Consider the following 55,240-nt stretch of genomic DNA (forward strand, 5'->3'; position numbering starts at 1 on the left):
CCCTGTGCTGGAAATCCGACGGCACGATGTGGGTGCGCGGCCCCGACGGCCGCCAATGCATGCAGGCCGAGGCGGGTTAGCGCCTCAGCTGCTTCTTCTTGGCAAAAATACTCAAATCCGCCCGCTCGGGTGGCGCTATACCCTCAAAGGCTCGCCTCGGCCCGGAATCCCTCCGGTATCCGGTCGATCCCTTCAAGCAGCAGATCGGCCATCACCTGCCCCACTTTCGGCGCCATGCCGAACCCGATCTTGAAGCCGCCATTGGCGATATACTGGCCCCGCTTGGTGGGATGCGCGCCCAGAACCGGAGCGCGGCTGCGCGTGCGCGGGCGGACACCGGCCCAGCGTTCCACCACCTCCGCCCCGGCCAGCGCCGGAACCGCAGCGAAGGCGCGCTCCAGCACTTCGTCGAGCTGGCCGTCCACCGATTTGGGATCGTCGTAATCGCGTTCGCTGGTCGATCCGATGGCGACGGTGCCGTCGGCATGGGGCACCACGTGCACCGCGTCGGCGAAAAGCTGCGGGCAATCGCGCGGATCGAACCCGATCCGCAGCGACGCGCCCTGCCCCTTCACCCCGTTGCCGAAGGTCCGGGTTGTCTCAAGGTTGATCTCCTCCAGCCCGGCGACACCGGTGGCCCAGAGCACACGGCCCTGCGCCGGGCCTTCCGCCACGATCTCGCCGCCCTTGGCCTCGATCGCCGCCACCAGGGCGATGCAGGCCATGCGCGGATGCATCCGGGCGCTCAATGTGTCGCGGATCAGCCAGCCGGTCGGACTCAGCGGCGCCCAGTCGCCCGCCTTTGCCGCCTCGATCACTTCCCAGATCGCCTTGCCCTGCCACAGCTCCGAAGCACCCGCGCGGCGCGACCGCGCCAGCTCCAGCGCCTTGTCGTCGGCTACCGGCTGCAACCGGCCCGAACGGGCATAGCCTGCGCGCTTGCCGCCCGCCGCCTCGACCCCGCGCCAGAATCCTTCGGCCATAATCAGGCTTTCGAACTGGAACTGCTTCTTGTCGTTCCAGTTTTCCGGCACATGCGGCGCTAAGGCCCCCACGATCCCGCCGCTGGCCCCGGCGCCCGGGCCATAAGGGTCGATCACCCGAACCGAGGCCCCGCGCGACAGGCAGGACCAGGCAACGGAGAGGCCGAAAATCCCGGCCCCGTAAACGGTCACGTCAGCCATTGCCATTCCCCGCATTCCCTTTCATTGTCCCGCCATTCTCAACCGCAACCCTTAAGGGATCAGACGATGCAAGACCAGCGTGCCGAACTGGAATGGCGCGATGAAACGGTGCCGGTATCGACACGTTTCGACGATCCCTATTTTTCGCTCGACAACGGGCTGGCGGAAACCTCTTACGTGTTCCTGGGCGGCAACGACCTGCCCGAACGGTTCCGCCCCGGGTTCCATATCGCCGAGCTCGGTTTCGGCACCGGGCTGAACCTGCTGGCGGCGCTGAAGCTGTGGCGCGAAACCGGTCAGGAGGGCGTTCTGCACTTCACCACGTTCGAGGCGTTCCCGATGTCCCCGGATGAAATGATCCGCGCGCAACGGGCCTTCCCGGACATCGCCGAAGTCGCCGCCGATCTGGCACCGCACTGGTCCGACGGGTTGCACCGGATCGACCTGCCCGACCTGCGCTTCGAGATGATCCGCGGCGATGCGCGCGAGACCCTCCCGCATTGGGAGGGACGAGCGGACGCCTGGTTCCTCGACGGGTTTTCCCCCGCCAAGAACCCCGAGCTCTGGGGGCCGGATCTGATGGCCGAGGTCTGCTGCCACACCGCGCCCGGCGGCACCGCGGCGACCTATACGGCGGCGGGCTTCGTCCGGCGCGGGCTGCAAGACGCCGGGTTCGAGGTGGATCGCCGCCCCGGCTTCGGCCGCAAACGCCATATGACCGTCGCGCGAAAGGCCCCGGCATGAGTTCGACCAACACCCGGCTCGGCATCCTGCTGATGGTGGCCACCACCTTCGTCTTCGCCGTGCAGGACGGCATTTCCCGCCACTTGGCAGGGGAATACAACGTCTTCATGGTGACGATGATCCGCTACTGGTTCTTCGCCGCTTTCGTGATTGCCATCGCCAGCCGCAAGGCTGGCGGCGTGCGCGCCGCCGCGCGCACCACCCAGCCGCTGCTGCAAAGCTTCCGCGCGCTGCTGCTGATCACCGAAATCTGCGTCCTGGTCTTTGCCTTCACCCGGCTGGGGCTGGTGGAAAGCCACGCGATCTTTGCCGGATACCCGCTGCTGATCGCCGCCCTGTCCGGCCCGGTGCTGGGCGAAACCGTCGGCTGGAAACGCTGGAGCGCGATCGCGGTCGGCTTCGTCGGCATACTGATCATCCTGCAACCGGGCGTCGGCGTGTTCAAACCGCTGGCGGTCCTGCCGGTGCTGTCGGCGCTGATGTTCGCGCTGTACGGATTGCTGACCCGCTATGTCGCCCGCAAAGACAGCGCCGCGACCTCGTTCTTCTGGACCGGTACAGTGGGATCGGTGGCGATGACCCTGATCGGCATGTGGTTCTGGGAACCGATGTCGGCGGGCGACTGGATCTGGATGGCAACGCTTTGCGTCACCGGCGCCTTGGGGCATTTCCTGCTGATCAAATGCTACGAGGTGGCCGAGGCCAGCGCAGTGCAGCCCTTCGCCTATCTGCAGCTGGTCTTCGCCTCGGCGATCGGTATCATGGCCTTCGGCGAAACCGTCCGGCTGAACGTCGCCATTGGCGCCGGGATCATCGTGTCGGCGGGGCTGTTCACCCTATGGCGAGAGCGGCAGAACGCTTGATCCCACAAGTTCCTTGCTGAACGGCTGCGGCAGCGGATCGCGGCCCAGTTTGGCGCGGTAGACCGGCAGGGATTCCGCCACCCGCATCACGTAGTTGCGGGTTTCGCGGAACGGGATGAATTCGACCCAGTCGATCACATCCACCGCCCCGCTGCGCGGATCGCCGTACAGGTCCATCCAGCGTTCCGGCCGCCGCGGCCCGGCGTTGTAGCCCGCTGCAACCATCAGGATATTGCCGTTGAACCGCTGCCCCAGCGACGCCAGGTAGGCGCTGCCCAGCGTGGCGTTATAGCTCCAGTCGCTCAGCACCCTGGCCGGGTCGTGATCGATCCCCAGGTCGCGCGCCACCAGCTTGGCGGTGGCCGGCATCAGCTGCATCAGACCCTGCGCCCCGGCGCCGCTGACCACCCGGTAATTGAATTCGCTTTCGCGCCGCGCGATGGCCAGCGACAGTTCCATCGGCACCGGCAGGGTCATGTCGCGCATCGGATGCAGCGCGTAATAGGGCCCGGCCACGACCAATCCGCGCCGCGCCGCCTCTTTGCCGACCATCACAGCCAGATGCGGTTCCTGCATCTCGTCCAGCAGATCGCCCAGTTGTCCCAGTTCGGTCGGCGTCAGGGTTTCGGCCATATGCCGCAGGAACTGCACCGACAGGTTCACTTCACCCGCGCGCAGCAACAGCATGGCGGCCTCGAAGACCGAGGAGTTGGCAAATTCCGCCTGCCGCCAATCGGGAAAGGCATCGCCCCCGGCCAGCGTCGCGTCGAACGCGATCCCGGCCTTTTCCGCCGCCAGCAGCCCGTAGAAGCTGGTCTGGTACTGCGCCCCTTCGGCATAGGCCAGTTTCGCCGCCTCGGCGTCGCCCGCCGCTTCCTGCGCGCGGCCCAGCCAGTACCCGGCCCGGCCCAGAGAAATCGGCGTGTCCACCGCCATGCGGAACCGCTGGAAATGATCGCGCGCCAGTTCCGGATCGTTGAGGAAGCGCAGCGCGATGAAGCCAGACAGCCATTCCAGGTCGGCGTAATCCGACCCTTCGGTCAACCCGTGGGACGAGGCGATGGCATAGGCGGTCTGCATCTTGGCCGCCCGCATCTGTTCGCGCGCCATGCTGCGCCGCCAGCCGGACCATTGCCCCGGTTCGCCCAGGCCTGCCGCCGATGCGCTGCGCTCCAGCAGCAATGCGATGGCGTCGTCGCTGCGCCCTTTCTGCATCCGCCAGCGGAACCGCTCATAGGCCAGCCCCGGATCATCGGCCAATTCCTTGGGCACCGCTTTGATCAGCGCGTCGACATCCTTGCGCTGCGCCCGAAGCCCCAGCCGCGCCGTCGCCAGCTTGCGCCAGCCCTCGGGCACCAGCGGCAGCATGTCGGTCACGTTGCTGGACCAGTCGCGCCACAGCACCATGTCGAGCCGCGCTTCATGATGCGGCGCCAGCAGTTTCGGATAGGCCGCCAGCAGCGCGGCATGTTCTTCCTTGTCCAGCGACAGGGTGCGCCAGCCCAGCACCAGCCCGGCTTCGGCTTCGCCCTGCCGCCCGGCTGCGCTCAGCGCCTTGGCATAGGCCAGCAGACCGGTGCCGGTCTGTGGCGGTTCGGGTTCGAAAAACGCGATCACCTGATCGGGCGCGGCCTCGGCCATCGCCGCCTCGCTGCGTTTGCGCAACAGCTTCAGACCCGGCCAATCGGCGCGCCGGGACAGGAAGGCGGTCACCTCTTCGGGTGTGCCCTTGCCCGCCCGCAGGCGAATCCATTCGACGATATCGGCGGACACCTGCCCACCCGCGCGTTCGGCCAGTTGCGCGGCGCGGTCCCAATCGCGGTCCTGGGCCGCATCGATGGCGCTGGCAAGCGGCCGGGGACCGGGATTTTGCTGCGCTTGGGCGGGAAGAATCGTCGCAGAAATGGCAAGGAACAGGGGAATAAGACGCAACATGGCTTGCTTTTACAAAGGAACAAGGGATAGACAGCGCAAGCTTAATTCCGCGCGGCTTCCGGTGCAAATCACGAAGGCGAAATCATGCCCGCCCCGGCGCGCGCAGCGGATCGAACTCACCGGGCCGAAACCGGCCATACGACAGAAGGAGCGTGTCATGTTCAGAGGATCTTTTCCTGCTTTGGTCACGCCGTTCAAGAACGGCGAGCTGGATCTGGAGACGCTCAAGAAACTGATCGAATGGCATATCGGCGAAGGCACCAACGGTTTCGTCCCCGTCGGCACCACCGGCGAAAGCCCGACACTGACCCACCGCGAACATGAAACCGTGGTCGAGGAAGTGGTCAAGGCCGTCGCGGGCCGGGTGCCGGTGATCGCCGGTGCCGGGTCGAACAACACGCTGGAAGGCATCCGCCTGATCCAGCACGCCGAAAAGGTCGGCGCCGACGCCGCGCTGGTGGTGACGCCCTATTACAACAAGCCGACCCAACGCGGGCTGATCGCGCATTTCACCGCTATGCACGATTGTTGCGAGCTGCCGATCATCATCTACAATATCCCGGGCCGCTCGGTCGTCGACATGACGCCGGAAACCATGGGTGAACTGGCCAAGCTGCCCCGCATCGTCGGCGTCAAGGACGCCACCGGCGATCTGGCCCGCGTCAGCCAGCAGCGCGCCGCCTGCGGCGCCGATTTCTGCCAGCTGTCGGGCGAAGACGCCACCGCGCTTGGCTTCAACGCCCATGGCGGCACCGGCTGCATTTCGGTCACCGCCAACGTGGCGCCGAAACTCTGCGCCGAATTCCAGGCCGCGACCCTGGCGGGCGATTACGCCAAGGCGCTGGAATACCAGGACCGCCTGATGCCGCTGCACGAAGCGATCTTCGTCGAACCCGGTCTGGTCGGCGCGAAATACGCAATGGCCAAGCTGGGCCTGTGCAGCGAAGAGGTCCGCCTGCCGCTGACCGGTCTGCTGGACAGCACCAAGGCCAAGATCGACGCCGCGATGGCCCATGCCGGTCTGATCTGACCTACCTGAACACCGCAAATAAAAACGCCCGGTCCAGGACCGGGCGTTTTTCGTTTCGCGAGTGGTATCTTGTTTATTCGGCCGCGTTCTTGTCTTCGTGCGCGATGTCGCCCGCCAGATCGGGGCGGGTCAGCGCCACCAGCGCGTCATATTGCGACAGGAACACCTCGCCGGTCATTTCTTCGAGGAAATGGCTGCGCTTCAGGCGGTCCATCACCGGGCCCTTGACCTCGGACATGTGCAGCTTGATGCCGGCGTCATGCAGGCGATGGTTGATCGCCTCCAGGCTTTCCAGCGCCGACATGTCGATCTCGTTGACCGCCGAACATTGCAGCACGACGTGCTTGATCGGCTCGTCGCAGGCGACCCGGTCATAGACGTAATCCTCAAGGAAGCGCGCATTGGCGAAATAGAGGCTTTCGTCGATCCGCAGCGTCACCACGTTGGGATTGGTCTGCACGTCGTGGCGCAGGATGTTGCGGAAATGCTGGGTGCCGGGGACCAGCCCCACCTCGGCCACATGCGGGCGCGAGGTCTTGTAGAGGAACAGCAGCACCGACAGCGCCACGCCGGTCGACACGCCGATTTCCACGCCGAAACCCAGGGTCAGGAAGATGGTCGCGGCCACGGCGGCGAAATCGACCTTGGAATATTTCCAGGTGCGGCTGAGGATCGAGAAATCGACCAGGCTCAGCACCGCCACGATGATGGTCGCGGCCAGCGTCGCCTTGGGCAGGAAGAACAGCAAGGGCGTCAGCAGCAGCGCGGCGAACAGGATGCCCACGGCGGTAAAGGCGCCCGCGGCGGGGGTTTCCGCCCCGGCGTCGAAGTTCACCACCGAGCGGGCGAAACCGCCAGTCACCGGGTAACCGCCCGACACCGCCGCGGCGATGTTCGACGCGCCCAGGCCCACCAATTCCTGGTCGGGAGTGATGCGCTGGCGTTTCTTGGCGGCCAGGGTCTGCGCGACCGACACCGATTCAACGAAGCCGATGATCGAAATCAGCAGCGCCGACACGAAGAGCGACGACCAGATTTCCCCATCGAAGGACGGCAGCGTCAGCGGCGGCAGGCCCATCGGCACCTCGCCCACGATTTTCACGCCATGGCCGGCCAGACCGAAAATCCAGGTCACCAGCGTGGTCACCACCACCGCCGCGACCGGACCGGCCTTGGCCAGGATGTCGGCCAGGCGCGGTTTCAGCCCGAAGCCCAGCAGCAGCGGCTTCAGCCCCTTGCGCACCCAGAACAGGAATGCGGTCGTGGTCAGGCCGATGAACAGGGTGATCGGATTGGTCAGGTGCTGGTTCTCGAACAACGACGTCACGATTTCGACCAGGTTGTGACCATGCGCATCGATGCCGAAGATATGCTTCAGCTGCGAGGTGGCGATCAACACACCCGACGCGGTGATGAAGCCCGCGATCACCGGGTGCGACAGGAAGTTGGCCAGGAAGCCCAGCCGGAAAATCCCCAGCACCAGCAGGATCACACCGGAAATGAAGGCCAGGGTGATCGCCGCGGCGGCATATTCCGCCGTGCCCTGCAGCGCCAGGTTTCCGACCGCCGCTGCCGTCATCAGCGACACCACCGCCACCGGGCCGACGGCCAGCGCGCGGGAAGTGCCGAAGATCGCATAGGCGACCAGCGGCAGGATCGAGGCGTAAAGCCCCATTTCCGCCGGCAGCCCCGCCAGCAGCGCATAGGCCAGCGATTGCGGGATCAGCATGATCGTCACGATCACCGCCGCAACCACGTCGCTGGTCAGCGTGTCTTTGTCATAAGTCTTCGACCATTCCAGGATCGGCAGGTGCCGTTCCAGCGAAGCGCGAGTGAGAGAGGGCAATCGCATGAGTGTGTCCTTGGGCAAAAGAGGAGAGGGCGGGAAGTTCCCGCCCTTTTTAATACGTCGTCAGTCCGGTCAGCTGGCCGAAACCTTTTCCGGCTTGATCATCCATTCCTTGCCGCGCAGCATGGCCTTCCAATAGACCGGCGGCAGGATCTGCTCCTTCAGGATCCAGGCCGCGCGGGTCGGCTTGGTTCCGTCCAGGATGAATTTCGGGAAGGACGGCAGCAGCGCGCCGCCATAGCCGAATTCGGCCAGGACGATCTTGCCCTTTTCCACCGTCAGCGGGCAGGACCCGTAACCGTTATAGATCGCGGCGGGCGATTTGCCGTTGATGTCGTCGACCAGGTTTTCGGCCACCACCGGCGCCTGCATCCGCGCCGCGGCGGCTGTTTTGGCGTTGGGGGCGTTCATCACGTCGCCCAGCGACCAGATGTTGTCGAATTCCTTGTGGCGCAGCGTCGACTGATCCACGTCGACCCAACCGGCCGCATCGGCCAGCGGCGACACGCGGATGAAATCGGGCGCGGTCTGCGGCGGGCAGACATGCATCATGTCGAACTCGACCTCGACGCGCTCGACCTCGGTGTCGGGCTTGGCGACGTCGAACCAGGCTTTCTTGGCCACGCCGTCGACCGCCACCAGGTTGTGGAAGAAGTTCAGGTTGGCGTTGTAGCGCTCGATGTATTTTTCCAGCGCCGGAACGTATTCCTTCACCCCGAACAGCACGCCGCCGGCATTCATGAAGTTCACCTCGATGTCCTTCAGGACGCCGCTGCGCAGCCAGTGGTCGCTGGACAGGTACATCGCCTTTTGCGGCGCGCCAGCGCATTTGATCGGCATCGGCGGCTGGGTGAACAGGGCGCGGCCTTCTTTCATCCCCTTGACCAGTTCCCAGGTATAGGGCGCCAGGTCGTAGCGGTAGTTCGAGGTCACGCCGTTCTTGCCCAGCGTTTCGACCAGGCCTTCGACCTTGTTCCAGTCCAGCTTCAGCCCCGGGCAGACCACCAGGCGGTCATATTTCACCACCCGGCAGCCGTCGAGGATGACGGCGTTGTCCTTGGGTTCGAAGGCGGCGACGGCGGATTTGATCCAGTGCACGCCTTTCGGGATCAGGCTGCCCATGGTCTTGGCCGTGGTTTCCGGGTCGAAGATACCCGCGCCGACCATGGTCCAGCCGGGTTGGTAATAATGGATGTCGGCCGGATCGAGGATGGCGATTTCCAGGTCGGACTTGCGGGCATGAATGCTCGCCGCTACCGCGATCCCGGCGGCACCGCCACCAACGATCACCACGTCGTATTTCGCGTCACCGGTATCGGTCGGGGTCTTGCCGCCGTTGACGATGCGGCGCACGACGCCCGCCATGTCATAACCCGCCGCCTTGGCCGCGGCGAGGATATCGGCGACCGGCTTGTCCTTGGCCACCGACAGCGACCACAGCGTGGTCGAGCGGGTGCCGGTGCGGCAATAGGCCAGGGTCGGCCCCGGAAGTTCGATCAGCGCCTTGCCGAAATCGTCGGCGTCTTCGTCGCGCACCTTGCCTGCTACGATCGGCAGATACCGGACCTGCAACCCTGCCGCCTTCGCTGCGGCTTCGATTTCCTCGAAGGTCGGCTGGTCAGCCGCTTCGCCGTCGGGCCGGTTGCAGATGATCGAGCGAAAACCCAGCTCGACGAGCTTGGCCACTTCATCCGGCATGATCTGGGGGGCGACGGACAGTTCGTCAGAAATCTTCTTGGGGTCCATGATCTGGAATCCTTTCACGAAGTCATACGCGGCAGGTGTTGATACCGAGCAGACGATAGAGTGGGCAGAATCTCAACGCAGAGCTGAATGCCAGCAGAGCGCCTACCACCATAACCGCAATTCGGGCCGCGCCTATATCCCAGATCGAAAAATGGGTCAGGTAGGGCGACAGGAACAATCCGACGCCCAGAACCAGGCGGATCAGACGGTCCAGGTTTCCGACATTGCAGGTCATGCTGTCTCCTTCAATGGGCAACATATAAAGTATTATGAATGTATTTTTCAACCCGATTTCCGCGGGGCGCCTGAAATCGGAAAATCCAAAAGTAATTCATAGTGTTAACTAGATTCAGTCGTATTTCGAACCGGCATCCGCCAATCCCTGCAAAGCCCGCAAAACAAACGTTCAGAGCCGATTTCTTCCCCCCGGGCGTCGATTCCGGCCTTCCTGCACCAAGGACGATCACCGGCTTTTCGCGCCGATCCGCCGAATTGCGGCGGAAACGAAAAAGCCCCCGCCGATCCTCCGGCGGGGGCTTTCCATGCGCTTGCGGATGCGATCAGTCCAGGTCTTTGGGCAGGGCCAGGTTCAGGATGATCGACAGGCCCGCCGCCGGCAGCAGACCGCTGGTCAGCAGGATCTGCATCGTCTTGGGCAGGTGCTGCAACGCGCCGGGTTCCAGCTGCAGGCCCAGGCCGACCGACAGCGACACGGCGAAGATCACCATGTTCCGGCGGCTCCAGTTGACGTCGGACAGCATGTTCACGCCCGATGCGGCCACCATGCCGAACATGACGATCACGCCGCCGCCCAGCACGTTGATCGGAACCGTGCGGATCACCGCACCGACCACCGGCACCAGGCCGCAGATGATCAGGAAGATCGCGCCGATGGTGACGACGTGGCGGCTCATCACCCCGGTCATCGAAATCAGGCCCACGTTTTGGCTGAACGAGGTGTTGGGCAGGCCGCCGAAGATGCCCGCCACGGCGGTGCCCAGCCCGTCGGCGAAGGTCGCGCCGGCGATTTCCTTGTCGGTCGCTTCGCGCCCGGCGCCGCCCTTGCAGATGCCCGAGGTGTCGCCGACGGTTTCGATCGCCGACACGATGGCCATGAAGCACATGCCGATGACGATGGCGCTGTTGAATTCAAAGCCCCATTTGAACGGCAGCGGCAAAGCGAAGGCCGCCGCCTTGCCGACATTGGCAAAGCTGACCTGACCCATGGCGAAAGCCACCGCGTAGCCCACCAGGATGCCGACCAGGACCGCGGCCACGGCCAGGAAGCCGCGGGTGAAGAACTTCAGCGCCAGCGTCACCACGATCACCACCAGCGCGGGCAGCCACATGGCGAAGGAACCGTATTCCGGCTTGCCGATCAGCGGCACGCCGCCCGCCGCGTACTGGATGCCGACGCGGATCAACGCCAGCCCGATCATCAGCACGATCAGCCCGGTCACCAGCGGCGGCAGGGCGAAGCGGATCTTGCCGATCACCGTGCCCAGCATGAAGTGGAAGATGCCGCCGATCATCACGCCGGTCATCAGCCCCGCCATCCCGGCGGTACCCTGGCCCGCGACGGCGGGGATCATCACCGGGATGAAGGCGAAAGAGGTGCCCTGCACGATCGGCAGCCGCGCCCCCACCGGGCCCATGCCGATGGTCTGGAACAGCGTCGCGATGCCGGCGAACAGCATCGACATCTGGATCATGTAGGTCATGTCCGGGAAACCAAGCGCGCCCTGGTCCGACCCGAAGCCGAAACCGGCCGCGCCGGCGATGATGATGGCCGGGGTCACGTTGGCGACGAACATCGCCAGCACGTGCTGGATGCCCAGCGGGATCGCCTTGGCAAGGGGTGGGGTGTAATTCGGGTCCTGCAACTGGGCAGGCGTGCCGATTGCAATTGTAGTGTCTGTCATCCCTCGTTCTCCTATTGGATGTCGCCCCTCTTGCCGGGGGCTCAGCGTTGTATCTGATACGGTGTCTGGAACTGGTACTCCTGCAGGTTCGCGGTGTCGCCGATACGGTCGACCACCGCGAACAGCCCGGGCGCATGCAGAGGGGTCAGCACCCCGTGCCAAGTGCCGCGGTGAAAATTGATCGCCTGCCCCGGGGCGGCGATGAAGGCGCGGATGCGCCCGGGGGCGTCGTTGTCATCCTCGGCCACGACGACCAGCCATTCATGCTGCGACATCGGGATGAAGGCCTGGCTGCCCTCGGGGTGACGCTCGACCAGGTCGAGCGTGTAGGGCAGCGCGCGCGGTTCGGCCTTGAAGATCGAAATCCCGGCCCGCCCGCCCGGGCCGAAATCCAGCTGCGCCCGGTCGTGGAAGCGGCCGCAGAAACCCTGGTTGATGATCTTGTCCGGCGCGCCCTCGGCCTCAAGCACATCGCCGAACGGGGCGAAGGCGGCGCTAGTGAGCGGTTCGGTTTTGATCACGTTGGTCATCTGTGGTTCCTGTCGGACCGGCGGGGGCTGCCTGCCCCCGCACCCCCGGGGATATTTGTGAACAGAAGAAGCTCAGAGCGCGAGCTTCGGATGCCGGTTGACGTCCTTGTAGAGCAGGTAGCGGAAGGGCTCATTACCGGTGGCGATGCAGGCCTGGGGGCAGAAGGCGCGCAGCCACATGAAATCGCCCGGCCCGACCTCGACCCAATCCTTGTTCAGCAGGTAGCGCGCGGTGCCCTGCAGCACGTAAAGCCCGTGTTCCATCACATGGGTTTCGGCGAAGGGGATGCGGCCGCCCGGCTGGAAGGTGACGATATTGACATGCATGTCGTGGCGCAGGTCATCCGGATCGGCAAAGCGGGTGGTGGCCCATTTGTCGGTGTTGGGCATGACGCTGGGCGCGACGGCCTGATCCGAGGTCAGGATCGGATCAGGGCGATTGAGTCCCGGCACGTCCTCGTAGCGTTTGCGGATCCAGTGGAATTGCGCGACATCCTCGCCCGCGTTCCACAGCGTCCATTTGGCGCCGGCGGGGATATAGGCATAGCTGCCCGCGCTCAGATCGTGATCGGCGCCGTCCAGCGTCAGGCGCAGGCGGCCGGTTGCGACGAACAGACCGGCCTCGGCCAGCGGATCGGGATCGGGCGTATCGCTGCCGCCGCCCGGCGCCAGTTCGACCGCGTATTGCGCGAAGGTTTCGGCAAAACCGGAAAGCGGCCGGGCGATGATCCAGGCGCGGGTGTTTTCCCAGCCGGGCAGCAGGCTGGTCACGATATCGCGCATGGTGATCGCGGGGATGAAGGCATAGGCGTCGGTGAAGATCGCCCGGCCCTCGGGGTTCACGGATTGATCCGGCAGCCCGCCGGGGGGAAAGGCGTAAGTCACAGCATGTCCTCCAGCCGCAGACGCGCGATGCGTTCGACCTGCTTGCAGGCCTCGTTGAATTCGACCTCGGTCGGGTTGTCCAAGCGGCGTTCGAAGGCCGCCAGGATGCCCGGCTTGTCATGATCGCGTACCGCGATGATGAAGGGGAAACCGTGCTTGGCGACATAGGCGGTGTTCAACTCGGTGAAGCGCGCGCGTTCGGCATCGGTCAGCGCGTCGAGCCCGGCGCTGGCCTGTTCCGAGGTGCTTTCGGCGGTGAGCCGTTTCGCGGCCGCCAGCTTGCCCGCCAGATCGGGGTGCGCCGTCAGCACGCCGAACCGTTCGTCGTGAGAGGCCGAACGGAACATCCGGCAGAGCGCGTTATGCAGCCCGGCGGCGCTGTCATGGGCCGGGCCCAGTTCCAGGTCAAAGGCGCGCTCGGCGATCCACGGCGAATGTTCGAACACGCCGCCATAGAGGGTAACGAACCGGTCCTTGGACATCTGGCTGGGCCGCTCGAAGCGTTGATGCGGATGGGTCGCTGCCCAGTGTTCGGCGATGTCGATCCGGCGCGGGGTCCAGACGCCCTCGACCCCCTGGATATAGTCGATGAAGCGCTTCAGCCCGGCCATCTTGCCCGGACGCCCGATCAGGCGGCAATGCAGACCGATGCTCATCATCGCCGGTTTGCCTGCTTCGCCTTCGGCATAAAGCGTGTCGAAACTGTCCTTCAGATAGGTGAAGAACTGTTCGCCGGTGATATAGCCGGGCGCGGTGGCGAACCGCATGTCGTTGGCTTCGAGCGTGTAGGGGATGATCAGCTGATCACGGTCGCCGAATTCCATCCAGTGCGGCAGGTCGTCGTCATAGGTGTCGCTGACGTAATCGAAACCGCCTTCCTCGGCGGTCAGGCGCACGGTGTTGACCGAACAGCGCCCGGTATACCAGCCGCGTGGGCGTTCCCCCACCACCTCGGTATGCAGGCGCACCGCCTCGGCGATGGCGGCGCGTTCTTCCTCCTCGGGCATGTCCTTGTGTTCGACCCATTTCAGCCCGTGCGACGCGATTTCCCAATCGGCCGCCTTCATCGCCTCGACCTGTTCGGGGTTGCGCGCCAGCGCCGTCGCCACGCCATAGATCGTCACCGGGATGCCGGCGCCGGTGAACAGACGGTGCAGCCGCCAGAACCCTGCCCGCGCGCCGTAATCGTAGATCGATTCCATGTTCCAATGCCGCTGCCCCGGCCAGGGCGCGGCGCCGGCGACATCGGACAGGAAGGCCTCGGATTGGCCATCGCCATGCAGCAGGCAGTTTTCGCCGCCCTCTTCATAGTTCAGCACGAACTGAACCGCGATCCGGGCGCCACCCGGCCATTGTGCATCGGGACGATCCGCCCCGTATCCGATCATATTACGTGGGTAACGCTTCATTTCTGTACTTTCCGTGATGTCCCTTGTTCTACGCCACCAAATGCGCTTGTCTCTTTCAAAAATATTTTGAAACACTTTCAGGCGTGTGTTTCGGAACCAGATGCGCCTATCCTTCCGGCAACACCCCTGTCGCCTGCCTGATAAAGGAGCATTCCAATGGCCGAAGGATATCTGACAACCCACGTTCTGGATACCGCCCGCGGTTGCCCGGCGGCGAAGCTTGCGGTTTCGCTGTACCGGATCGAGGGCGAAACCCGGTCGCTGCTGGCGCAGATGGTGACCAATGCGGATGGCCGCACCGACAGCCCGATCCTGCCGAAGGGGGAATTCGCGGTGGGGATTTACGAGCTGGTGTTCGAAGCCGGAGATTACCTGGATGCGGCGGGCGTCCCGGTGGAGGAGCCGCGGTTTCTCGACATCGTGCCGATCCGCTTCGGGATTTCCGACCCCGAGGCGCATTACCACGTGCCGCTGCTGCTTTCGCCCTTCGGGATGAGTACGTATCGGGGGAGTTGACGCGGGGCCTCATCCGCCCTGACCTGGGAACGCGTGCCCCCGAGGGCATCATTCCGTGATCAACCGAACCACAGCACGGGTCGCGTGGAACATCTGCGCTATTTCGAAGGTCGCCAAGAATAAAAGCGGATAGCAGAGCGCCTCGCGCGCCTGGAAGAACGGGACGATGCGCGCCCACCTGGCGAAGCGCGTGAGCAGCGGCACCAAGACGAGGGCGAGCCCGCCACCGATCAGCGCCCCCGCAAGAATATCGCTGGGCCAGTGAAACCCGCTCACGATGCGCGGCAGGGAAACGGCGAACACCGCCCAGAACAGCGCCAATACGCCAAAGCGGCGATCGACGAGCAGTATTCCCACCGCCAGCCCGATGAACAGCGATGCGTGATCGGACGGCATCGAATTCCAGCCGTCGAGTTCCATGCGGCTTTGCCCTGCCCTGAGAGTGACGAACACGCCCTCCGAATGAATGGGACGTGCGCTGTAGGGCAGGAAATTGGCCAGCGCCCGGGTGATCGCGATGATCGGGAAGGTCGTCAGTAACACGGCAATCAGACGTTCGCGCGTTGCGGTTCTTTCCTCTTGCGACGACGGAAGGAACCAGAGCGCCCAGACCACGAGCATGAAGGGGAGCGCTTTGACATAGACACCCTCCGAATACTTCAGAAAGGCGTCCAGCGCGTCGTAGCGGCCATTCCATTGGTTAAACCAGCCCAAAATGAGCTCGTCATAATGACCCGGTGAAAAGGATGTCGCTTTGGTGTCCATCGCCAATGCTCCGACACGCGATCTATGCCTCAAGGGTAAGATAGGTTTCCGTTTTCGATCAAGCCGTGGGGAGCGAGTCTATGGCTTTGGGCCGTTCCGAGCGTTGCGTTTATGCAAGATGCTCATATTCGGGCGCTACAAACCGATACCGATGGCCGCCACGACAATCCAACCCTGCCCAAGGGGGGATGGCAGGGATTTATGAACCCGCTTTCGAGGCCGAAGCCGAAAGGATTCGATCCGCCAGTTCAGCGATATTCACCTCATGCTCGGTCGAGACTGACACAACCGGGCCGACGCCAAGGGGGTAATGCTGCGCGAACTCACGCATCCGTACCGCCAATTCCTGACGATCCCGGGTGTGGTCAAGATGGCCCGGGTGGCGCGACCGCCGGAAGAACCTCTCGGTGGCAAGCGCCGGAGGGCACTCGCAATAGAGCTCGATGATTTGACTGAAGCTCCCGGCAATCCAATCGGTGGGCGTTCCACTTTTTGAATCTGCATTCGTCGGACGCCAATGGGACACCAGGACCGCGGAGGACAGTTCCTCCGCTTCCGCCTGAAAAAGCGCATCAGCCTTGCGACTCAACGATTGTCGCCACGCCCAATCCCCGACGCCTTCGCATTCGTACAGGCTTTCGAGGAAATCATCCTTGTCGAGGAAGGGAAGATCGAGCGCTTCGGACACACGTCTTCCAAGCTGGGTTTTCCCGCTTGCCGGAAGCCCGGAAACCACGATGCCCAGTCTTTCCATATCCTGCCCTGAAGCCGCCTCTGCAAACACCGTAACTTGGGCAAATCAAGCCAACAACAGGCTTTGCAAAGTGAAGGCATGAGCGAAAACCTCAACACGCCCCAGCCGGAAAGCGAATTTCGTACGCTTCCATCCCCCTTGGTTTCCCCGCCAAACGCCCTTAAATACCGGCTTCCGATGGACAGGCCCGGCAAGGCCCGCTAGAGAACCGCAATGGCTAAGAAACCGACAGATCCCAATTACAAGGTCATCGCCGAAAACCGGCGGGCGCGGCACGACTATGCCATCGAGGAAGATATCGAATGCGGCATCATCCTGCAGGGGTCCGAGGTCAAGTCGCTGCGGGTGAATTCCGCCAATATCGCCGAAAGCTATGCATCGGTGGAAGACGGCGAACTGTGGCTGATCAATTCCTATATCGCGCCCTATGAACAGGCGAAAACCTGGGGCCACGAGGAACGGCGCAAGCGCAAGCTTCTGGTGTCGAAGAAGGAACTGGCCCGGATGTGGAACGCCACGCAGCGCAAGGGGATGACCCTGGTGCCGCTGGTGCTGTATTTCAATCACCGCGGCATGGCCAAGCTGAAGATCGGCATCGCCAAGGGCAAGAAACTGCACGACAAGCGCGCCAGCGACGCCAAGCGCGACTGGGACCGGCAGAAACAGCGGCTGCTGCGCCACGGCGACTGAGCCCGCCCCGCGCCGCCAGCCCCCGGAAATAACGCAAAATATTGCCCCGGAACGCGCCCCGAAGCCGCGCCCGGTCTTGCCAGCCTGCCCCTTGCAATGTAGGCACGACAGGAAGCTATCGAAGGGGGCCCTCATGGCGATTGACGATCCCAAGACACTGGTTTCGACCGACTGGCTGGCCGCGCATCTGAAGGATCCCGATTTGCGGATCATCGATGCCACCATGCCGTTCGTGGGTGAAACCCGCGACACCCGGGCGGAATATGAACAAGCGCATATTCCCAATGCGCGTTTCTTCGATATCGACGATATCAGCGATCACCGTTCCGAACTGCCGCACATGGTGCCGCCGGTGGAAAAATTCATGAGCCGTTTGCGCGCCATGGGCGTGGGCGACGGCCACCAGGTGGTGGTCTACGACACCGCCGGGCTGTATTCCGCGGCGCGCGTCTGGTGGCTGTTCCGGCTGATGGGGCAGGACAATATCGCGGTACTGGACGGCGGGCTGAAGAAATGGCTGGCCGAGGGGCGCGAAGTCGAGGACATGCCGCCCATCGTGCGCGACCGCCACATGACGGTGCGGCGCCAGAACCACATGGTCAAGGACGTGACGCAGGTGTCTTCCGCCTCGAAGCTGGGCGATTTTGAGATCGTCGATGCCCGTTCCGCCGAACGGTTCAAGGGCGAGGTCGATGAGCCCCGCGCAGGGCTGCGCCGGGGTCACATCCCGGGGGCCAAGAACGTGCCCTTCACCGATCTGCTCAACGATGACGGCACGATGATATCGCCCGAGGACATCCGCGCCCGGTTCGAAGCCGCCGGCGTCGATCTGAAAAAGCCGGTGATCGCCAGCTGCGGGTCGGGCGTGACCGCCGCCGTGCTGTGCCTGGCGCTGGAACGCATCGGCAAAACCGATCATTCGATTTATGACGGGTCGTGGTCCGAATGGGGCGCCTTCCCCACCCTGCCCGTCGCCACTGGAGAAGCCTGAAACATGTTCAGCAACCTGAAAGAACAACCCGCAGACAAGATCCTTGCGCTGATGCAGCTGTTCAAGGACGACCCGCGGCCGCAGAAGATCGACCTGGGCGTCGGCGTCTACAAGAACGCCGAGGGCCTGACCCCGGTGATGCGCGCCGTGAAGACCGCCGAAAAGCAGCTGTGGGAAGCGCAGGACAGCAAGTCCTATGTCGGTCTGGCGGGCGATCCGGCCTTTGCCGACGCGATGATCGACCTGGTGCTGGGCGATGCCGTGGCGCGCGAAAACGTCGCCGCAGCCGCCACCCCGGGCGGCACCGGCGCGGTGCGCCAGGCGTTTGAAATGATCCGCATGGCCAATCCCGACGCGCGCGTCTTCGTGTCGAACCCGACCTGGCCGAACCATGTCAGCATCCTGAAATTCATGGGGATGCCGATGGCCGAATACCGCTATTTCGACAGCGCCACCCGCGGCGTCGATTTCGACGGCATGATCGAGGATCTGAAACAGACCAAGGCGGGCGACGTGGTGCTGCTGCATGGCTGCTGCCACAATCCGACCGGCGCCAACCTGAACCTGGTGCAGTGGCAGATCGTGGTCGACACGCTGCTGAAAACCGGCGCCATTCCGATGATCGACATCGCCTATCAGGGCTTCGGCGACGGGCTGGAAGAAGACGCAGCCGGCACCCGTCTGGTGGCGTCGAGCATGCCCGAATGCCTGATCGCGGCGAGCTGTTCGAAGAATTTCGGCGTCTACCGCGAACGTACCGGCATCCTGATGGCGGTCGCACAGGACAAGGGCCTGCGCGGGCTGACCCAGGGTACGCTGAATTTCCTCAACCGTCAGAACTATTCCTTCCCGCCCGATCACGGCGCGCGGGTGGTGACGATGATCCTGCAAAGCCCCGAGCTGCGCGCCGACTGGGCCGCCGAGCTGGAAGAGGTACGGCTGTCGATGCTGGGCCTGCGCGAGCAGCTGGCCGGTGAATTGCAACGCCTGTCCGGGTCGGACCGCTTCGCCTTCATCGCCGACCACCGCGGCATGTTCTCGCGCCTCGGCACCACGCCGGAAATGGTCGACAAGCTGCGCGCGGAACACGCGATCTACATGGTCGGGGATTCGCGGCTGAACATCGCCGGGCTGAACAAGAACTCGGTGCCGATCCTGGCCAAGGCGATCATCGACTGCGGCATCTGAGACCGGCCGGGGGATGGGGGCGCTGCCCCCGCCGCCGCAAGCGGCGACTCCCCCGAGGTATTTTGACCAAGATGAAAGCCGACCCGGGGGATGTTATCGCCGGGGTCGGCAAAAGGTGGGATTGCGATGGCAGAACGCATCGACGCGGAACCGGTTCCGGCCCGGCTGGTGCCCGAGGGGGACACGCTGCGCGATCTGCGGCAGGCGGCGCCTTTGGGGCGGCTGTCGGCGGCGGATCGGCTGTTGCTGATCGGGCTGACCCGGCTGAAGCAGAACTGGGACGGCACCGCCTGTGTGATCGGGGCCGACCGGACCCATTGGGTGCAGATCAGCGCCGATGAGGCGGTGAGTTTTCAAAGCTTCCTCACGCCGCGGCTGGCCGCGACACTTGCCCCCGATGCGGAGCGTGGGGATAGCGAGGCCGCCGCCGACACGCTGTCGCGCCCGGAACGGCTGGCGACGCATCTGAGCAGCGCCGATATCGCCGGGTCCAAGGACGCCATTCTGGGCCACCTGATCGGGGCGGAGATCGCCGCGACCCGGCCCTATTGGCTGGGCCAGATGGTGGCGGTGATCGGCGAAGGGGGGCTGGCCCGCGCCTATGCGGATTTGCTGGGCCAGCAGGGCGTTCCGGCCGAGATCATCGCCCCCGGCGACTGCTCCGAGGCGGGGAAGGCCGCGCTGAACGGCACCCGCGGCTGACGCCACGCGCGGCTTGCCAATGCCGGGGGGCCGTGCCACGCTGTTGACCAAATGGTAAAGTGGAGCGATCCGGTGCAAACCGATATCCAAGACAAGGCCGCGCAGCTGCCGCAGGTGACCGAACCGCGCAATCCGGGGATGGAACTGGACCTCGATTGGGTGATGCGGGCGCAGGCCAACACATCGGCCATCGAACGGCGCGCGGCCACCCTGCCGGGGCGCCGGTCGGTGAAGAAGGATTACCAGGCGGCGTGGCTGCTGAAGGCGCTCACCTGCATCGACCTGACCACGCTGGCGGGCGACGATACCGACGGCCGGGTGGCCCGGCTGTGCGCCAAGGCGCGGCAGCCGGTGCGGCCCGATATCCTCGATGCGCTTGGCGTGTCGGGCATCACCACCGGCGCGGTCTGCGTCTATCACGACATGATCGCGCCCGCGGTAAAGGCGCTCGACGGCTCGGGCATCCCGATCGCGGCGGTATCCACCGGCTTTCCGGCGGGCCTGTCGCCGTTCCACCTCCGCGTGGCCGAGATCGGCGAAAGCGTGAAGGCAGGGGCCGAGGAAATCGACATCGTGATTTCGCGTCGCCACGCGCTGACCGGCAACTGGCAGGCGCTTTACGATGAGGTCAAAACCTTCCGCGAAGCCTGCGGCGAGGCGCATCTGAAGACGATCCTGGCGACCGGCGAATTGGGCAGCTTGCGCAACGTGGCGCGCGCTTCGTTCGTCTGCATGATGGCGGGGGCGGATTTCATCAAGACCTCAACCGGCAAGGAAAGCGTCAACGCCACCCTGCCGGTGTCGCTGGTGATGATCCGGGCGATCCGCGATTATCATGAACGCACCGGCTACCGCGTCGGCTACAAGCCCGCGGGCGGGATTTCCAAGGCCAAGGACGCGCTGACCTACCTGGCGCTGATCAAGGAGGAACTGGGCGACCGCTGGCTGCAGCCGGACCTGTTCCGCTTTGGCGCCTCAAGCCTGCTGGGCGATATCGAACGGCAGCTGGAACACCATGTCACCGGGGCCTATTCGGCCAGCTACCGCCACGCAATGGGGTAAGGCGCCTAGCCGCCGAAACAGGAGCGACCTGCATGACCGTAAAGGACATTTTCGAAACCATGGATTACGGCCCCGCCCCCGAAAGCGCCGCCGAGGCGCTGGCTTGGCTGGTCGATCAGGGCGACCGGTTCGGCCATTTCATCGACGGTGACTTCACTGAAGCCGGTGAGGGCTTCGAGTCGAAGAACCCCGCCACCGGCGAGGTGCTGGCGGTGCTGACGCAGGCCACGCAAGGCGATGTCGACGCCGCCGTCGCCGCTGCCCGCAAGGCGCAGCCCAAGTGGGAAAAGCTGGGCGGGCATGGAAGGGCCAAGCACCTGTATGCGATCGCGCGGCTGTTGCAGAAACATGCGCGGCTGTTCGCGGTGCTGGAAACGCTGGACAACGGCAAGCCGATCCGGGAAGCGCGCGATATCGACGTGCCGCTGGTGCAGCGGCATTTCTATTTCCACGCCGGTATGGCGCAGCTGATGGAATCCGAACTGCCGGACCGCGAGGCGTTGGGCGTCTGCGGCCAGATCATCCCGTGGAATTTCCCGCTGCTGATGCTGGCCTGGAAAGTGGCACCGGCGCTGGCGATGGGCAACACGGTGGTGTTGAAACCGGCCGAATACACCTCGCTCACGGCGCTGCTGTTCGCCGATATCTGCCGCAAGGCCGGGCTGCCCAAGGGCGTCGTCAACATCGTCACCGGCGACGGCGCGGTGGGCGAAATGATCGTGGGCCACCCGGATATCGACAAGATCGCCTTTACCGGCTCGACCGAGGTGGGCCGGAAAATCCGCGCCGCGACGGCAGGCAGCGGCAAGGCGCTGACGCTGGAGTTGGGCGGCAAGTCGCCCTACATCGTCTTCGACGACGCCGATATCGATTCAGCCGTCGAGGGGCTGGTTGATGCGATCTGGTTCAACCAGGGCCAGGTCTGCTGCGCCGGGTCGCGGCTCTTGGTGCAGGAAGGCATCGCGGAACGCTTCATCGACAAGCTGAAGGCGCGGATGGACAAGCTGCGCGTCGGCGACCCGTTGGACAAATGTATCGACATGGGCGCGCTGGCCGATCCGGTGCAGTTGCAGACCGTGCGCGACATGGTCGATGGCTGCACGGATGGCGAAATCCATCGGCTGAACGCGCAATTGCCCGCGGGCGGCTGTTATTACCCGCCGACCCTGATCACCGGGCTGGAACCGTCGCATCCGCTGATGCAGGAGGAAATCTTCGGCCCCGTCCTGGTCTCCACCACCTTCCGCACCCCGGCCGAGGCGGTCGCGCTGGCCAACAACACCCGATACGGGCTGGCCGCCACGGTGTGGACCGAAAACGTGAACCTGGCACTGGATATCGCGCCGAAACTGGTGGCGGGCGTGGTCTGGGTCAACGCGACCAATCTGTTCGACGCCGCCGCAGGGTTCGGCGGGGTACGCGAAAGCGGATACGGGCGCGAAGGCGGCTGGGAAGGGCTGCAATCCTATACCAAGCCCAAGGGCAAGGCCAAGCCGCTGGCGCGGCAGGAGCCCTTCGCGGGCGACAAGATCGAACCGGAAACGGTGGATCGCACCGCCAAGCTTTATATCGGCGGCAAACAGGCGCGGCCCGATGGCGGGTACAGCCGCGATGTCTGGTCCAAGTCTGGCAAGCATCTGGGCGAGGTGCCGATCGCCAGCCGCAAGGATATCCGCAACGCGGTCGAAGCGGCGCGCGGGGCCGCCGGTTGGTCGAAAACCACCGGCCATCTACGGGCGCAGATCCTCTATTACATCGCCGAAAACCTGTCGGCGCGGGCGGACGAATTCTCCCACCGGATCGACGCGCTGTCCGGCCACCACGGCGCCAAGGAGGTCGAGGCCTCGATCCGGCGCCTGTTCACCTATGCCGCCTGGGCCGACAAATACGATGGCCAGGCCAAGGGCGTACCGATCCGTGGCGTCGCCCTGTCGATGCGCGAACCGGTCGGCGTAATCGGCGCGATCTGCCCGGACGAGGCGCCGCTTCTGGGGCTGGTGTCAGTGATGGCCCCGGCCATCGCCATGGGCAACCGTGCCGTGCTGGTGGCAAGCGAAGCGATGCCGCTGGCGGCGACCGATTTCTATCAGGTGCTGGACACGTCGGACGTACCGGCGGGGGTGGCCAACATCCTGACCGGATCGCATGCCGAACTGGCCGGGACGCTGGCGAGCCACTTGGATGTGGACGCGGTGTGGAGCTTCTCGTCCTCGGACATCTCCGGCCTGATCGAGCGCGAAAGCGCAGGCAACCTGAAACGGACCTGGGTCAATAACGGTCTGGCCCGCGACTGGATGGGGACCGAGGGTGAAGGCCGCGCGTTCCTGGATGCCGCAACCGAGGTCAAGACGATCTGGGTGCCCTACGGAGAATGATCGCTCCTGCCTTTACAGCAAGAACTTACTTAGCGGCGAGAGCCACTCGCCGCTTCATCAGCCGAATTTCTACGACTTTTTTAGGGGTTGGTTTCGGAACGAATTAGCAGCCACGTGTAAAAAGAACATTCATGAGCGAACTTTTCACATCCATCGAACACCCGATCGTCACACAAGTTAACAAGATAAAGTATCTACTCACCAAACAAATCCGACCCATCAATGATCGCATATTGGAAGTGGACATCGCGGCTGCGATTAGCAACGAAGAGACCACAAGTATGGGCGGGATCGATGGTGTCCATGCTCTTACAATCACGCCTCAAAGTGAGGCCTTCAGGTTGAGTTTCGAGGGCTTCGTTTCTTATGCTGTAACCGAAGAAATGTTCACGCAGGAAAGCGACGAAGAAGTCTCGATAGGAGGTTGGCTCCGAATTTATTCTAAGTCTTTTTTCTTAGATTTCGTGAAGCGGAGTACCTGGGCGGAATCCTATTACGACACCGTCCTTATTCACTATCAAATCAATACACTTGACCACACAATTGACATCGTAACTTCGAGTGCACCCGAAATTCTCAAGCTGTAGCTAGCGATGGAAACGCAATTTTGGTCTCAAGGTGATTAACGGGCTCAGCTAAACCCTACTGGCTCACCGGCAAGCCTTCCGGCTGCCCCACCACCACGAAGGTCAGGTGTTCCGGGTCCAGCAGCTTCTTCGCCACCCGGTTCACATCCTCCAGCGTCACCGCCTCAACCTTGTCGTTGCGGGTGACGATGTAATCGACCGGCATATCGTCCATCTGCATCCCGACCATGATACGCGCGATCGAAGCGTTGCTGTCGAAGTGCAGCGGATAGGACCCGGTCAGATAGGTCTTGGCGTCGTCCAGTTCCTGCTGCGTCACGCCCTGTTCGGCCAGACGGGCCCATTCGTCGCGGATCACCTGCACCGCTTGCGCCACACGGTCATTGGCGGACGCCACCGATCCCATCCACAGCTTGGCCTGATCCTTGTCCGCCAGATAGCTGTAGACGCCATAGGTCAGCCCGCGCTTTTCGCGCACTTCCTGCATCAACCGGCTTTCGAACGACCCGCCGCCCAGGATCAGATCCAGCACGAAGGCGGGGAAGAAATCGGGGTCTTCGCGGTCGATGCCCTTCTGCGCGAAAACCGCGACCGATTGCGGCGTGTCGAAGGGCACGACCTTGACCCCGCCGGGGAAATTCAGATCCGCAGGGCCGACCAGCGGCGCGCCGGTTTCGGGCAGGTCACCCAGCAGCCGGTCCATCAGTTGGGCCAGTTGCGCCGCGTCGATATCGCCCACCGCCGACACATAGACCCGGTCCTTGGCCAGCGCGCCTTGATGCGCAGCGATCAGGTCGTCGCGGCTCAGCGCGGCGACGCTGTCCAGCGTGCCGTTTTGCGGCCGGCCATAGGGGTGGTCGCCGAACACCAGCTCCGCGAAGGCGCGCGAGGCGATGTCGCGGGGGGTCTTCAGGTCGGATTTGATGTTGGAAATCACCTGCGCCCGCACCCGCTCGATCGCGTCCGCGTCAAAGCGCGGCTGGATCAGGGCGGCGCGCAGCAGCTCCACCGCCTGGTCGCTGCTTTCGGTCAGGAACCGGGCCGACACGCTGACCGCGTCGTCGCTTTGATCGAACTCGAAACTGGCCGCCAGCTCCTCGGTCGCGCGGGCGAAATCGCGCGCGTCCATGTCGCCCGCCCCTTCTTCCAGCAGGCCCACCATCAGGTTGCTCGCGCCTTCCTTGCCGGGCAGGTCCAGCGACGCGCCGCCCTTGAAGCGCAACTCCAGTGCCACGAAGGGGATGGAATGGTTTTCCACCAGCCAGGCCTTGAAGCCGCCCTCCGAGGTGACGGTCTGAATATCGACCCCGGCACGCGCCGGCAGGGCCGCGAACAGGATCACGAACAGCGACAGGATACGCAGGATCATTGGGTCACCTCCTCGGCCATCACCCAGCCGGTAACGGATTGCCGCCGGTCCAGAACGTCGCGGGCCGCGGCCATGATGTCATCGGCCGTCACCGCCTGCAGGATATCGGGCCAGTCCTGCACATCCTGCACCGTCAGCCCCTGGGTCAGCGCCCGGCCATAGCGGTTGGCCAGCCCTTCGACATCGTCGCGGGCATAGATTTCCGAGGCTCTGATCTGGGTCTTGATCCGGGCCAGTTGTTCCGGATCGATCCCTTTCGCCATGAAATCCTTCAGCACCTTGTCCATAGCATCCTCGACCTCTTGCAGCGCCACGCCCTGCGACGGCACCGCGATCAGCGAAAATGTCGTATCGTCAAGCGACGTGCCGCCATAGAAGGCCGCCGCATAGACCGCCTTCTGGGTTTCGAATTGCAGCTTTTCGACCAGGACCGAGGTCTGCCCGCCACCGAGGATTTCGGCCAGCAGGGTCAACGCCGCGGCCTTTTCCTGCGCCCCGGCATCGCGTTCGGGGGCCAGGTAGGACCGGCTGACATAGGGCTGCGCAACCCGCGCGTCGCGATAGGTCAGGCGGCGCTCGGCCAGCTGCGGCGGTTCCTGGCTGCGGTAGCGCTGCTGCGGCAGGTCGGGATTGGCCGGGATCGCGCCGTAATATTTTTCCGCCAGGGCGCGCACCTCGTCGGGCTGCACATCGCCGGCCACCACCAGGATGGCGTTATTGGGGGAATAATAGGTGCCGTAGAAGGACAGGGCGTCTTCACGGCTCAGCTCCGCCATCTCGTGGCGCCAGCCGATGACCGGCACGCCGTAGCGGTGATTGAGGTATTGCGCCGCGTTCTTCTGTTCCCGGAACAGAGCGGAGGGGTTGTTTTCCACCCGCATGTTGCGTTCTTCCAGGATCACATCGCGTTCGGTCTTGATGTTGTCCTCGCTCAGCTGCAGGTTGACCATCCGGTCGCTTTCCATCCGCATCATCAGGTCCAGCCGGTCCGCCGCGACGCGCTGGAAATAGGCGGTGTAATCGTAGCTGGTGAAAGCGTTGTCGCTGCCGCCCTGCTTGGCCACGGTGGCGGAAAATTCGCCCGGGGCCAAAGTGTCGGTGCCCTTGAACATCAGGTGTTCGAGGAAATGCGCGACGCCGGATTCTCCCACCGGTTCGTCCGCCGATCCGGCCCGGTACCACACCATGTGAACCGCCACCGGGGCGCGATGGTCTTCGATCACGACGACCTCCATCCCGTTGTCCAGGTCGAAGGTCGTGACCTGGTCGGTGGCCCAGGCGGGCAGGCAGGTGGCGATCAGAGCGGCAACGCTCAGGGCAAATCGGATCATGCGGCGGATCTCCTGTCGGTTAGGGGAAAGATACGCGCTCACCCGCGGGCCGCAAGTGGGGGTTACGAGGATGTGACCAAGCGCCCTGCCCCGCGTGATCGGCGCGGGGGGCTTTGCAAGCAGCGATGCGGAAAACGGGCCCCGTCGCGCGAAGGGCGCGGCGCGGGCGGATCAGCGCAGGTCAGGCGGCGCGGTGGGCGTGGCGACACCCCGGGCGCGCCACTTCGACAGCGTCTTCTGCGCATCAAGCGTTTCACGCCGATAGGCTTCGGAATAGCGGTCGACCTTGACGATGCGGATCTTGGTGAAGCGCGACTGGCGGCGGCGGAAATCTTCATCCTCGGCAGCCAGCGATTCGCGGATATCCGACGGCACCCCGTTGCGGCCCGCATGGGCCAGAAGCGCGCTGTCGGCGGCGGGAATGCCGTTGCCCGGCTTGCGCGCGGATGCCTTGCCGCCCAGGGCGACGACAGCATCGCCAAGTGGGTCCTGATCGGTCAGGTTGCTGCCCCCCGGCGTCGGAGCCGGAAGCGTGTTCAGGTCCTTCGGGGTCTGAAGTTCCTTGCCCGGGATGATCGAAAACTCATCCGGACCGCCGGTGAACGACCGCAGGTCGCGCAGGGAAATGTCCCGTTGGTCCCCGGAACAGGCCGCGACGGCCAGTACTGCAATCAACAACAACGCGCGCGGCATTGCCACCCTCCTGATACATCCGCACCCGTCTTAGCGGATTGCGTCGGCGGCGTCACGGGGCCTTTTTCGCCCCACCCCACAGAACCAGCCCGATCGCGCCTGCGAAGATCGCGATATCGGCCACGTTGAAGGCATAAGGGTTGTCGATGCCGCAGCAGGACATATTGAGAAAATCGGCAACCGCGCCGTAAAGCAGCCGGTCCACCACATTGCCCAGGGCGCCGCCAATCAGCAGCCCGGCGGACATCAGCCCGATCTTGCCGGGCCGGTCACGCGCAACCCACCACAGCACCGCGGCGCAAACCGCCAGCGCCACGGCGATCAGAACCCAGCGGGTCATGTCGGAATTTTGCGAAAACAGCCCGAAATTGACACCGTAATTCCACGCCATACGCAGGTTCAGCAGCGGCGGAATCACGTCGATTTCACCAAGCAGGCGCAGGTCGAGCATATGCACGACGATGTATTTGCTGGCCTGATCGGCCAGGAAGGTCCAGAACCCTGCCCAGAACACGGTGGTCATCTGCTCGTCCTCGATGCCGGGCGCTGATGCGCCTCTTGTCATGGCCGTTTCCGGCGAGCTTAGCACAGACTCGCCGGAAACCATTGTTTTTTCTGCCATGATCAGTGGCGGAAGTGGCGCATGCCGGTCAGCACCATGGCCAGGCCGGCCTCGTCCGCTGCCGCGATCACCTCATCGTCGCGCATCGACCCGCCCGGCTGGATGACGCAGGAGGCGCCGGCGGCCGCCGCTTCCAGCAGACCGTCGGCGAAGGGGAAGAACGCGTCGGAGGCCACGGCCGACCCTTTGGTCAGCGGCTCGGCCAAGCCCAGGGCCTCGGCCATCCGTTCGGCCTTCTTGGCGGCGATCAGCGCCGAATCGACCCGGCTCATCTGACCGGCGCCGACACCGACGGTGGCGCCGTCCTTGACGTAGACGATGGCGTTCGACTTGACGTGCTTGGCGACTTTCCAGGCGAACAGCAGGTCTTTCATCTGTTCCTCGGTCGGCGCGATCTTGGTCACCACCTTCAGGTCGTCCATGCCGATGAAACCGTTATCGCGGTCCTGCACCAGCATCCCGCCCGACACCTGGCGATAGGTCAGGCCCGGTGCCGAGGTATCGGCCAGTTCCGGGGTGATCAGCAGACGCAGGTTCTTTTTCTTGGCAAAGATTTCCTGTGCGGCTTCATCGGCGCCCGGCGCGATGACGACCTCGGTGAAGATCTCGGTGATCTTGGCGGCGGTGGCCGCGTCCAGCTTCTGGTTCAGCGCCACGATGCCGCCGAAGGCCGAGGTGCGATCGCAATCGAAGGCGTTGGAATAGGCTTCCTCCAGCGTTGCGCCCTTCGCCACGCCGCAGGGGTTGGCGTGTTTGATGATGGCGCAGGCCGGGCCGTCCTTGGGCAGGAATTCCGACACCAGCTCGAACGCCGCGTCGGTGTCGTTGATGTTGTTGTAGGACAGTTCCTTGCCCTGCAGCTGCTTGGCGACCGCGACACCCGGACGGTTCGAGCCGTCGGTGTAGAAGGCCGCCTTCTGGTGCGAATTTTCGCCATAGCGCAGCGATTGCGCGAAGGTCCCGGCAAAGACGCGGCGGCGCGGGGTTTCTTCGCCGATCGCATTTGCCATCCAGGTGCTGACGGCGGCGTCATAGGCGCCGGTGCGGGCATAGGCGATCTGCGCCAGCTTCTGGCGGAAGGCGCGGGAGGTCTGGCCGTCATTGGCGTCCAGTTCGGCCAGCAGCGCGTCGTAATCTTCGACGTCGACAACGGTGGTGACGAAGCCGTGGTTCTTGGCCGCGGCGCGGATCATCGCCGGGCCGCCGATGTCGATGTTTTCGATCATCTCGTCATAATCCGCACCACGCGCCAAGGCCGCCTCGAACGGGTAGAGGTTCACGACCAGCAGGTCGATGCCGCCGATGCCGTGTTCGTCCATCGCCGCGACGTGATCTGCGTTGTCGCGCAGCGCCAGCAGACCGCCATGCACCTTGGGGTGCAGCGTCTTGACGCGGCCGTCCATCATTTCGGGGAAGCCGGTCACTTCGGCCACGTCCTTGACCTCAAGCCCGGCCTCGCGCATCACCTTGGCGCTGCCGCCGGTGGACAGCAATTCCACGCCCCGGTCGGACAGGGCTTTTGCCAGGTCGATCAGGCCGGTTTTGTCGGAAACGGAAATCAACGCGCGGCGCACGGGATAAAGGTCGGTCATGGGGCAGCTCTCTGCTTGTTCAGGTCAGGTCCGGTTCGTCCCGGTTCAGGTCGCGGATGCTGATCGGCGTTTCCTGCGCCTTGGCCAGCGTCCACCGGATGCGGGTCGCATAATCCATCGCGCGGCCAGATAAAACGATTTGTTTGGTCGCACGGGGCCTCAAACGGCCTTTTTCGAGGTAAACGGACGGTTCCAACGTCATTTTCAACGCCCCGTCGTGCCGAAACACCCACAATTCGCCGCTCTTCAGCGCCAGCGAAACCGCCGCGCCGCCCATGTCGACGGTGGCGTCGACATCCGGGTGCAGGTGGAACCGCACCTGGAACGGCACACCCTGCAATTGCGATCGGGTCAGCGCCTTGTCGAATCTCTGCCGGTCCGAGGGCTCGATGGCGACCAGCAGGTCCTCGCCCGACAATCCGCGCCCGTCGAGGCTCAGTTCCAGCGTCCGCGCATGGGTCAGCCCGTGGGTTTTCAGGTATCCGTCATGGCCGCCCTCGAACAGCATCCCGTCGATGCTTTGCGACAGTTGCACCGGCACGTCCCTGGGCACGTCGATCAGCATCTCGGCCTTCGCCGTGCTGGTACCGAAACGGGAACTGGAATAGCCCTCGATCGACAGGGTGGAATGGCTGGGCGTGGCGCGCCCGGCGCGGCGCCAGTCGGCCCCGAACACCGCCCCCGATCCGCAATTGACCACCACCGGGCGCCGCCCCGAGGTCAGTTCGAACGCCAGGGTGGAGGCATGGGCGTTGCCCGACGCCTTGGCCCCCGGCGGCGCGGCGGCATCGACGATGATGCTGGTGCGCCCGCCGCCCAGCCGCGCATATCCCATCGCCAGCCCGTCGGCATGGCGCGCCTTCACCCCCGAGGCCGCCAGCGCGGCGTCCAGCCGCCCTTCCAGCCCGCGCCCGCCGCCATGAAACCGCGCCAGGCCGCCATCGGCATGGCGCAGGGTGCGCAGCGTCGGCGCGATCCGCTCGATCGCGGCGGCGTGTTCGCGCCCGACATGATGACCGGTTTCCAGCAGGGCCGCCGCCGCCCAGGTCAGCAGGGTGAAGACCTCCAGCAGTTCCTCGGGGTTTCGCGTCGGGATACCGCCCTGATCGTCCACCTGGGTCCGGCATTCCTTTTCCAGCGCCTTCACAGCCGGGGCGACGTGTTTTTCCATCCCCTCCAGCGCCAGCCCGGCATAGATCAGCCCGGTCAGCGCCTCGAAACGCGGCAGGCCCGGCGTCGCCTTGTGCCAGCGGCGGCTGAGGAAAATCGTCTGCTGCGCCAGCGAGCGGTAAAACGCGTCCGACGCCGCCTGTTCCTGCCCGCGCAGCACGAACAGCGCGTGATGGATCCAGCGGATGATGCGGCGCCCGGCCAGGTCAGGCGTCCAGCCCGGCCCCTTGCCGCTGCCATAAAGATCGATCCATCCCCACAGCCAATCGGCCGCCAGTTCGCGGGTCTGCGGATCGCCAACGGCAGCCAGATCGTCCAGCCAGACGAAGCCGTGAATTTCATCCTCGAACAGCGTGTCGGGGGCGTCCACATCCCAGATCCGCACGCCCTTGGCTTCGATCAGGTGGCCGGCGAACAGGTAGTTTCCGGCCAGCAACTGACGACCCCGTGCGAAGGACCCGATGGTGCGCGGTTCGGGCTGGCTGACGAATCCGATGGCGGGGCGTGCAAGGCTGGCCCACCGCGCATGCAGGCGGTGCATCCCGCGCGTATAGCGCGCCGATAACCCTTCGCGACTGGACATCTGCTCCCTGCCTCTTGCGCTCTTGCGGCGGAATTGGCGCGAGGATAGCCCGCAACTTTTCTCATGTCACCCGGCGAAAACTTCCGGTTGCGGAAATCGACCGGTCAGGCGGTCAGGCAGGCGATGTAAAACCCGTCCATGCCGCCCTTGTCGGCCCAGTAATCGGGACGCAGGCGCAGCCCGCCTTCCTCGGTGATCCATTCCGGATCGATCCCCGGCAGGTCAAACCGTTCGCGGTCGACCTTGAGCCCGGGATGGCGTTCCAGCGCATCCTCGACCTGGCATTCGCCCTCATCCGGCAGCAGCGAACAGGTGCAGAAGACCAGCCGCCCGCCCGGTTTCAACAGGGTCAGGGCGTGGTCGATCATCTGCGCCTGCAAATCCATCAGCGCACCGAATTCGCTGCCATCCTTGGCCAGCGGCAGGTCGGGGTGGCGCCGGATCGTGCCGGTCGCCGAACAGGGCGCGTCGAGCAGGATCGCGTCGTATTGGCCCGTATGGTCCAGCGCGTCGCCGGTGATCAGTTCCGCCTTCAACCCGGTGCGGGCGAGGTTTTCCGCCACCCGCTCCATCCGCGCCGGGGACAGATCGATCGCCGTCACCTCGGCACCAGCGGCGGCCAATTGCATCGTCTTGCCACCGGGGGCGGCACACATGTCCAGCACCGCCTCACCGGGCTGGGCGTTCAGCACCCGGGCCGGAATGGCGGCAGCGGCATCCTGCACCCACCAGTCGCCCGCCTCGAATCCCGGCAGAGCGGAGACCTGACCGGGGTCCTGCAGCCGCACCGATCCGGTCGGCAACACTTCGCCCCCCGTGGCCTGCGCCACCGCTTCCGGATCGCCCTTGGCGGTCAGGTCCAGCGGCGCGCCTGCGAAATGCGCCGCCTCGAACGCGCCCACCACATCGCCGCCATAGGCCATGACCAGCGGATCGCGCAGCCATTTCGGCAGCCGCGGCGCGCGCAGGTTGGCCCAGGTCTCGGGGCCCCGCTCGGCGATCTTGCGCAGAACCGCGTTGACCATGCCCTTCATCGCCTGGGTGCGCTTGTTGGCGGCGGTCAGGTTGACCGCCTCGTTCACCACGCCATGGGCATCGCCGCCCTGGCACAGTTCCACCGTGGCCAGCCGCAGCACGTTGCGCACGTAAAGCGGCGGGTTCTTGCGCAGGTGTTTCTGCAACAACCGGTCGGCCCGCTCCAAGCCGCGCATCGTGTCGGTCGCCAGCCGCTGCGCCCGCGCCCGGTCGGCCGGATCGAGCCCCTGCAACACCCCCTGGCCCAGCAATTCGGACATCAGCCGGTCTTCGCCCAGCACCTGGTTCAACAGGTTCAGGGCGGCGCTGCGGGCGGTTTGTTTGGGCTTAGGCGACATGAGATCCCTTTGATCTTGGGCGATGCGGGCGTATATCAGGGCCAGGACCCGAGAGGAAGACAAGATGACCGAAACCCGCAAGGACCTGCCCGCCGCCGCCATCCGCGCCCTGGCCGAGGCGGAGGAACGCCGCAAGAAAGCCGAGGCCGAGGCGAAGAAACTGCCCAAGGAACTGGGCGGGCGCGACGGGCCGGAGCCGGTGCGTTATGGCGATTGGGAAAAGAAGGGCATCGCGGTCGATTTCTGATCCGTCGGATTTCCGCGGATGCGGTTGGGGGCTCTGCCCCCAAACCCCCGGGATATTTGTGAAAAGAAGAAGAATAGGCGCGCCCCTGCTTCTTCTTGGCGAAAATACTCCCGCCGGAGGCACCCCGAGCGAATTTGGCGCAGGCAAATTCGTGAGATATCAGGCGCGCCCGGAACGGGCGCACAATTTGATCGAGAAAGGCAATCGAGCCGCGGCGGGTGGCGCGATACATCCCGCCGCTATTTCAGGCGCCCTTATTTCAGACTGTATTCCTCGATCTTGCCTTCGCCCTTGTTGGGAATGAACAGCACTTCCTGCCCATCCGAACGCACCTCAACGCAGTTCTCGCCCTGGTCGCTGGTGCCGTAAAAAATCCGCTTGCACAGCTGCCGGCCTTCCCATCGCCAATATCCCATGACCGGCCGCCCCCAGGCGTGCCCCTTGACCTGGCCCAGTTCGTCGAAGCTGATCCGGACAAAGAACTTCGTCAGCTGACGCCCCTCCACCAGTTTGAAGAAGCCGTCGCGGTCATTGATCGTGACGAACCCGGCGGCGAAGGCCGGATGCACGCCCAGCAGGGCTATGGAAAGGATCAGGGCACGTATCATGGTCTTCTGCAGTGCATCGCGATGTGGCGCGATGCCTGCAAAAGCCATGCCAAGCCCCGACGCCGGGTGTCAGAGCCCCAGCACGTCCATCATGTCGTATTCACCCGGGGCCTTGCCCTGGCCCCACAGCGCCGCCTTCAGCGCACCGCGGGCGAAGATGGCCCGGTCGGTGGCGATATGGCGCAGCACGACGCGTTCGCCCGGCGCCGCGAACAGCACGTCATGTTCGCCGACGATATCGCCGCCGCGGATCGCGCTGAAGCCGATATGGCCCCGTTCGCGCGCCCCGGTGATGCCGTCGCGGCCGCGATCCGATACGTTGTCGAGCGACACGCCGCGGCCTTCGGCGGCTGCTTCGCCCAGCATCAGCGCGGTGCCCGAGGGCGCGTCGACCTTCTTGTTGTGATGCGCCTCGATCACCTCGATGTCGAAATCTTCGTCCAGCGCCGCCGCGACCTTCTTGGTCAGCTGAACCAGCAGGTTCACGCCCAGCGACATGTTGCCGGCACGGACCACCGTCGCGTGGCGGGCGGCGGCGTTGATCTTCTTCAGATCGTCCTCGCTCAGCCCGGTGGTGCCGATCACATGCACCGCGCGGGCCTGCGCCGCCAATCCGGCGAATTCCACCGTCGCGGCGGGGGCGGTGAAATCGATCACCGCCTGGGCATGGGCGAACAGCTCCAGCGCGTCGTCGCTGACCGCGACGCCCATGGGCGCGCCGCCCATGCATTCGCCGATATCCTTGCCGATCCAGTCATGGCCGGGCCGTTCCAGCACGCCCACCAACCGTGCCTTGTCGCTTTCCTGCACGGTCTTGATCAGCATCTGGCCCATCCGGCCCGATGCCCCGGTAATCACGATCCCCGGCAAGTTGGTCATGGCTCTGCGCTCCGATAATTTGCGTCTGCGCCTGCATAGCGAAGCATTGCCCGCTTGGCAAAGGGGGGCGGAAGGCTTAAGTGCGGGACATGGCCAAAGGTAACTATTCTCATGGGGGCGGCCCCAGCACGCGACAGCTCAGGGTCGGGGAACTGATCCGCCGGACGATGTCCGAGGTGTTGATGCGCGGCGACATCCACGATCCCGACCTCAACCGCATGTCGATCACCGTGGGCGAGGTGCGCACGTCGCCCGACCTGCGGGTGGCGACCTGTTTCGTGCTGCCGCTGGGCGGCCAGGGCGGCGACGACGCGATCAAGGCACTGGCCCGCAACCAGGGTGAGCTGCGCCGCATCATCGGCCGCAAATGCGGGCTGAAACACGCGCCCGAGCTGCGGTTCCTGCTGGACGACACCTTCGACCGGATGGACGAAACCCGCCGGTTGCTGGACCGCGAAGACGTCCGCCGCGACCTGGACAAGGAATGATCCGGGGCGGGGTCTTCCCTGCCCTGGCGGCGCTGCTGCCGCTTGTCTTCGCCCTGCCCGCTGCCGCCGTCACCTGCCAGGACAGCGACTTTGACGGCAAATCCTACACCATCTGCGAAACCGACCCGGCGCGCGAGGACCTGCGGCTGTTCCTGCGCGGCGATGACGGCCGCATCCTGGGCCAGTTCAACCGCATCGACGCAGCGCTGGAACCGGCGGGCGAGCGGCTGATCTTCGCGATGAATGCCGGCATGTTCCATCCCGACCGCAGCCCGGTCGGGCATTACATCGAGGACAGCCAGCAGGAAAAACCGGTGATCGAATGGCCAAGCCCCGGCAATTTCGGATTGCTACCCAACGGCGTGTTCTGCATCGGCGACCGCGAAGCGCGGGTCTATGAAACGACGCAATATCTGGCGGCGCAGCCCGATTGCCTTTACGCCACCCAGTCGGGCCCGATGCTGGTGATCGACGGCGCATTGCATCCGCGCTTCCTGCCCGACAGCAGCTCGCGCTACCTGCGCAACGGGGTGGGCACGACGGAGAACGGCGACCGGGTGGTGTTCGCGATTTCCAACGAACGGGTGACCTTCGATGAATTCGGCAGGTTGTTCCGCGACGGGCTGGGATTGCCGCAGGCGCTGTATTTCGACGGCAAGGTATCGCGGCTCTACGCCCCCGCGCTTGGCCGTCACGATCCCGGCCTGCCGGTGGGGCCCATCGTCGGCATCGTCGCACCGCGCTGAACACAAGGACGTTTGACAGGTGCGCGGGGGTGCGCTAGGTCGCGCGCCTCAGATAGCAGATCGGGGATCATCATGGCGCGCAGACGTAAAGGGCGGGACATTTCGGGCTGGCTGGTCGTGGACAAACCGGCCGGGATGACCTCGACCGCCGTGGTCAACAAGGTCCGCTGGGCGCTCAATGCCAACAAGGCGGGCCATGCCGGCACCCTGGACCCGGAAGCGACCGGCGTTCTGGCGGTGGCATTGGGCGAGGCGACCAAGACGGTTCCCTATATCACCGACGCTTTGAAGGCTTACCGCTTCACCGTGCGGCTGGGCCAGGCCACCAACACCGACGACGCCGAGGGCGAGGTGATCGCAGAAAGCGACGCGCGCCCCAGCGATGACGAGATCAAGGACGCCCTGAACGGCTTCCTCGGCGACATCATGCAGGTGCCGCCGAAATTCTCGGCGGTGAAGATCGACGGCCAGCGCGCCTACAAGCTGGCGCGCGAGGACGAGGAGTTCGAAATCGCCGCGCGGCCGCTTTGGGTCGAGGAACTAGTGATGACCGACCGCCCCGACGCCGATCACGTCGAGCTGGAAATGACCTGCGGCAAGGGTGGTTACGTCCGCTCGATCGCCCGCGATCTGGGCGAAAAGCTGGGCTGCCACGGTCACGTCCTGAAACTGCGCCGGATCTGGTCGGGCCCGTTCGAGGCCGAAGACGGGATGACCTGGGAGCAGATCGAGGAACTGGCCCGCACGCCGGAACTGGACGAGTACATTCGCCCGCTGGAGGAAGGCCTTGCCGACCTGCCCGAGGTCAAGGCGACCGAACAGGGCGCGGCAAAGATGCGCAACGGCAATCCCGGCATGGTGATCGCCCATGATGTCGAATACGGCGAGGTCTGCTGGGCCTCCTTCGACGGCCACGCGGTGGCGGTGGGTGTGTTCAAGGCGGGCGAACTGCACCCGAACCGGGTCTTCGTGCGGGACTGACCCCGCCGATCCTTATCGTGATCCCAAACCCAAAACACCCCGGCCTTGCGACCGGGGCGTTTCAGGAAAGTCCCGTGTGTTGCTCGATGTCCCCCAGCCCCTCGGGGCTTTGACGCTGAGCGCACCCGGGCGGGTGCCGTTGCTGCGGCTTATCAGGAAATTTCGCCGATCACCTCTTGCAGGGCGCGGGCGCAGAGGATGATGTCGGCGCTTTCGCCTTCCTCTTCGCTCATCGCGTTGCCTTCGATGTCGAACCATTCGGCACCGCCGTTCACGTTGTCGTAGAAGGCGATGCTCAGATCGGTCTGATCGCCGTTCAGGGTCACGACCTCTTCGCCGTCGATCTCGATCAGGGTGGTGTCGGTTTCAGCGTCGTAGCTGCTCAGCAACCCGTTGATCGCGTCTTCGGTGGTGAAATCTTGCGCGTAGTAGCCTTCGTGCACCGGGAAATCGATTTCCAGCTGATCCTCGCCGGCGGTGAAATCGGTGATCTCGGCCGCTTCGGCATCTGCCGGGTAGGTGGCGCCGAAGACGTGGAACAGGTCGGCGCCTTCGCCCCCCGTTGCCACGGTGCCCTGGCCCAGCCACAGTTCGTCATCGCCTGCGCCGCCGTCCAGGACGTCGCCGGCATCGTCGACGCGGGTCAGGGTGCCGGGTGCGTGGTTCCAATCGTCGCGGAACGAAGCGTCACTGCCGCTGAACAGTTCGTCGTCGCCTGCGCCGCCTTCGATCGTGTCGGCGCCTTCGCCGCCGAAGATGCTGTCGTCGCCATCGGTGCCGGTCAGGTCGTCCGCTTCGTCATCGCCGTTCAGCCAGACGCCCAGCAGGTCCAGTTCTTCGTCGTTCAGGTCGATCTCGGCCAGGGCGGCCTCGGGATCGGCTTCGATCAGATCGTCTTCCTTGCCCGACTCGATCACATCCTCTTCCACGCCCTCAACGTCGTCACCGACGAGAGCGAAAGAACCGACCAACAGAGTACCAAGCATCAGAAGGAAAGACACGGGAGAACCTCAAGCATGTAACAGTTTCAACTTACGAAGACTTCTACCACTACTTATGAGTCATACTGAGTCATCTAGTTGACGACGAAAGCCGGATTCCCAACAGGAACAAAGTCCGGGATTGAACGCCCTGACACATACCTCGGTCCTGCTTTCAGGCGTTTCGATCTGGCCCCGGGCACCGAAACCGGCCCCGATCAGGGCGGCGGGGGATAACCCGCCCCTCCCCGATGCGCCAAAGGATACCCCCTTTGGGCAGAATCAGAATCGCCCAGCCCCGGCCTTGCGGGGCGCTGCGCCCGGAAGAATCTGCCAAATTGGTAAACGCCGCCCCGCCCGGATGTTGCGCATCGGCCCCGAAACCGGGAAAACAGATCCCATGATCATCCGCGACTTCCAAAAGGGCGATGCCCTCTCGACCGCCGTTTATTCGGATTGCGAAAAATATCGCTACCAGCTGACCCGCACCTGGGACCCGGCCGGGGAAAAGGCGCTGTTCGTCATGCTGAACCCCTCGACCGCAACCGAGGTGCAGAACGACCCCACGGTGGAACGCTGCGAAAGGCGGGCGCGGACGCTGGGCTTCGGCGGGTTCCGGGTGACCAATATCTTCGCCTGGCGCGAAACCGACCCCAAGAAGCTGCGCAAAAGAAGGAAGCCGGTCGGGCCGGACAATGACCGCATCCTGGTCGAAAGCTGCGACTGGGCCGACCGGATCATCGCCGGATGGGGCAGCCACGGCGATCACATGGATCGCGGCGCCCATGTGGCAAAGCTGTTGCAGGGCACCGGCCGCCCGGTTTTCCATCTCGGCCTGACCAAGGCCGGGCATCCGCGCCACCCGCTTTACATCGCCTATCGCCAGCAACCCGAACCATGGGATATCCGACCGTGACCCAAATGCCCGACACGCCAGACCCCCGCGACGCCCACACCGACCAGGAAGCGGTCGACGCGATCCGCCAGCTGACGCTTGAGGTGGAAAGGCTGAACAATCACCGCTTCATCGCGGTGCAGAATTCGGTGACCCGGCTGCTGCTGTTCAATTTCGCCCGCGGGCTGGCCTTCGGGCTGGGGTCGGTGCTGGGCGCATCGCTGCTGGTGTCGATCCTGACCTGGTGGCTGTCGCAATTCGAATTCCTTCCGGTCATCGGCGACTGGATGGCGATCCTGGCCGACGAATTCGAACGCGCCACCGGCGCAGGCGTTAACCAAGGAACTCAATAGGTTTAGACCAGCCTCCCGCGGCCGCGTTACCCTGAACGGGGGCGAAAGCGGGGTAGAGATGATAATGCTCACGGGCGTGCTGGGCGCGATGATGGTCGGCGTGGCGCTAATCGGGCTGGTATCGGGGTTCGACCTGTCCGGCGACGAAGCCCTTCCTGAAACGGGGCCAGATGACAGCGGCGCGGACGACCCTCTGCTGGAACCTGAGTCGGAAATCCTGCCGGTTGTCCTGTCCGGGACCGAAGGCAACGACATCCTGGCCGGGACCGGGATGGATGAGAACCTGACCGGCGGTAGCGGCGAGGATCAGATCAACGGCTATGGCGGCGATGACATCGTGGCGGGCGGCGATGGGGCCGACGACCTGCATGGCGGCGAGGGTGACGATGCCCTGCAGGGCGATGCGGGCGCGGATACGCTGCATGGCGAAGCCGGCGACGATACGCTGTCCGGCGGCGATGGCGATGATCGACTGTTCGGATATGACGGGGATGACGGCCTGGACGGGCAGGCGGGCGATGACAGCCTGACCGGCGGCGACGGGCAGGATACTCTGACCGGCGGTCCGGGCGACGACGCGCTGCTGGGCGGGCTGGGCGATGACAGCCTGGCCGGGGGCGAGGGCGCCGACACCCTGTTCGGCGGCTGGGGCAACGACCGGCTGAACGGCGACGACGACGCGGCGGCGGATTTCCTCAACGGCGGTGGCGGCGACGATACGATCGCCGCGGGCGACGGCGACGTGATTTCGCTGGGCGACGGATCGGATTCGGTTCTGGTCGGCGACTGGATCGTCGATCCGGTCGAACTGACCGATTTCGACGTCAACGAAGACACGCTGCTGCTGATCTATGACGACACGGCCGAGGAGGAACCGGTTCTGGAACTCATCCCCTCGCTGACCGAACCGGGCAACCTGGTGCTGACCATGAACGGCGATGCGGTCGCCACGCTGAACCATATCGACGAAACCAGCACCAACAGTATCGTGCTGATGCCGCAATCGAGCCTGGCAGGCGCCAACCTGGTCTGACCGCCGTTTGGGCTTTTCTTTTCACGGGTTTTGACCTATACGCCCGCATCTGCCTTCGGATTCGCCGGAGCAGAGATCATGGACCTTGCTGGACGACATCCCGGCTTGTGCCCCTAACCCTTTCGAACAAAGGAGATCCCGATGTCGATCACCGTGGAAGAAAAAGCCCGCGTCATGAAGGAATTCGCAACCAAGGAAGGCGACACCGGTTCGCCCGAAGTTCAGGTTGCCATCCTGTCGTCGCGCATCGCGACCCTGACCGAGCACTTCAAGACCCACAAGAAAGACAACCACGGCCGCCGTGGTCTGCTGAAAATGGTTGCTCAGCGCCGTAAGCTGCTGGACTACCTGAAGGGCAAGGACGAAGCGCGCTACCAGGACCTGATCAAGCGTCTGGGCCTGCGTCGCTAAGATCCGACGACACAGCGAATTGCGAAACCGCGTCCCATCCGGGGCGCGGTTTTTCTTTGTGCGCAGGGCTTCGGGGGACCCTGCGGGGAAAACCGGCTTGCCGACAGGTGCGCCGCGGGCTAATGGAGGTATGTAATAACATAACACACCCAACATATCGGAGCATCTCATGACCGATTCCCGTCTTCCCGTCACGGTTTTGTCCGGCTTTCTGGGCGCCGGTAAAACCACGCTGCTGAACCGCATCCTCAACAACCGTGACGGCCGCCGTGTCGCGGTGATCGTCAACGACATGTCCGAGGTCAACATCGACGCCGACCTGGTGCGCGCAGGCGGGGCCGAGCTGAGCCATACCGACGAAACCCTGGTCGAAATGTCGAACGGCTGCATCTGCTGCACCCTGCGCGACGACCTGCTGATCGAGGTCCGCCGCCTGGCCGAGGAAGGCCGCTTCGATACGCTGCTGATCGAATCGACCGGCATCGCCGAACCGCTGCCGGTGGCCGCCACCTTCGAATTCCGCGACGAAGCCGGGCAAAGCCTGTCGGATCTCGCCCGGCTCGACACGATGGTGACGGTGGTCGATGCCTGCAACCTGCTGGCGGATTATTCCAGCCACGACTTTCTCAGCGACCGGGGCGAATCCCTGGGCGAAGGCGATGACCGCACCCTGGTGGACCTGCTGACCGAACAGATCGAATTCGCCGACGTGGTCATCCTCAACAAGCAATCCGAAGCCGGCCCCGAACGCATCGACGCCGCCCGCAAGATCGTGCGCAGCCTGAATGCCGATGCCCGCATACTGACATGCGATTTCGCCGAGGTGCCGATCGCGGAAGTGATGGAAACCGGCCTGTTCGATTTCGAAAAGGCGCATGAGCACCCGATGTGGGCCAAGGAACTCTATGGTTTCGCCGATCACACGCCGGAAACCGACGAATACGGCATCGCATCCTATGTGTACCGCGCCCGCGCGCCCTTCGACCCGCAGAAGATCCACGATTTCCTGAACGGCAACTTGCCCGGCGTGATCCGCGCCAAGGGCCATTTCTGGATCGCCACCCGGCCCGACTGGGTCGCCGAATTCTCGCTTGCCGGGGCGCTGTCCAGCGTCAAACCCTTGGGCAAATGGTGGGCGACCGTGCCGCAGGAACGCTGGCCCGACCACCCGCAGGCGCTGAGCTATATCAATCAGCACTGGTCCGAACCCTTCGGCGACCGACGGCAGGAACTGGTATTCATCGGCAGCGGCATCGACTGGCCCGCGCTCAATGCCGGGCTGGAATCCTGCCTGCTGCCCGACGCCGCGCCGGATCTTGCTGCCCAGGCCGGGCTGCCCGATCCGTTCCCGCACTGGCGCCAGGCCGGGGAGGCCGCGTGAGCCCCGCCCGGGGCGGCAATCGCGGCGCGACACGGCTGAAGCTGCGCCGCAGATCGACCGACCCGATGCGCGATTACGACGCGCTGCCCCAGCCCCTGCGCCATTGGGTGGCGCAGGCGGCGCTGCCCTGGTCGCCGACGTCCTGCTTGGCGATCTGGCGGCGCACCCTGAACACCGGCGGCGGCCCGGACGAGGCGATCACCCGCCTGAGCCGGGCCGAAGCCGCGATGCTGGCCCGCGACGACAGCACGCCGAGCGCGCAGCCGTCCTAGATCACCGTCGCCTGCCGGGCGGCGGCCCAATGGGCCAGCCGCTCCTTCAGCAGCCGCTCACGTGTCAGCGCACCGATATCGTCCTTCAACTGCTCCAGCCGCTCGAAGCGGAAAGCGTCCGCGCCATGCTCGGCCCAGGCCGCCTGCAACCCGCGATGCGGGTTGCTGCCCTGGCGAAGGGTGAACCACAGCCGGTTTTCCACCGTATCCAGATTGGGCGTGCGCCCCACCCAGCAGGCACCGCTGGCCTGGCAGGTCACCGCATAGATGCCCACGGCGGGTTTGCGTTCCTTATAGGCGGCGATCAGCGCCTTTTTCCGATCTCGCTCCACGCTCCGTCCTTTCCCGTTCAAGCCGTCCGGGCAGGCGAATCTTTTTACCCGGGTTTAATTGACATGACATTTTTACCCGGGTAAATACAAGCGCAAACAAGGACCCCTGCCGATGACCCAGACCTGCACCGCCTTTTCCGGCACCAACCTCATCGCCTCCGGCCCGCTGGCCGAGGTGGCGCTGACGGTCAAATCCGCCGACGCGCCGCAGGTCCTGGTCTTTGACGACCGGACCGGCGCGGTGATCGACCTCGACCTGCGCGGATCGAACGAGGAAATTGCCGCCCGCTACGCCCCCGCACCCGAAGACGCCGCGCCGCGCAAGCGCGGGCGGCCGAAACTTGGCGTCGTCGCGCGCGAGGTCACGCTGTTGCCGCGCCACTGGGACTGGCTGCAAGGCCAGCCCGGCGGCGCTTCGGCCACGCTGCGCCGGTTGGTGGAAACCGCCCGCCAGCAGGACAGCGGCGCGACCGCGGCCCGCGCCGCCCGCGACGCGGCCTATCGCTTCATGTCCGCCATAGGGGGCGACCTGCCCGGGTTCGAAGACGCCGCCCGCGCCCTTTTCGCGGGCGACATGGACGGGTTCGCCCGCCAAATCGCCGACTGGCCCGCAGATATCGCAGCCCACGCGCAACGACTGGCCGTCGGACCCGGCGCAACGGAAAAGGACGCGCAATGACGACTTACCTCGAACCGACGCAGGCCTCGGGGCGCGCGCTGATGATGCGCGGGCTGACCGGGCCGGTGGTGATGTTGAACCTGCTGAGGTTCCGCGACGTCGCGGATTATTCTGCCGATCCCGGCCTTGCCCCCGACAGCCCGATCAGCGGCGCCGAAGCCTTCGACCGCTATGTCGCCCATACCGACCCGTTCCTGCGCGAAACCGGCGGCGAGGTGATCTTCATGGGCGAAGGCGGCCCCTTCCTGATCGGGCCCGAGGCCGAATATTGGGATCGGGTCATGCTGGTGCGGCAAGCTTCGCTCGACGCCTTCATGGCCTTTGCAGATCACGCCGCCTATCTCGAAGGGATCGGCCACCGCACCGCCGCACTGCAGGATTCCCGGCTGCTGCCGATCGCCCCGATGGCGTGATCCGCAGGGCGCCGGGGCGACCTTCGCCGCCGCATGTTTCCTGTTCCAAATTGCGCCAAACTGCTGTATGGCCGCATCATCTGAGACGTTGCGCCCTGACCCTGGCGCTCGAAAGAAAGATAGTGGGGTCGGCGGCAATGGGGCCGCCATGACAACGGAAGACCCGGGATACGCCTGGGAGTGCTTCCAATTAGGATACGCAAATGTTTGACGTAACGACGAAATCGATGCAGTGGGGCGATGAAACCCTCACTCTGGAAACGGGCAAGGTTGCCCGCCAGGCGGATGGCTCGGTCATCGCCACCCTGGGCGAAACTTCGGTCATGGCCAACGTGACCTTCGCCAAGGAACCCAAGCCCGGTCAGGACTTCTTTCCGCTGACCGTGCACTACCAGGAAAAATACTATGCCGCGGGCAAAATCCCCGGTGGTTTCTTCAAGCGCGAAGCGCGCCCGACCGAAAAAGAAACGCTGACCGCGCGCCTGATCGACCGTCCGATCCGCCCGCTGTTCGTGCCCGGCTTCAAAAACGAAGTCCTGGTCATGTGCACCGTGCTGAGCCACGACCTGGTCAACGATCCCGACATCGTGGCGATGATCGCCGCCTCGGCCGCGCTGACCATTTCCGGCGCACCGTTCCGCGGCCCGATCGCCGGTGCCCGCGTTGGCTTCGTGGATGGCGAATACGTCCTGAACCCGTCCGTGGACGACATGCAGGACCTGCGCAACAACCCCGAACAGCGTCTGGACCTGGTCGTCGCCGGCACCAAGGACGCGGTGATGATGGTTGAATCGGAAGCTTACGAGCTGACCGAAGACGAAATGCTGGGCGCCGTGACCTTCGCGCACGAACAGATCCAGCCGGTCATCGACCTGATCATTTCGCTGGCCGAAGAAGCCGCGAAAGAACCCTTCGACTTCCAGGCTCCCGATTATTCGGAGCTCTACGACGTCGTTAAGGCCGCCGGCGCCGACAAGATGCACGCCGCCTATGCCATCACCGACAAGCAAGAGCGCGTTGCCGCCGTTGCCGCGGTGAAGGAAGAAATCAAGGCCGGCCTGAGCGAAGAACAGCTCGAAGACGCCAACCTAGGCTCCGCCCTGAAGAAGCTGGAATCGACCGTCCTGCGCGGGTCTGTCGTGAAGGAAGGCAAGCGGATCGACGGCCGCGCGCTGGATCAGGTGCGCCCGATCGTGGCCGAAACCGGCCTGCTGCCGCGGACCCACGGGTCGGCGCTGTTCACCCGTGGCGAAACCCAAGGCCTGGTCGTGACCACCCTGGGCACCGGCGACGACGAACAGTTCATCGACGCGCTGCACGGCAACTTCAAATCCAACTTCCTGCTGCACTACAACTTCCCGCCGTACTCGGTCGGTGAAGTGGGCCGCGTGGGTTCGCCGGGTCGCCGTGAAATCGGCCACGGCAAACTGGCATGGCGCGCGCTGCAGGCGGTTCTGCCGGCTTCGACCGATTTCCCCTACACCGTCCGCATCGTGTCCGAGATCACCGAATCGAACGGGTCGTCCTCGATGGCATCGGTCTGCGGCGGGTCGCTGTCGATGATGGACGCGGGCGTGCCGCTGAAGGCCGCCGTTGCCGGTGTGGCCATGGGCCTGGTGCTGGAAGACGACGGGTCCTACGCGGTTCTGACCGACATCCTGGGTGACGAAGACCACCTGGGCGACATGGACTTCAAAGTGGCGGGTACCGAAAACGGCATCACCTCGCTGCAGATGGACATCAAGGTCGCGGGCATCACCCCGGAAATCATGAGCAAAGCCCTGGCCCAGGCCAAGGACGGCCGCATGCATATCCTGGGCGAGATGAACAAGGCGCTTTCGGGCGTCGGTGAATTCTCGGTCCACGCGCCGCGCATCGAAACGATGCAGATCCCGACCGACAAGATCCGTGAAGTGATCGGTTCGGGCGGCAAGGTGATCCGCGAAATCGTCGAAGTGTCGGGCGCCAAGGTCGACATCAACGACGACGGCATCATCAAGATCGCGTCGCCCGACGGCGAATGCATCAAGAAGGCCTATGACATGATCCATTCGATCGTGGCAGAGCCGGAAGAAGGCCATATCTACAAGGGCAAGGTCGTGAAGATCGTCGATTTCGGCGCCTTCGTGAACTTCTTCGGCAAGCGCGACGGCCTAGTCCATGTCAGCCAGATCGAAAACCGCCGCCTGAACCATCCTTCGGACGTTCTGAAGGAAGGCCAGGAAGTCTATGTGAAGCTTCTGGGCTTCGACGACCGCGGCAAGGTGCGCCTGGCGATGAAGATGGTCGACCAGGAAACCGGCGAAGAGATCGCGAAAGAGGAAAAAGAAGAGGAGTGATCTTCTCCTCTTTCTGAAAATTGAGCGCCCCGGCCATAATGGCCGGGGCGTTTTTTCATGCCCGGCTCACTTTTTCATTTCGGCCAAGCAAAGAAAAACCCCCGCAGAAACTGCGGGGGTTCCGATGCCTTCAGTCAGATCGCTTGCGATCAGGCGACGTGCTTGGTGGTGCGCAGGTAGGGCAGCTTGACGTCGATTTCGCCGAACTTTTCCTTGGCTTCTTCGTCGGTCAGCGACAGAGCCACGATCACGTCCTGGCCGGAAACCCAGTTGGCCGGGGTTGCGATCGGGGTGCCGAAGGTCGCCTGCAGACCGTCCAGCGCGCGCAGGACCTCGGCGAAGTTGCGGCCCACCGACATCGGGTAGGTCATGATCAGCTGGACCTTCTTGTCCGGCGAGATGATGAAGACCGAACGGACCGAGGCGCTGTCGGCAGCGGTACGGCCGTCGGCCAGGTAGGCTTCGGCGGGCAGCATGTCGAACAGCTTCGACACTTCCAGCGATTCATCGGCGATGATCGGGAAACCGGCCGGCGCGCCCGAGAAGCTTTCGATGTCGTTTTTCCATTGCACGTGCTCGTCGACGCCGTCGACGCTCAGACCGATAACCTTGGTGTTGCGCTTGGTCCATTCCTCGGCCAGCTGCGCCACGGCGCCGAATTCGGTAGTGCAGACCGGGGTGAAATCCTTGGGGTGCGAAAACAGGATGGCCCAGCTGTCGCCGATCCAGTCATGGAAGGTGATGGTACCCTGGTCGGTTTCGGCGGTGAAGTTCGGAACGATGTCGTTGATGCGCAAGCCCATGATCTGGTCCTCTCTGAGTGGCTTTAATATTCTGCGAATTAGATACGTTCTAAATTGAGATTTTCCAGCCCTTTTTCGCCCCTATCGACATCTTAGGACGGAAGGTCGCAGGGTTTGACAAAACCGAAAATTTGATCAAATTAGGGACAGGTTAGAGTCGGGGCATAACCCCGCTTGAAGCTTTCCAAAACCCCTGTCAGAGTGCGCGGGAATCTGCGGTTTTTATTCCGCCTAGCGGAAAAAATGACCGGTATCTAATTATCTCACGGGAGAGAGAGATGATCGAAAAACGTCAATTCTACATCAACGGCGAATGGGTCGATCCGATCGAAGGCAAAGACCTGAATGTCATCGATCCCTCGACCGAAGAACCCTGCGCGGTCATTTCGCTGGGTTCCCAGGCCGATGTAGACAAGGCGGTCGCCGCCGCCAAGGCCGCCTTCCCGGCCTGGATGGCCACGCCGGTCGCGGAACGCATCGCGCTGGTCGAAAAGCTGCTGGAAATCTACAAGCGCCGCGGCGAAGAAATGGGCGCGGCGATGTCGATGGAAATGGGCGCGCCGATCGACATGGCGAACACCCAGCAGGTCGGCGCCGGCACCTGGCACATCACCAATTTCCTGAAAGCCGCAAAGAATTTCGAATTCATCCGCCCGCTGGGCGATCACGCGCCGAACGACCGGATCATCTATGAACCGATCGGCGTCTGCGCCCTGATCACCCCGTGGAACTGGCCGATGAACCAGGTCACGCTGAAGGTCGTGGCCGCTGCCATCGCCGGCTGCACCATGGTTCTGAAACCGTCCGAGGAAAGCCCGCTCGACGCGATGCTGTTCGCCGAATTCATGGACGAAGCAGGCTTCCCCAAGGGCGTCTTCAACCTGGTCAACGGCGACGGCATGGGCGTCGGCACCGCGCTGACCGGCCACAAAGACGTCGACATGGTCAGCTTCACCGGCTCGACCCGCGCCGGGATCGCGATTTCCAAGAACGCCGCCGACACCGTCAAGCGCGTGCACCTGGAACTGGGCGGCAAGGGCGCCAACATCATCTTCGCCGATGCCGATGACAAGGCGGTCAAGCGCGGCGTGCTGCACATGATGAACAACACCGGCCAAAGCTGTAACGCCCCCAGCCGGATGCTGGTGCAGAAGGGCGCCTATGACATGGCGGTGGAAACCGCCGCCGAAGTCGCCAGCAAGGTCACCGTGGGCAGCGCCCACGAAGCCGGCCGCCATATCGGCCCGGTGGTGAACGAAGCGCAGTGGAACAAGATCCAGGGCCTGATCCAGACGGGCATCGACGAAGGCGCCCGCTTGGTCGCCGGTGGCCTGGGCCGTCCCGAAGGGCTGAACAAGGGCTTCTTCGTCCGCCCCACCGTGTTCGCCGACGTGACCAACGACATGACCATCGCGCGCGAAGAAATCTTCGGCCCGGTTCTCTCGATCATCCCGTTCGAGACCGAGGAAGAAGCGATCGCCATCGCCAATGACACGGTTTACGGCCTGACCAACTACGTCCAGACCCAGGACGGCTCCAAGGCCAACCGGGTGGCGCAGCAGCTGCGTTCGGGCATGGTGGAAATCAACGGCACCAGCCGCGGCGCAGGCGCCCCCTTCGGCGGCATGAAGCAGTCGGGCAACGGCCGCGAGGCCGGCATGTGGGGGATCGAGGACTTCCTGGAAATCAAAGCGGTTTCCGGCTGGACCAACGATTAATCCGCGAACGGAACGCGCCGCCATTGCGGCAAACCGGCATCCGGGGCTATGACAGCCCCGGATGCTTTTCTTTGCGGGGGGGCCGAATGGCCGGGACCAAGCCGAAATCGCAAGCCGACTTCGTGCCGGAAACGGTGCTGAAGCGGGATATCTTTTCCGAAACGATTTCGGGGCATCTGGCCTCGGACCCGTCGGTCAAGGTGGCGCTGCGCAAACTCGACGGGGTGCCCTGGTACGCAAGGCCGCTGTCGCAGTTCCTGGCCCGCAGGGAAGCGCGCGGTCTCAGGGCGGTGCAGGGCATCGAAGGGGTGCCGGTGCTGCTGGCCGCCGACCGGGCGGGCATCCTGCGAATCTGGTCGCAGGGCACGCCGCTGCACCTGGCGAAACCCTCGAACCCGGAATGGTATCGCGACGCCAAGCGGCTGCTGCGCGACATGAAACGGCGCGGCGTCTGCCATAACGACATCGCCAAGCCGCAGAACTGGCTGATGACGCCGGACGGCCGCGCCGCGGTGATCGATTTCCAGCTCGCCAGTGTGCACAAGCGGCGCGGCAAGCTGTTCCGCATCGCCGCGCGCGAAGACCTGCGCCACATGCTGAAGCAGAAACGCGCCTTCGCGCCGCATCTGCTGACCGCGTCGGAACGCCGGATGCTGGCGCGCAAATCGCTGCCGTCGCGGATCTGGATGGCCACCGGCAAGAAGCTTTATAACTTCGTCACCAGGCGGCTGATGAACTGGTCAGACAGCGAAGGATCGGAAAACCGCATCGAAAAGGACGGCCCGGCGATCCGCGAAGCGTTGCTACAGGCGGGCGCGCGCGACGTGGCCTTCGCCGCCTATGCGCTGCCCGCGGGCGGCGTCGGGCTCTATGCCTTTGTCGAGGGCGATCTGTCCGCGAGTGCCCTGCCGCAGAGCGAGCCGAAACCGAACCTGGCGCAGATCGTGGCCACACTGCCGCGCGATGCGGAGGGCGAGGTGCGGGCCGACCTGCTGGAACTTATCGCCACCAACCGGCTGGACGAGCTGGAACAGCTACTGCGCGACGCGCCGGAACTTGCGGATGTGGTGAATGCAATCGCTGCGGGCCGCCTGAACCTGACCGACCGCCGCTTGCGCTGAGCGCCGACTTCCTCAGAACGGCACCTTGGCCCGAAACGCCATGCCCTTGCCGCTTTCGGGATGCTTGATGCGCAATTCCTCGGAATGCAGCATCAGGCGCGGGAAATCCTGCGCCGCCCCTTCGGCATAAAGCGGATCGCCCAGGATCGGATGGCCAAGCGCCAGCATATGGACCCGCAGCTGGTGGCTGCGACCGGTGCGCGGCATCAGCCGCACCCGGGTTTCGTTATCGCCGTATTTCAGCACCCGCCAATCGGTGATGGCCGGTTTGCCGTTCTCGTGATCCACCATCTGACGCGGCCGGTTCGGCCAGTCGACGATCAGCGGCAGGTCCACGGTGCCGGTCTTCGGCTCCAACCGCCCCCAGACCCGCGCGACATAGGTTTTCCGGGTGCTCCGCTTTTCGAACTGCATCGACAGGTTGCGCTGCGCATGGGGCGATAATGCGAAGATCATCACCCCCGACGTGTCCCGATCCAGCCGGTGCACCAGCAAAGCCTGCGGGAACACCGCCTGCACCCGGGTGATCAGGCAATCGGCCAGGTGTTCGCCCCGTCCGGGCACCGATAAAAGGCCGCTGGGTTTGTTCACCACGACGATTTCGTGATCCTCGTGCAGGATCTCGAGCGGATCGGTGGGGGGATTATAGTCTGTGCTCCATGCCATGGCCGGGAAATACGCGGGCGCGCGGCGGGGCGCAACCGCCGCTTACATCCGCGAATGGCGCAGTTGCCGCCACATCGACACCGAATAGATCACCAAGGCCGCCCAGATCAGCGGGAAGGCGATCATACGGGCATGGTCGAACGGTTCGCCAAAGACCAGGACGGCCACCAGGAAAATCAGCGTCGGCGCGATGTATTGCAGCACACCGATGGTCGACAGCCGCAGCAGCTTGGCCCCGTTGGCATAGGTGATCAGCGGCACCGCCGTCACCACACCGGCGCCCATCAGCAGCGCCATATCGGCGCCGGAAGCGGTGAAATGCCCCTGCCCCGTCACCAGCAGGTAACCGGCATAGCCCAGGGCCAGCGGCAGCAGGATCAGCACTTCGAGCAGGAAACCCTGGTTCGGCCCCACCGGCAGCGATTTCTTGAAGAAGGCATAGAAGCCCCAGGTCACGGTCAGCCCCACCGCCGCCCAGGGCAGGCTCCCGGCATCGATCCACAGCACCGCGACCGCCAGCACCGCCAGCGCGATCGCCACCCCCTGCGCCTTGGTCGGCCGTTCACCCAGCAGCAGCGCGCCCAGGGCGACGCTGAACAGCGGGTTGATGTAGTAACCAAGCGCCGCGTCGATCGCCCGGCCCGACGCGATCGACCAGACATAGATGCCCCAGTTGACCGAAATCAGCAGCGCCGTGACGCAGGCCATGATCAGGGTGCGGGGGGTGCGCAGCGCCTGGACCAGATCGCTGGTGCGGCGCAGGTAGATCAGCAGGGCGGCAGCGATGGGCAGTGCCCAGATCACCCGGTGCGCCACCACTTCTGCGGCCGGGATATGGGCCAGAAGCTTCATGTAAAGCGGCATGAAACCCCACATCAGATACGCCGCTATGGCAAAGGCAAGCCCTTGGGGCGTATCGATATTTTCGGGTTTCGCGGGGGTGTCGGACATCTGGAAATTCCTTGTTGCCCCACGGCTTTATCGCAGAAGGGCGCGCGGCGAAAGACTGCAAAGGCCCGGTCAGGGTTTCTGCACGACACCATCCGCAATGTCATAATAGTCGCCCTTGTCGGCAACGAAGATATGCTGCGCGATCTTTACCCCCGTCGGCCCGTCGATCGCGCCCAGGGCGAAGCTGATATGGGGATCATTGGTGCCGTGCCAGAACAGGAACGCACCGCAATCCGGGCAGATGCCGCGCCGCGCGGCGTCGGTGAGCGAAAGCCAGTGAACCGGCCCCTCGATCCGCAGCTGGTCCTCGGGCACGTCGGCGGAAGCCCATGCAATTCCAGCCATTTTCCGGCACTGGCTGCAATGACAGGCGGTCGCGCCGCGCGGCTGCCCCGTGACCTTGAAATGCACCTTGCCGCAGGCGCAGCTTCCTTCCAGCATGACGGACCCCTTTGCGTTCGCTATTTGTTCCGAATTCACGCTAGCGTGGGCCAAGGGAAGCGCACAATAGTTTTTACGCATTTGAGGCTTTTGTAGCCCGTTTCGATACAGATTGCCCGGGCGGCAAAAAACCAGCGCCCCGCCCCCAAAACCGGGACGGGGCGCCGTGTCGTTCAGACCCGCTCGATGGCGATGGCGGTGCCTTCGCCGCCGCCGATGCAGATCGCCGCGATGCCGCGTTTCAGACCGCGCTTTTCCAGCGCGTTCAGCAGCGTCACCATGATCCGCGCGCCCGAGGCGCCGATCGGGTGACCCAGGGCGCAGGCGCCGCCGTTCACGTTCACGATGTCGCGGTGAATGTTCAGCTCGCGCATGAAGGCCATCGGCACCACCGCGAAAGCTTCGTTCACTTCCCACAGGTCGACGTCTTCGACGCTCCAGCCGAGCCGGTCGAGCAGCTTGCGCGCGGCGGGCACCGGGGCGGTGGGGAATTGCGACGGCGCATGGGCGTGGCTGGCATGGCCGAGGATGCGCGCGCGGATGTTCAGGCCTTGGGCTTCGGCGGCCTCTTGCGAGGCCAGCACCAGCGCCGCAGCACCGTCCGAGATCGACGAGGAGTTCGCCGCCGTCACCGTGCCATCCTTGCGGAAGGCGGGTTTCAGCATCGGGATTTTCTCGGGCCGCGCCTTGGCCGGTTGTTCGTCGGTGGAAATGACGTGTTCGCCGTTCTTGTGATGCAGGGTGATCGGGGCGATTTCGCCCTCGAAGGCACCGCTGCGTTCGGCGTCCAGCGCATTGGACAGCGAGGCCAGCGCGTATTGGTCCTGTTCTTCGCGGGTGAACTGGAACGCCTCGGCGCAGTCTTCGGCGAAGGTGCCCATCAGGCGGCCCTTGTCATAGGCGTCTTCAAGACCGTCGAGGAACATGTGGTCCTTGACCTCCTGATGGCCGATCCGGGCGCCGCCGCGCATCTTGGGCAGCAGGTAGGGCGCGTTGGACATGCTTTCCATGCCGCCCGCGATCATCGTGTCGGCATGGCCAAGCGCGATCTGGTCGAAGGCGACCATCGCGGCTTTCATGCCCGATCCGCACATCTTGTTCAGCGTGGTGGCGGGCACTTCTTCGCCCAAGCCGCCGGCGAAACCGGCCTGGCGCGCCGGGGCCTGGCCCTGGCCGGCGGGCAACACGCAGCCCATCAGCACCTCGTCCACCGTCGCGGCACCGGCATCGGCCAGCGCGGCGCGGATCGCGGCGCCGCCCAGAACCGAGGCATCGACCCCGTCAAACACCCCCTGGAACCCGCCCATTGGGGTTCTCGACGCTCCTGCGATAACGACCGGTTTCATGGTAATTCCTCCTATGTTGCCACGTGCATAGCCAATGGCGAGGATCGCTGTCTAGCCTGCACAGCAACGGCGTGCGGCATGACGCCACGGCGAAAGGGGGCGCGACGAACGGCTTCGACCTTTCCCCCTGTTCAAACAATTGGGGCCAGCGCCGCAAAAGTCCAAGATTCGCCATATTACCCGCGCAATCCCGCCCGAATGGCAGGGCATAGTGAAGACCGTAGCTGCACAAGCTTCCCTCGGCGTCATGTGTTTATAGCCCCCACCCAGTACATGACGTCGAGGAATTTTCACCAGTTTCAAATCCGCAAGGGACTCTTTATTGTGCCGCCAAACAGCGGAGTAAAGAATACCCATGAGAGATTTCCAATTGCCCGGCCGTTCGCCCGTCATCGCGGCCAACGGTATCTGTGCCACCTCGCATCCCCTCGCCGCGAAAACCGCGATCGATATTCTTGAACGCGGCGGCAACGCGATGGACGCCGCGATTGCCGGGGCGATCCTGCTGGGCATCTGCGAACCGCAGATGACCGGGATCGGCGGCGACTGTTTCGTGCTGCTGTCGCCCGCGGGCAGCGACGACATCCTGGCGCTGAACGGATCGGGCCGCGCGCCCAAGGCGGCCTCGGCCGCGGCGCTGCGCGAGCGCGGTCTGTCGGCGGTGCCGGTCTACGGTCAGGAAGCGGTCACCATCCCCGGATCGGTCGACGCGTTCTGCCGCTTGTCGGAAGATCACGGCCGCATCGGGCTCGACGCGATCCTCGCCCCCACCATCCGCTATGCCGAGGAAGGCGTGCCGGTCGCGCCGCGCGTGGCCTTCGACTGGGCCAACAGCGGCAAGACCCTTCAGGGTCACGGGCTGCGCCACTTCATGCCCTCGGGCAAGACGCCGAAGGTAGGCGAAATGTTCCGCGCCCCCGGTCAGGCCGAGGTTCTGCGCCGCGTCGCCAAGGACGGCCGCAAGGCGTTTTACGAGGGCGAGATCGCCGAGGACATGGTGAACACCCTGCAGGCGATGGGCGGCGTCCACACGATGGAAGATTTCGCCAATACCGCCTGCGATTACACCTCGCCGGTCAGCGGTAATTATGCCGGTGTCGACCTGTACGAGCATCCGCCGAACGGCCAGGGCGCGACCGCGATCCTGATGCTGAACATCCTGAAGCATTTCGACATTGCGGGCATGGACCCCTGGGGCAGCGAACGCGCGCATATCGAGGCGGAAGCGGCCAAGCTGGCCTATGACGCGCGCAACCGGTTCATCGCCGATCCGTCCCGGATGGCGCAGCCCGATTACATGCTGCTGCCGGAAACGGCGGCCAAGCTGGCGGCACTGATCAACCCGAAAAAGGCGATGGCCGCCGCCGCGCCGCTGACCGAGGCGGTGCACAAGGACACGATCTATATCACCGTCGTGGACCGCGACCGGATGGCGGTATCGCTGATCTATTCGATCTTCCACGGCTTCGGGTCGGGCATCGCGTCGGAAAAATTCGGCATCCTGCTGCAGAACCGCGGCGCAGGCTTCACCCTGCAGGAAGGGCACCCGAACGAAATGGCCGGCGGCAATCGCCCAATGCACACGATCATCCCCGGCATGCTGCGCAAGGAAGGCCGGGTGCTGATGCCCTTCGGCGTGATGGGCGGGCAGTACCAGTCGAACGGTCATGCGCGTCTGGTGTCGAACATGCACGATTTCGGGCTGCCCCCGCAGGAAGCAATCGACGCACCGCGGTCGTTCAGCTTCGACGGCAAGATGCAGGTCGAACGCGGCTATTCCGACACCGTGCGGCAGGAACTGGCCGATCTGGGCCACGATGTGGTCATCCCGGAAACGGCGATCGGCGGCGCGCAGGCGATCGTGATTGGCGAGGACGGCGTGCTGGAAGGCGGATCGGACCCGCGCAAGGACGGTTGCGCCCTGGGGTACTGATCGAAAAGACGGGCGCGGGCCGTTCTGGCCCCGCCCCTGCCCGCGCGGCTTAGTTCAGCTGGAAATGCAGCGGGTAATGACCGTCCTGGAACGGGCCGAACAGGTCGGGGATGTCGGGGTGATCCACCGGTTCGCCGGAATAATCCGCAACCAGGTTCTGTTCCGACACGTAAGCCACGTAGTAACTTTGATCGTTCTCGGCCAGCAGGTGGTAAAACGGCTGTTCGCGGCGCGGGCGGCTGTCCTCGGGGATGGAGTTGTACCATTCCTCGGTATTGGCGAATTGCGGATCGACGTCGAACACCACGCCGCGGAACGGGTGCTTCTTGTGCCGAACGATCTGGCCAAGGTGATATTTTGCACGCGTCTTCAACATGGTCTTGCAGCCCTCTTACCCCAGAGATAGACGCTTTGGGCAGTAATTGTCCATGTCAGAGCCCGAATTCTGGGGGAAACAGTCTGTGAACCTTGTCTTTACAGTCCTCGAAATCACCGCACCGGTGTTCCTGCTGGCCGCCATCGGCTTTGGCTGGGTCAAGGTCGGGATCGAGTACCAGGTGCGATTCGTCACCCAGCTGGCGATGACGCTGTCGGTGCCCTGCCTGATCTTCACCTCGCTGATGAAGACGGAAATCGACCCGCAGGCGTTAACCAAGCTTTCGCTGGCCTCGGTGGCGGCTTACGCGGCGGTGTCGGTGCTGGCCTTCCTGATGGTGCGGCTGGGCAAGCTGGACCTGCGGACCTTCATGGCACCGATCATTTTC

57 protein-coding genes (2 of these 57 only partly in view) are annotated in these 55,240 nt (G+C 64.3%); 29 read left to right on the plus strand and 28 right to left on the minus strand.

Features of this window, described 5'->3' with window-relative positions; genetic code table 11:
• Positions 1-80, plus strand: the 3' end of a protein-coding gene (locus tag GR167_RS07360) for an HTD2 family dehydratase (protein ID WP_160972825.1). Its footprint begins 727 nt before the window's first position; only the last 80 of its 807 coding nucleotides appear in the window; its start codon lies beyond the left edge, outside the window; the stop codon is at positions 78-80.
• A 63-nt stretch (positions 81-143) separates the two neighbouring features.
• Here the strand turns inward: GR167_RS07360 and GR167_RS07365 are convergent, their stop codons facing one another.
• Positions 144-1,184, minus strand: coding sequence for an NAD(P)/FAD-dependent oxidoreductase (locus tag GR167_RS07365; protein WP_160972826.1), 1,041 nt, complete (start codon positions 1,182-1,184; stop codon positions 144-146).
• 66 nt (positions 1,185-1,250) lie between these two features.
• Here GR167_RS07365 and mnmC2 point away from each other — a divergent pair, with 66 nt between their 5' ends.
• Both mnmC2 and GR167_RS07375 read left to right on the plus strand, forming a co-directional pair.
• A complete protein-coding gene (gene mnmC2 / locus GR167_RS07370; RefSeq protein ID WP_160972827.1) occupies positions 1,251-1,928 on the plus strand; it encodes a tRNA (5-methylaminomethyl-2-thiouridine)(34)-methyltransferase MnmC2 in 678 nt (225 codons plus the stop codon).
• Positions 1,925-2,791 carry a DMT family transporter gene (locus tag GR167_RS07375; protein ID WP_160972828.1) on the plus strand — a complete coding sequence of 289 codons (867 nt, stop codon included), beginning with the start codon at positions 1,925-1,927 and terminating at the stop codon, positions 2,789-2,791. Before mnmC2 ends, GR167_RS07375 begins: the two co-directional genes overlap by 4 nt.
• On the opposite strand, the gene GR167_RS07380 is transcribed toward GR167_RS07375, so the two are convergent.
• Positions 2,765-4,726 carry a lytic transglycosylase domain-containing protein gene (locus GR167_RS07380; protein WP_160972829.1) on the minus strand — a complete coding sequence of 654 codons (1,962 nt, stop codon included), beginning with the start codon at positions 4,724-4,726 and terminating at the stop codon, positions 2,765-2,767. The two genes, GR167_RS07375 and GR167_RS07380, sit on opposite strands and share 27 nt — an antisense overlap.
• Positions 4,727-4,883: 157 nt before the next feature.
• Between GR167_RS07380 and dapA the strand changes: the two genes are divergently transcribed.
• On the plus strand, positions 4,884-5,756 hold the full coding sequence (gene dapA, locus GR167_RS07385) for a 4-hydroxy-tetrahydrodipicolinate synthase (RefSeq protein WP_160972830.1): 873 nt from the start codon (positions 4,884-4,886) through the stop codon (positions 5,754-5,756).
• Positions 5,757-5,829: 73 nt separating this feature from the next.
• On the opposite strand, the gene GR167_RS07390 is transcribed toward dapA, so the two are convergent.
• The 7 genes from GR167_RS07390 to puuE all read right to left on the minus strand — a co-directional run bounded on the left by GR167_RS07390 (position 5,830) and on the right by puuE (position 14,097).
• Positions 5,830-7,608 carry a SulP family inorganic anion transporter gene (locus GR167_RS07390; protein ID WP_160972831.1) on the minus strand — a complete coding sequence of 593 codons (1,779 nt, stop codon included), beginning with the start codon at positions 7,606-7,608 and terminating at the stop codon, positions 5,830-5,832.
• A gap of 69 nt (positions 7,609-7,677) precedes the next feature.
• Positions 7,678-9,351, minus strand: coding sequence for a bifunctional protein tyrosine phosphatase family protein/NAD(P)/FAD-dependent oxidoreductase (locus GR167_RS07395; protein WP_160972832.1), 1,674 nt, complete (start codon positions 9,349-9,351; stop codon positions 7,678-7,680).
• Positions 9,352-9,373: 22 nt separating this feature from the next.
• Complete coding sequence (locus tag GR167_RS07400; RefSeq protein WP_160972833.1) at positions 9,374-9,586, minus strand: YgaP family membrane protein; 213 nt, start codon at positions 9,584-9,586, stop codon at positions 9,374-9,376.
• A gap of 325 nt (positions 9,587-9,911) precedes the next feature.
• On the minus strand, positions 9,912-11,273 hold the full coding sequence (locus GR167_RS07405; RefSeq protein WP_160972834.1) for a uracil-xanthine permease family protein: 1,362 nt from the start codon (positions 11,271-11,273) through the stop codon (positions 9,912-9,914).
• A 41-nt stretch (positions 11,274-11,314) separates the two neighbouring features.
• Complete coding sequence (locus GR167_RS07410) at positions 11,315-11,803, minus strand: ureidoglycolate lyase (protein WP_160972835.1); 489 nt, start codon at positions 11,801-11,803, stop codon at positions 11,315-11,317.
• A 72-nt stretch (positions 11,804-11,875) separates the two neighbouring features.
• On the minus strand, positions 11,876-12,688 hold the full coding sequence (locus GR167_RS07415) for a bifunctional allantoicase/(S)-ureidoglycine aminohydrolase (protein ID WP_160972836.1): 813 nt from the start codon (positions 12,686-12,688) through the stop codon (positions 11,876-11,878).
• The gene (gene puuE / locus GR167_RS07420) at positions 12,685-14,097 is read right to left on the minus strand and encodes an allantoinase PuuE (protein WP_160972837.1); all 1,413 of its coding nucleotides are present in this window, start codon (positions 14,095-14,097) and stop codon (positions 12,685-12,687) included. The genes GR167_RS07415 and puuE overlap by 4 nt, the downstream gene beginning before the upstream one ends.
• Before the next feature lie 156 nt (positions 14,098-14,253).
• Here puuE and uraH point away from each other — a divergent pair, with 156 nt between their 5' ends.
• Complete coding sequence (gene uraH, locus GR167_RS07425; RefSeq protein ID WP_160972838.1) at positions 14,254-14,613, plus strand: hydroxyisourate hydrolase; 360 nt, start codon at positions 14,254-14,256, stop codon at positions 14,611-14,613.
• A 48-nt stretch (positions 14,614-14,661) separates the two neighbouring features.
• Here the strand turns inward: uraH and GR167_RS07430 are convergent, their stop codons facing one another.
• Both GR167_RS07430 and GR167_RS07435 read right to left on the minus strand, forming a co-directional pair.
• Positions 14,662-15,378: a phosphatase PAP2 family protein gene (locus GR167_RS07430; protein ID WP_160972839.1), complete on the minus strand. Its 717-nt coding sequence runs from the start codon at positions 15,376-15,378 to the stop codon at positions 14,662-14,664.
• Positions 15,379-15,577: 199 nt separating this feature from the next.
• Positions 15,578-16,132: an AAA family ATPase gene (locus GR167_RS07435; protein WP_160972840.1), complete on the minus strand. Its 555-nt coding sequence runs from the start codon at positions 16,130-16,132 to the stop codon at positions 15,578-15,580.
• Positions 16,133-16,345: 213 nt separating this feature from the next.
• Here GR167_RS07435 and smpB point away from each other — a divergent pair, with 213 nt between their 5' ends.
• The 7 genes from smpB to GR167_RS07470 all read left to right on the plus strand — a co-directional run bounded on the left by smpB (position 16,346) and on the right by GR167_RS07470 (position 23,727).
• Positions 16,346-16,822, plus strand: a complete 477-nt coding sequence (gene smpB, locus GR167_RS07440) for an SsrA-binding protein SmpB (protein WP_160972841.1) — start codon at positions 16,346-16,348, stop codon at positions 16,820-16,822.
• A 133-nt stretch (positions 16,823-16,955) separates the two neighbouring features.
• Positions 16,956-17,813 carry a 3-mercaptopyruvate sulfurtransferase gene (gene sseA, locus GR167_RS07445; protein WP_160972842.1) on the plus strand — a complete coding sequence of 286 codons (858 nt, stop codon included), beginning with the start codon at positions 16,956-16,958 and terminating at the stop codon, positions 17,811-17,813.
• 3 nt (positions 17,814-17,816) lie between these two features.
• The gene (locus GR167_RS07450; RefSeq protein ID WP_160972843.1) at positions 17,817-19,001 is read left to right on the plus strand and encodes an amino acid aminotransferase; all 1,185 of its coding nucleotides are present in this window, start codon (positions 17,817-17,819) and stop codon (positions 18,999-19,001) included.
• Positions 19,002-19,127: 126 nt separating this feature from the next.
• Positions 19,128-19,703, plus strand: a complete 576-nt coding sequence (locus GR167_RS07455) for a 2-dehydro-3-deoxygalactonokinase (protein ID WP_160972844.1) — start codon at positions 19,128-19,130, stop codon at positions 19,701-19,703.
• Positions 19,704-19,754: 51 nt separating this feature from the next.
• Positions 19,755-20,765, plus strand: coding sequence for a deoxyribose-phosphate aldolase (gene deoC, locus GR167_RS07460; RefSeq protein ID WP_212769878.1), 1,011 nt, complete (start codon positions 19,755-19,757; stop codon positions 20,763-20,765).
• A gap of 32 nt (positions 20,766-20,797) precedes the next feature.
• On the plus strand, positions 20,798-23,140 hold the full coding sequence (locus GR167_RS07465) for an aldehyde dehydrogenase family protein (RefSeq protein ID WP_160972845.1): 2,343 nt from the start codon (positions 20,798-20,800) through the stop codon (positions 23,138-23,140).
• Between the two features lie 131 nt (positions 23,141-23,271).
• Positions 23,272-23,727, plus strand: a complete 456-nt coding sequence (locus GR167_RS07470) for a hypothetical protein (RefSeq protein ID WP_160972846.1) — start codon at positions 23,272-23,274, stop codon at positions 23,725-23,727.
• A 55-nt stretch (positions 23,728-23,782) separates the two neighbouring features.
• Here the strand turns inward: GR167_RS07470 and GR167_RS07475 are convergent, their stop codons facing one another.
• The 7 genes from GR167_RS07475 to GR167_RS07505 form a co-directional block, all read right to left on the minus strand.
• A complete protein-coding gene (locus GR167_RS07475; protein WP_160972847.1) occupies positions 23,783-25,096 on the minus strand; it encodes a M16 family metallopeptidase in 1,314 nt (437 codons plus the stop codon).
• The gene (locus GR167_RS07480; protein WP_160972848.1) at positions 25,093-26,427 is read right to left on the minus strand and encodes a M16 family metallopeptidase; all 1,335 of its coding nucleotides are present in this window, start codon (positions 26,425-26,427) and stop codon (positions 25,093-25,095) included. Before GR167_RS07480 ends, GR167_RS07475 begins: the two co-directional genes overlap by 4 nt.
• Before the next feature lie 171 nt (positions 26,428-26,598).
• Positions 26,599-27,120, minus strand: a complete 522-nt coding sequence (locus tag GR167_RS07485; RefSeq protein WP_160972849.1) for a DUF3035 domain-containing protein — start codon at positions 27,118-27,120, stop codon at positions 26,599-26,601.
• A gap of 52 nt (positions 27,121-27,172) precedes the next feature.
• Positions 27,173-27,643 (minus strand): signal peptidase II, encoded by a 471-nt coding sequence (gene lspA, locus GR167_RS07490; protein ID WP_160973379.1) that lies wholly within the window; start codon positions 27,641-27,643, stop codon positions 27,173-27,175.
• Positions 27,644-27,744: 101 nt separating this feature from the next.
• Positions 27,745-29,334 carry a bifunctional phosphoribosylaminoimidazolecarboxamide formyltransferase/IMP cyclohydrolase gene (gene purH, locus GR167_RS07495; RefSeq protein ID WP_160972850.1) on the minus strand — a complete coding sequence of 530 codons (1,590 nt, stop codon included), beginning with the start codon at positions 29,332-29,334 and terminating at the stop codon, positions 27,745-27,747.
• Between the two features lie 19 nt (positions 29,335-29,353).
• Positions 29,354-31,087, minus strand: a complete 1,734-nt coding sequence (locus GR167_RS07500) for a heparinase II/III family protein (protein ID WP_235915880.1) — start codon at positions 31,085-31,087, stop codon at positions 29,354-29,356.
• 104 nt (positions 31,088-31,191) lie between these two features.
• Positions 31,192-32,460: an RsmB/NOP family class I SAM-dependent RNA methyltransferase gene (locus tag GR167_RS07505; protein ID WP_160972851.1), complete on the minus strand. Its 1,269-nt coding sequence runs from the start codon at positions 32,458-32,460 to the stop codon at positions 31,192-31,194.
• A 64-nt stretch (positions 32,461-32,524) separates the two neighbouring features.
• Here GR167_RS07505 and GR167_RS07510 point away from each other — a divergent pair, with 64 nt between their 5' ends.
• Positions 32,525-32,707: a DUF1674 domain-containing protein gene (locus GR167_RS07510; RefSeq protein WP_160972852.1), complete on the plus strand. Its 183-nt coding sequence runs from the start codon at positions 32,525-32,527 to the stop codon at positions 32,705-32,707.
• A gap of 254 nt (positions 32,708-32,961) precedes the next feature.
• Here GR167_RS07510 and GR167_RS07515 read toward each other — a convergent pair whose 3' ends face one another.
• Both GR167_RS07515 and dapB read right to left on the minus strand, forming a co-directional pair.
• Positions 32,962-33,363 carry a hypothetical protein gene (locus GR167_RS07515; RefSeq protein ID WP_160972853.1) on the minus strand — a complete coding sequence of 134 codons (402 nt, stop codon included), beginning with the start codon at positions 33,361-33,363 and terminating at the stop codon, positions 32,962-32,964.
• 21 nt (positions 33,364-33,384) lie between these two features.
• Complete coding sequence (gene dapB, locus GR167_RS07520; protein WP_160972854.1) at positions 33,385-34,194, minus strand: 4-hydroxy-tetrahydrodipicolinate reductase; 810 nt, start codon at positions 34,192-34,194, stop codon at positions 33,385-33,387.
• A gap of 89 nt (positions 34,195-34,283) precedes the next feature.
• Between dapB and rbfA the strand changes: the two genes are divergently transcribed.
• The 3 genes from rbfA to truB all read left to right on the plus strand — a co-directional run bounded on the left by rbfA (position 34,284) and on the right by truB (position 36,409).
• Entirely contained in the window at positions 34,284-34,682 is a 399-nt protein-coding gene (gene rbfA, locus GR167_RS07525; protein ID WP_160972855.1) for a 30S ribosome-binding factor RbfA, read from the plus strand.
• Positions 34,679-35,428, plus strand: coding sequence for a phosphodiester glycosidase family protein (locus GR167_RS07530; RefSeq protein ID WP_160972856.1), 750 nt, complete (start codon positions 34,679-34,681; stop codon positions 35,426-35,428). The genes rbfA and GR167_RS07530 overlap by 4 nt, the downstream gene beginning before the upstream one ends.
• A 72-nt stretch (positions 35,429-35,500) precedes the next feature.
• Entirely contained in the window at positions 35,501-36,409 is a 909-nt protein-coding gene (gene truB, locus GR167_RS07535) for a tRNA pseudouridine(55) synthase TruB (RefSeq protein ID WP_160972857.1), read from the plus strand.
• 152 nt (positions 36,410-36,561) lie between these two features.
• Here the strand turns inward: truB and GR167_RS07540 are convergent, their stop codons facing one another.
• The gene (locus GR167_RS07540) at positions 36,562-37,410 is read right to left on the minus strand and encodes a M10 family metallopeptidase C-terminal domain-containing protein (RefSeq protein ID WP_160972858.1); all 849 of its coding nucleotides are present in this window, start codon (positions 37,408-37,410) and stop codon (positions 36,562-36,564) included.
• Between the two features lie 379 nt (positions 37,411-37,789).
• Here GR167_RS07540 and GR167_RS07545 point away from each other — a divergent pair, with 379 nt between their 5' ends.
• The 6 genes from GR167_RS07545 (at position 37,790) to GR167_RS07570 (ending at position 41,734) form a co-directional block, all read left to right on the plus strand.
• Positions 37,790-38,305, plus strand: a complete 516-nt coding sequence (locus GR167_RS07545; protein ID WP_160972859.1) for a DUF1643 domain-containing protein — start codon at positions 37,790-37,792, stop codon at positions 38,303-38,305.
• Complete coding sequence (locus tag GR167_RS07550) at positions 38,287-38,637, plus strand: DUF5665 domain-containing protein (RefSeq protein ID WP_235915881.1); 351 nt, start codon at positions 38,287-38,289, stop codon at positions 38,635-38,637. Before GR167_RS07545 ends, GR167_RS07550 begins: the two co-directional genes overlap by 19 nt.
• 58 nt (positions 38,638-38,695) lie before the next feature.
• Positions 38,696-39,670 carry a calcium-binding protein gene (locus tag GR167_RS07555; RefSeq protein ID WP_160972860.1) on the plus strand — a complete coding sequence of 325 codons (975 nt, stop codon included), beginning with the start codon at positions 38,696-38,698 and terminating at the stop codon, positions 39,668-39,670.
• A gap of 141 nt (positions 39,671-39,811) precedes the next feature.
• Positions 39,812-40,081, plus strand: coding sequence for a 30S ribosomal protein S15 (gene rpsO / locus GR167_RS07560; protein ID WP_160972861.1), 270 nt, complete (start codon positions 39,812-39,814; stop codon positions 40,079-40,081).
• A gap of 169 nt (positions 40,082-40,250) precedes the next feature.
• Complete coding sequence (locus GR167_RS07565; protein WP_160972862.1) at positions 40,251-41,462, plus strand: GTP-binding protein; 1,212 nt, start codon at positions 40,251-40,253, stop codon at positions 41,460-41,462.
• Positions 41,459-41,734, plus strand: a complete 276-nt coding sequence (locus GR167_RS07570; protein WP_370741265.1) for a DUF6525 family protein — start codon at positions 41,459-41,461, stop codon at positions 41,732-41,734. Before GR167_RS07565 ends, GR167_RS07570 begins: the two co-directional genes overlap by 4 nt.
• Here the strand turns inward: GR167_RS07570 and GR167_RS07575 are convergent.
• Entirely contained in the window at positions 41,731-42,066 is a 336-nt protein-coding gene (locus GR167_RS07575) for a GIY-YIG nuclease family protein (RefSeq protein WP_160972863.1), read from the minus strand. The genes GR167_RS07570 and GR167_RS07575 overlap by 4 nt on opposite strands.
• Before the next feature lie 112 nt (positions 42,067-42,178).
• Between GR167_RS07575 and GR167_RS07580 the strand changes: the two genes are divergently transcribed.
• From GR167_RS07580 to pnp, 3 genes are all read left to right on the plus strand, one after another.
• Positions 42,179-42,745: a DUF2239 family protein gene (locus tag GR167_RS07580; protein ID WP_160972864.1), complete on the plus strand. Its 567-nt coding sequence runs from the start codon at positions 42,179-42,181 to the stop codon at positions 42,743-42,745.
• Positions 42,742-43,158: a DUF1330 domain-containing protein gene (locus GR167_RS07585; protein ID WP_160972865.1), complete on the plus strand. Its 417-nt coding sequence runs from the start codon at positions 42,742-42,744 to the stop codon at positions 43,156-43,158. Before GR167_RS07580 ends, GR167_RS07585 begins: the two co-directional genes overlap by 4 nt.
• A gap of 203 nt (positions 43,159-43,361) precedes the next feature.
• Entirely contained in the window at positions 43,362-45,497 is a 2,136-nt protein-coding gene (gene pnp / locus GR167_RS07590) for a polyribonucleotide nucleotidyltransferase (protein WP_160972866.1), read from the plus strand.
• 149 nt (positions 45,498-45,646) lie between these two features.
• Here pnp and GR167_RS07595 read toward each other — a convergent pair whose 3' ends face one another.
• Positions 45,647-46,300, minus strand: a complete 654-nt coding sequence (locus tag GR167_RS07595) for a peroxiredoxin (RefSeq protein ID WP_160972867.1) — start codon at positions 46,298-46,300, stop codon at positions 45,647-45,649.
• 278 nt (positions 46,301-46,578) lie between these two features.
• Between GR167_RS07595 and GR167_RS07600 the strand changes: the two genes are divergently transcribed.
• Positions 46,579-48,018, plus strand: a complete 1,440-nt coding sequence (locus GR167_RS07600) for an aldehyde dehydrogenase family protein (RefSeq protein WP_160972868.1) — start codon at positions 46,579-46,581, stop codon at positions 48,016-48,018.
• 86 nt (positions 48,019-48,104) lie between these two features.
• On the plus strand, positions 48,105-49,139 hold the full coding sequence (locus GR167_RS07605) for a phosphotransferase (RefSeq protein WP_160972869.1): 1,035 nt from the start codon (positions 48,105-48,107) through the stop codon (positions 49,137-49,139).
• Between the two features lie 12 nt (positions 49,140-49,151).
• Here the strand turns inward: GR167_RS07605 and GR167_RS07610 are convergent, their stop codons facing one another.
• The 4 genes from GR167_RS07610 to GR167_RS07625 form a co-directional block, all read right to left on the minus strand.
• Positions 49,152-49,805: an RluA family pseudouridine synthase gene (locus tag GR167_RS07610; protein WP_160972870.1), complete on the minus strand. Its 654-nt coding sequence runs from the start codon at positions 49,803-49,805 to the stop codon at positions 49,152-49,154.
• 42 nt (positions 49,806-49,847) lie between these two features.
• Entirely contained in the window at positions 49,848-50,756 is a 909-nt protein-coding gene (rarD, locus tag GR167_RS07615) for an EamA family transporter RarD (RefSeq protein WP_160972871.1), read from the minus strand.
• A 69-nt stretch (positions 50,757-50,825) separates the two neighbouring features.
• On the minus strand, positions 50,826-51,197 hold the full coding sequence (locus GR167_RS07620; protein ID WP_160972872.1) for a GFA family protein: 372 nt from the start codon (positions 51,195-51,197) through the stop codon (positions 50,826-50,828).
• 173 nt (positions 51,198-51,370) lie between these two features.
• Positions 51,371-52,543: a thiolase family protein gene (locus tag GR167_RS07625; RefSeq protein WP_160972873.1), complete on the minus strand. Its 1,173-nt coding sequence runs from the start codon at positions 52,541-52,543 to the stop codon at positions 51,371-51,373.
• A gap of 355 nt (positions 52,544-52,898) precedes the next feature.
• On the opposite strand from GR167_RS07625, the gene GR167_RS07630 reads away from it, so the two are divergent.
• Positions 52,899-54,476 carry a gamma-glutamyltransferase family protein gene (locus GR167_RS07630; protein ID WP_160972874.1) on the plus strand — a complete coding sequence of 526 codons (1,578 nt, stop codon included), beginning with the start codon at positions 52,899-52,901 and terminating at the stop codon, positions 54,474-54,476.
• A 49-nt stretch (positions 54,477-54,525) separates the two neighbouring features.
• Here GR167_RS07630 and hspQ read toward each other — a convergent pair whose 3' ends face one another.
• On the minus strand, positions 54,526-54,852 hold the full coding sequence (gene hspQ / locus GR167_RS07635; RefSeq protein ID WP_160972875.1) for a heat shock protein HspQ: 327 nt from the start codon (positions 54,850-54,852) through the stop codon (positions 54,526-54,528).
• Positions 54,853-54,937: 85 nt separating this feature from the next.
• Here hspQ and GR167_RS07640 point away from each other — a divergent pair, with 85 nt between their 5' ends.
• Positions 54,938-55,240, plus strand: the 5' end (the start) of a protein-coding gene (locus GR167_RS07640; RefSeq protein WP_160972876.1) for an AEC family transporter. 579 nt of this gene lie beyond the right edge of the window; 303 of the gene's 882 nt are visible here — the first part of the coding sequence; its start codon is at positions 54,938-54,940; its stop codon lies beyond the right edge, outside the window.

Source organism: Thalassovita mangrovi (assembly GCF_009857745.1).
GTDB lineage: Bacteria > Pseudomonadota > Alphaproteobacteria > Rhodobacterales > Rhodobacteraceae > Thalassobius > Thalassobius mangrovi.

What these genes read in the sequence shown, in the direction of transcription:
- sseA (WP_160972842.1), top strand. Translation starts at nt 16,956, where the DNA reads ATGGCGATTGACGATCCCAAGACACTGGTTTCGACCGACTGGCTGGCC.
- rarD (WP_160972871.1), bottom strand. Translation starts at nt 50,756, where the DNA reads ATGTCCGACACCCCCGCGAAACCCGAAAATATCGATACGCCCCAAGGG.
- GR167_RS07605 (WP_160972869.1), top strand. Translation starts at nt 48,105, where the DNA reads ATGGCCGGGACCAAGCCGAAATCGCAAGCCGACTTCGTGCCGGAAACG.
- GR167_RS07610 (WP_160972870.1), bottom strand. Translation starts at nt 49,805, where the DNA reads ATGGCATGGAGCACAGACTATAATCCCCCCACCGATCCGCTCGAGATC.
- dapA (WP_160972830.1), top strand. Translation starts at nt 4,884, where the DNA reads ATGTTCAGAGGATCTTTTCCTGCTTTGGTCACGCCGTTCAAGAACGGC.
- rpsO (WP_160972861.1), top strand. Translation starts at nt 39,812, where the DNA reads ATGTCGATCACCGTGGAAGAAAAAGCCCGCGTCATGAAGGAATTCGCA.
- GR167_RS07455 (WP_160972844.1), top strand. Translation starts at nt 19,128, where the DNA reads ATGGCAGAACGCATCGACGCGGAACCGGTTCCGGCCCGGCTGGTGCCC.
- GR167_RS07465 (WP_160972845.1), top strand. Translation starts at nt 20,798, where the DNA reads ATGACCGTAAAGGACATTTTCGAAACCATGGATTACGGCCCCGCCCCC.
- pnp (WP_160972866.1), top strand. Translation starts at nt 43,362, where the DNA reads ATGTTTGACGTAACGACGAAATCGATGCAGTGGGGCGATGAAACCCTC.
- GR167_RS07515 (WP_160972853.1), bottom strand. Translation starts at nt 33,363, where the DNA reads ATGGCTTTTGCAGGCATCGCGCCACATCGCGATGCACTGCAGAAGACC.
- GR167_RS07405 (WP_160972834.1), bottom strand. Translation starts at nt 11,273, where the DNA reads ATGACAGACACTACAATTGCAATCGGCACGCCTGCCCAGTTGCAGGAC.
- GR167_RS07555 (WP_160972860.1), top strand. Translation starts at nt 38,696, where the DNA reads ATGATAATGCTCACGGGCGTGCTGGGCGCGATGATGGTCGGCGTGGCG.
- GR167_RS07475 (WP_160972847.1), bottom strand. Translation starts at nt 25,096, where the DNA reads ATGATCCTGCGTATCCTGTCGCTGTTCGTGATCCTGTTCGCGGCCCTG.
- GR167_RS07395 (WP_160972832.1), bottom strand. Translation starts at nt 9,351, where the DNA reads ATGGACCCCAAGAAGATTTCTGACGAACTGTCCGTCGCCCCCCAGATC.
- smpB (WP_160972841.1), top strand. Translation starts at nt 16,346, where the DNA reads ATGGCTAAGAAACCGACAGATCCCAATTACAAGGTCATCGCCGAAAAC.
- GR167_RS07450 (WP_160972843.1), top strand. Translation starts at nt 17,817, where the DNA reads ATGTTCAGCAACCTGAAAGAACAACCCGCAGACAAGATCCTTGCGCTG.
- GR167_RS07480 (WP_160972848.1), bottom strand. Translation starts at nt 26,427, where the DNA reads ATGATCCGATTTGCCCTGAGCGTTGCCGCTCTGATCGCCACCTGCCTG.
- GR167_RS07565 (WP_160972862.1), top strand. Translation starts at nt 40,251, where the DNA reads ATGACCGATTCCCGTCTTCCCGTCACGGTTTTGTCCGGCTTTCTGGGC.
- lspA (WP_160973379.1), bottom strand. Translation starts at nt 27,643, where the DNA reads ATGACCACCGTGTTCTGGGCAGGGTTCTGGACCTTCCTGGCCGATCAG.
- GR167_RS07620 (WP_160972872.1), bottom strand. Translation starts at nt 51,197, where the DNA reads ATGCTGGAAGGAAGCTGCGCCTGCGGCAAGGTGCATTTCAAGGTCACG.
- truB (WP_160972857.1), top strand. Translation starts at nt 35,501, where the DNA reads ATGGCGCGCAGACGTAAAGGGCGGGACATTTCGGGCTGGCTGGTCGTG.
- GR167_RS07500 (WP_235915880.1), bottom strand. Translation starts at nt 31,087, where the DNA reads ATGTCCAGTCGCGAAGGGTTATCGGCGCGCTATACGCGCGGGATGCAC.
- GR167_RS07470 (WP_160972846.1), top strand. Translation starts at nt 23,272, where the DNA reads ATGAGCGAACTTTTCACATCCATCGAACACCCGATCGTCACACAAGTT.
- GR167_RS07545 (WP_160972859.1), top strand. Translation starts at nt 37,790, where the DNA reads ATGATCATCCGCGACTTCCAAAAGGGCGATGCCCTCTCGACCGCCGTT.
- GR167_RS07375 (WP_160972828.1), top strand. Translation starts at nt 1,925, where the DNA reads ATGAGTTCGACCAACACCCGGCTCGGCATCCTGCTGATGGTGGCCACC.
- GR167_RS07435 (WP_160972840.1), bottom strand. Translation starts at nt 16,132, where the DNA reads ATGGAAAGACTGGGCATCGTGGTTTCCGGGCTTCCGGCAAGCGGGAAA.
- GR167_RS07390 (WP_160972831.1), bottom strand. Translation starts at nt 7,608, where the DNA reads ATGCGATTGCCCTCTCTCACTCGCGCTTCGCTGGAACGGCACCTGCCG.
- purH (WP_160972850.1), bottom strand. Translation starts at nt 29,334, where the DNA reads ATGACCGACCTTTATCCCGTGCGCCGCGCGTTGATTTCCGTTTCCGAC.
- GR167_RS07595 (WP_160972867.1), bottom strand. Translation starts at nt 46,300, where the DNA reads ATGGGCTTGCGCATCAACGACATCGTTCCGAACTTCACCGCCGAAACC.
- GR167_RS07580 (WP_160972864.1), top strand. Translation starts at nt 42,179, where the DNA reads ATGACCCAGACCTGCACCGCCTTTTCCGGCACCAACCTCATCGCCTCC.
- mnmC2 (WP_160972827.1), top strand. Translation starts at nt 1,251, where the DNA reads ATGCAAGACCAGCGTGCCGAACTGGAATGGCGCGATGAAACGGTGCCG.
- rbfA (WP_160972855.1), top strand. Translation starts at nt 34,284, where the DNA reads ATGGCCAAAGGTAACTATTCTCATGGGGGCGGCCCCAGCACGCGACAG.
- GR167_RS07630 (WP_160972874.1), top strand. Translation starts at nt 52,899, where the DNA reads ATGAGAGATTTCCAATTGCCCGGCCGTTCGCCCGTCATCGCGGCCAAC.
- GR167_RS07430 (WP_160972839.1), bottom strand. Translation starts at nt 15,378, where the DNA reads ATGGACACCAAAGCGACATCCTTTTCACCGGGTCATTATGACGAGCTC.
- GR167_RS07400 (WP_160972833.1), bottom strand. Translation starts at nt 9,586, where the DNA reads ATGACCTGCAATGTCGGAAACCTGGACCGTCTGATCCGCCTGGTTCTG.
- dapB (WP_160972854.1), bottom strand. Translation starts at nt 34,194, where the DNA reads ATGACCAACTTGCCGGGGATCGTGATTACCGGGGCATCGGGCCGGATG.
- GR167_RS07380 (WP_160972829.1), bottom strand. Translation starts at nt 4,726, where the DNA reads ATGTTGCGTCTTATTCCCCTGTTCCTTGCCATTTCTGCGACGATTCTT.
- hspQ (WP_160972875.1), bottom strand. Translation starts at nt 54,852, where the DNA reads ATGTTGAAGACGCGTGCAAAATATCACCTTGGCCAGATCGTTCGGCAC.
- GR167_RS07410 (WP_160972835.1), bottom strand. Translation starts at nt 11,803, where the DNA reads ATGACCAACGTGATCAAAACCGAACCGCTCACTAGCGCCGCCTTCGCC.
- GR167_RS07510 (WP_160972852.1), top strand. Translation starts at nt 32,525, where the DNA reads ATGACCGAAACCCGCAAGGACCTGCCCGCCGCCGCCATCCGCGCCCTG.
- GR167_RS07505 (WP_160972851.1), bottom strand. Translation starts at nt 32,460, where the DNA reads ATGTCGCCTAAGCCCAAACAAACCGCCCGCAGCGCCGCCCTGAACCTG.
- GR167_RS07550 (WP_235915881.1), top strand. Translation starts at nt 38,287, where the DNA reads ATGGGATATCCGACCGTGACCCAAATGCCCGACACGCCAGACCCCCGC.
- GR167_RS07530 (WP_160972856.1), top strand. Translation starts at nt 34,679, where the DNA reads ATGATCCGGGGCGGGGTCTTCCCTGCCCTGGCGGCGCTGCTGCCGCTT.
- GR167_RS07485 (WP_160972849.1), bottom strand. Translation starts at nt 27,120, where the DNA reads ATGCCGCGCGCGTTGTTGTTGATTGCAGTACTGGCCGTCGCGGCCTGT.
- deoC (WP_212769878.1), top strand. Translation starts at nt 19,755, where the DNA reads ATGGTAAAGTGGAGCGATCCGGTGCAAACCGATATCCAAGACAAGGCC.
- GR167_RS07625 (WP_160972873.1), bottom strand. Translation starts at nt 52,543, where the DNA reads ATGAAACCGGTCGTTATCGCAGGAGCGTCGAGAACCCCAATGGGCGGG.
- GR167_RS07600 (WP_160972868.1), top strand. Translation starts at nt 46,579, where the DNA reads ATGATCGAAAAACGTCAATTCTACATCAACGGCGAATGGGTCGATCCG.
- GR167_RS07365 (WP_160972826.1), bottom strand. Translation starts at nt 1,184, where the DNA reads ATGGCTGACGTGACCGTTTACGGGGCCGGGATTTTCGGCCTCTCCGTT.
- GR167_RS07585 (WP_160972865.1), top strand. Translation starts at nt 42,742, where the DNA reads ATGACGACTTACCTCGAACCGACGCAGGCCTCGGGGCGCGCGCTGATG.
- uraH (WP_160972838.1), top strand. Translation starts at nt 14,254, where the DNA reads ATGGCCGAAGGATATCTGACAACCCACGTTCTGGATACCGCCCGCGGT.
- puuE (WP_160972837.1), bottom strand. Translation starts at nt 14,097, where the DNA reads ATGAAGCGTTACCCACGTAATATGATCGGATACGGGGCGGATCGTCCC.